Below are 57671 nucleotides of genomic sequence, written 5' to 3'. Positions count from 1 at the left end.
CTGACCTTGAAGCCCCATTCCTTGAACTTTTGTACGGAATCGAACTGCGTCGGCGCTGGGTCCGCTGTCGTATAGCCCCAGGCATAGGCGAAGAATTTCAGATTGCGGCTTGCGGTGACCGACGGGTCCTTCTGGCGCAGCGATCCGGCCGCCGTGTTGCGCGGATTGACATAATCCTGGCCTCCGACCGCCGCTGAACGCTGCTTCAAAGCCTCGAATTCGGCATAGGTCATGTAGACCTCGCCGCGGATCTCGATGATTTCCGGCCAGCCCGAACCCTGCAACTTCTTCGGGATGTCGGCAATCGTCTTCAGATTGGCGGTGATGTCCTCGCCGACCGTGCCGTCGCCACGCGTCGCGCCCTGCACGAACACGCCGCTCTCGTAGCGCAACGAGGCCGACAGCCCGTCGATCTTCGGTTCGGCGGTGAAGGCGATGTCGAGGTCCTTGTCGCGGTCGAAGAAACGCCTTCCGCGCTCGATGAAATCGGCGACGTCCTGGTCGGTATAGGCCTTGGCGAGGCTCAGCATCGGCACCGCGTGCCGCACCTTGGTAAAGCCCTCCGCAGGCGGGGCGCCGACCCGCCGCGTCGGCGAATCCTCGCGCACGAGATCGGGGAAGCGCTCTTCGATGGCGAGGTTGCGCCGGCGCAGCGCATCATACTCGGCATCGGTGATCGTCGGCGCGTCCTCGGTGTGATAACGCCGGTCATGCTCGGCAATCTCCGCCGCCAGTTGCTTCAGCTCATCCGCGGCTTCGCCTTCGCTCAACGAATCGACGGGTTTTTCCGACATGCATCAGTCCTTGGATTGTGGCGCGCCACTATAAATCAGGATTTGACGGCAGGGAGTGGGCTTGCGCAGAAATCATTGCTGAACAGCACGATGCAGCCATCTGCTGACTCGGATTGGAACCGAAGAGGCCCAACTTTCTAAGCGGCGGCCGTGTTCTCGCGCAGCAACCGCTCCGCTGCCGCGCGCGCTTCGTCGGTGATGGTGGCGCCGGCCAGCATGCGCGCGATTTCTTCCTGGCGCGCTGCGCGGTCCATTTCGGCAATGCCGGTGGCAACGCGGTCCTTGCCGCCGGATTTGGAGATCAGGAAATGCGTGGCGGCGCGTGCCGCAACCTGCGGCGCATGCGTGACGGAAAGCACCTGTACCCGCTTTGACAACCGCGCCAGCCGCTGGCCGATGGCGTCGGCCACCGCGCCGCCGACGCCGGAGTCGATCTCGTCGAACACGAGCGTCGGCGCCGAGCCGCGATCGGCCAGTGCCACCTTCAGCGCCAAAAGGAAGCGCGAGAGCTCGCCGCCGGAAGCGACCTTCATCATCGGTCCCGGCCGGGTGCCCGGATTGGTGCGCACCCAGAATTCGACCTGGTCGATGCCTTCTTCCATGCGGCTTTCGGCATCGCTTCCCATCTCGACGATGAACTCGGCCCGTTCGAGCTTGAGCGCCGGCAGTTCCGCCATCACAGCCTTGGTCAGGCCCGCCGCCGCCGCATGGCGCAGCGACGACAGCTGCGCCGCGGAAATATCGTAGGCCTCGCGCGCCGCGGCGGCCTGCTTGGCCAGCGCGTGCAGCCGCTCCTCGCCGGCATCGAGGTCGGCAAGATCGGCCACCATCGTGTCGCGCAGCTGCGCCAGATCGTCGACCGCGACACTGTGCTTGCGCGAGGCGGCGCGCAGCGCAAACAGACGCTCTTCCGCCTTCTCCAGACGCTGCGGATCATATTCGGTGGCGCGAAGCGCCGCTTCCACCCCGGACTGCGCGGCGTCGAGCGAGATCATCGCTTCGTCGAGCGATTTCACTACGTCGTCGAGCAGGCCGGGGGCCTCGCTGGACTTGCGCTGCAGCCGCCGCAACAGGCTGGCGAGTTGCGGCAAGGGCGAGGACGGCCCCGACAGCACATCCTGCGCATCATGGATTTCGGCGGCGATCTTTTCGACGCGCATCATCGTCGCGCGCAACTCCGCAAGCTCCGTTTCCTCGCCCGGCTGCGGGTCGAGTCTTGCGAGCTCGGCCACGGAAGCGCGCAGATAATCGGCTTCGCGCGCCGCCGCCTCGACCTTGGCGCGATGCCGGGAAAGCTCCTGCTCGCAGTTTCGCCAGTACCGCCAGGCTTCGCCCGTGCCACGCACGACGCCCAGATGGCCGCCGAAACTGTCCAGCAATTCGCGATGCGCGCCGGGATCGACCAGTGCCCGCTCGTCATGCTGGCCATGGATCTCGACCAGCGCGCGGCCGACATCGCGCATCAGGGTGACGCTGGAGGGCTGGTCGTTGACGAAGACGCGGGTGCGGCCATCGGCGGTCTGTACGCGGCGCAGAATGATGTCGCCATCATCCTCAATGTCGTTTCCGGCGAGCAACGCGCGTGCCGGATGGTTGCGCGGCACGTCGAACACGGCAATGACCTGGCCTTGCGCGGCGCCATGGCGGACGAGCGAGGCATCGCCCCGCGCCCCAAGAGCCAGCGACAACGCATCGAGCAGGATGGATTTGCCGGCGCCGGTTTCGCCGGTCAGTACCGAAAGCCCAGGCAGGAAGTCGATGTCCAGCTTCTCGATCAGGACGATATCGCGGATCGACAGTCTGGATAGCATCGCAAGCTTCAGGCGCCGGTGATCAGCTTCCCGGCCTTGGAAATCCACGATCCGGCATTTTCGCGGGGTTCAAGCCCGTTGCTCTGCAGGAGCTTGTAGGAATCCTTGTACCACGGGCTGTCCGGATAATTGTGACCAAGCACCGCCGCGGCCGTCTGCGCTTCCGAGGTCAGGCCCATCGCATAGTAGGACTCGGTCAGGCGCGCGAGCGCCTCCTCGACATGGCGGGTGTTGGAATAGTTCTCGACCACGGTGCGGAAACGCTTCACGGCGGCGATGTATTCGCGGCGCTCCAGATAGTAGCGGCCGACCTGCATCTCCTTGCCGGCGAGTTGGTCGCTGGCGAAGCGGATCTTGTCCTTGGCGTCGCCGACATATTCGGAGTTCGGCCAGCGCGTCACCAGATCCTGCATGCTCTGGATGGTCTGGCGCGCTTCCTTCTGGTCCTGGGTGACGTCCTTGATCTGCCGATAGTAGGAGAGGCCGATGATGTACTGCGCGTAAGCCGCGTCGTCTGTCGAGGGATAGAGGGTCAGGTAGCGCTTGGCCGAACCGATCGCCTCGTCGTAATTGCCGGCGCGATAATCGGCGAAAGCGCCCATCACCATCGATTTGCGTGCGAATTCCGAATAGGGATGCTGGCGGTCGACCGCGTCGAACTTCTTGCTCGCCTCATCGAGGCGGCCGGCATTCATGTTGGCCAGGCCCTGGTTGTAGAGAACGTCGGCCGGCTCGGTCTGGTCGACATAGGTCGCCAGGTTGACATCCTTCTCGGAGGACATGCAGGCCGACAGCACGAGCGCGGGAGCAACCACCGACAGCGCCAGCAAAACACCCCGACGCGGCGCTACCGATTGACCAACTCGCGAAAAAAACATGTTTGGATTCCGCCCCTTCGGCGTCGTTTCGGTCCGGGCCGAAGCCATAAACCATTATCCCCTTGCCCGGCAACGCTATGTCCGGCCAATCGCACATTTTTGTGGCAGGCCGACGCGATGATCAAAGCCGCGCGTTTTGGCGGCCCGGTGATGCAGCCATGCAACACAAGCCTGACCACAAAGCCAGAAAACGGTTAAGAATCAGATCACCCAAGGTGCGTAGACCGGCCGGCTGACAGCGATCATCTCGGCGACGCGGCCGCGCTCTCGGCGCCTCGTCTCGACAATCTCGAAGGCCGTGTGGTCGGAAAGCAGCCGGCGCAACGCAGACGCGTTCATCCGGTGGCCGCCGCGATAGGAACGGAAACAGCCGATGAAGCGCGCGCCGGCCAGCGCCAGATCGCCCATCGCATCGAGCGTCTTGTGACGGGCGAATTCGTTGGGATAGCGCAGCCCGCCGACATTGATGACGCGGTTGTCGTCGCCGATGACAAGCGAGTTTTCGAGCGACGAGCCGAGCGCGTAGCCGGCGGCCCAAAGCCTCTCGACGTCCTTCATGAAGCCGAATGTGCGAGCGCGCGCGATGTCGCGGCGGAAGATGTCGGGATTGATGTCGGAGGCGAATTGCTGGCGGCCGATCGCCGGGCTCTCGAAATCGATCTCGACCTCGAACCGCGTGCCGTCATAGGGGCGGAACTCCGCCCAGGACGCGCCGGCTTCCACGCGCACCGGCTTGACGACACGGATGTAGCGACGCCTCACCGCCAGCGTCTCGATGCCGGCCTGGTCGATGGCCTCGACGAAGGCCATGGCGCTGCCGTCGAGAATGGGGACTTCCGAACCGTCGATCTCGATGATCAAATTGTCTATGCCGAGACCGAACACCGTGGCCATCAGATGCTCGACGGTGCCGATATGATCGCCGGCCGGATCGCCAAGCATGGTGCAGAGATCGGTGGCGCCGACTTCCGCGACCAGGGCGCGGAGCTCCCGGGCTTCGCCGCCATTCGAAAGATGAAAGACGATGCCCGTATCGGCATCGGCCGGCAGGAAGCGAACGGTCACGGTTTTGCCGCTATGGACGCCGATCCCAGCCAGCGTCACGCGCGATTTCACTGTCGTCTGATAGTCGTGCAAGAGTAACCCCATACGCCCTGAATGCCTGCGTCCGCTCCATCGGCCTTGGGTATCTTGCAGTCAGACTGATGGTCTGACGCTCGCGCAAAGGCGGCAAAATAAGCAAGAGCACGCGGCTCTGTATAATCGGCAGGCAGGGCTACTCCCCGAATCCCGGCAAACCGACTTTAGGCCGTGGCGAAGATAGTGGCCCGCCCTGGAGACTCCAAATCACGGTTTCTTACCCCGTGTAACCACGGAAACGCATCAGAAACAGCTCGTAAAGCCTTGTTTTAAATGTCTTTTGCAAAAGCAACAGGCAGACGGTTTCTCGTCTGCCTGTTAACAACTGTTATATACCGTTAACGATTGGCGGTCCGCCGTATCGATCAGTTGGCCTGACGGCGCAGGAAGGCCGGGATTTCCAGCTGGTCGTCTTCCTGGACCGTGCGGGCCTGCGGCGTCAGCCGGCCCTGGTCGTCGAGCTGGCCGCGGCGCGGCGCATAGAGCGCAGGATCCTGGCTGGCGAGACGGCGCATCTCGGGCGCGGCCTGACGCAGCTTCGGCTCGCGCGGCTGCGCCGGCTGGAGCCGGGCCGGCTCTTCCTCGCGGCGGGTAAGGCCGTTGGTCAGCCGCTTGATCAGCCCCATCGGACCGCTGTTCTCATGGTCCGCCGGCCGGCTCTTGGCTTCGACTTCGGCCCTTACCACCGGCGGAAAGTCTTCCACGCGCGGCATACGCTGCGGCGCCGCGGCCACCGGCTGCGGCATCTCGCGCTGCGGCGCGGGCTGCTGCATGACCTGCTGCGGCACCACCGGCTGCGGCTGCGGCTGCGCAGGCGGGGCTTGGAAGATCTTGCTCTGCGGCCGGAAGTCGTCCATCGGCACGGCGCGCGGCTGCGCCATGGCGGCGGCATTTGCCTCGGCAAGCTGGATCGCCTCCGCGACCGGATCGGCCGCGCGCGGCTCATAGGCCTGCGGCTGAACCGGAGCGGGGCGGATTTCTGCCACCGGAGCCGCCGCCGGGCGGGCGGCCGGCTTCTGCGGCGCGCGAATCGAGATCGGCGCAGCCGCTATTTCGGCCGCCGACTTGTCGATGCCGGTGGCGACGACCGACACGCGGATCACGCCTTCCAGCTCTTCGTCGAAGGTGGCGCCCAGGATGATGTTGGCGTCCTGGTCGACTTCCTCGCGGATGCGGGTCGCGGCCTCGTCCACCTCGAACAGGGTGAGATCGCGGCCGCCGGTGATCGAGATCAGCAGGCCCTTGGCGCCCTTCATCGAGGTCTCGTCGAGCAGCGGGTTGGCGATGGCGGCTTCAGCGGCGGCCATCGCGCGGCCCTCGCCCGAAGCTTCGCCCGTGCCCATCATCGCCTTGCCCATCTCGCGCATCACCGAGCGGACGTCGGCGAAGTCGAGATTGATCAGGCCTTCCTTGACCATCAGGTCGGTGATGCAGGCGACGCCCGAGTAGAGCACCTGGTCGGCCATTGCGAAGGCATCGGCGAAGGTGGTCTTGTCATTGGCCAGCCGGAACAGGTTCTGGTTGGGGATGACGATCAGCGTATCGACGCATTTCTGCAGTTCCTCGATGCCCATGTCGGCCGTCTTCATGCGGCGCTGGCCCTCGAAATGGAACGGCTTGGTGACGACGCCGACGGTGAGGATGCCCTTCTCGCGCGCCGCGCGGGCAACGACCGGAGCGGCGCCCGTGCCGGTGCCGCCGCCCATGCCGGCGGTGACGAAGCACATATGGGTGTTGGAGAGATGATCGATGATCTCGTCGATGCACTCTTCCGCCGCCGCGCGGCCGACTTCCGGCTGCGAGCCGGCGCCGAGGCCTTCGGTGACATGCGCGCCGAGTTGGATCAGCCGCTCGGCCTTGGACATCGTCAGCGCCTGCGCGTCGGTGTTGGCCACCACGAACTCGACGCCGCGCAGGCCGGCTGTGATCATGTTGTTCACGGCATTGCCGCCGCCGCCGCCGACACCGAACACGGTGATGCGTGGCTTGAGCTCGGTGATGTCCGGCTTCTGCAGATTGATGGTCATTGTCTCCGTCCTTTGCCTTTCCCGCCGCCTCGCCGCTGCGGCCGCCTATGGGGCTGTCCCCGTCAAATTAAAAACTGTCTCTCAACCACTGACTCATGCGATGCAGTTTTCCGCCCGTTCCGGTCATCCTGAAACCGGAAAGTCCTTTCGCCGAATGGCTCTCGAAGCTCGCCATCTGCGGATAGATCATCAGTCCGACCGGGGTCGAGAACGCCGGTCCCTTTGCCGCCTCAGGCAGCCCTGCGACGCCCAGCGGCCGGCCGATGCGCACATTGCGCCCGAGAATGCGGCGCGCCGCTTCCGGCAGGCCGGCGAGCTGGCTTGCGCCGCCGGTGAGCACCACCCGCTTGCCGACGGCATTGCCGTAGCCGGACTTGTTCAGCCGGTCGCGCAGAAGCTCCAGCGTCTCGTCGATGCGGGCGCGGATGATGCGCGTCATTACCGAGCGCGGGATCTGCAGCGGCACATCGCCTTCCTCGCCGATCGGCTGGATCGAGACGAGGTCGCGGTCGTCGGCGCTGCCGGGCAGCGCCGAGCCATGCATCACCTTCAGCCGTTCCGCGGCGTCGAGCGAGGTCGACAGGCCCTTGGCCATGTCGAGCGTCACATGGTTGCCGCCGATGGCGATCGCGTCGCCATGGACGAACTTGCCCTCCGAGAAGACCGAGATGGTCGTCGTGCCGCCGCCCATATCGATGCAGGCCGCGCCCATTTCGAGCTCGTCGTCGACCAGCGAGGCAAGCCCGCTGGCATAGGGCGTCGCCACCATGCGCTCGACAGACAGATGCGAGCGATTGATGCAAAGCTCCAGATTTCGCATCGGCGCCGCGTCGCCCGTCAGCACATGCATGTCGACGCCAAGCGCATCGCCTATCATGCCGCGCGGGTCGCGCATGCCGCGCTCGCCGTCGAGCGAGAAACCGACGGGCAGCGAATGGATCACCTCGCGCTCCGCCCTGAGCGCCTGCTTGGCGCCGGCGGCGAGCACGCGCTTGATGTCGACTTCCTCGACCTGATGGCCGCCGAGATTGATCGTCGCCGAGAAGGCTTCGCTCTTCAGCCGGCCGGCCGTCATGTTGACGATGAGGGAATCGACGGTGAGCCCGGCCATGCGCTCGGCCGCATCGACGGCAAGCCGGATGGCATGCTCGGCGCGATCGAGATCGACCACCACGCCGGACTTCACGCCTTGCGATTTCTGGTGGCCGATGCCGATCACCTGGATGCGATGCGAACGTCCGCGCAGCAGCTTGCCGTCCTCGTTCGGCTTCAGCTTCGCCACGACGCAGCAAACCTTGCTGGAGCCGACATCGAGCACAGTGAGCGTGCCCGACCGGCGCGAAGAAGCGTCGCTGCCGCCGCCAAGCCAGCTCATATCTTTCTCTCCACCTTGCGCTTGGCCAGGGACTTCGGCTTGTCGCTGAGCGCTGCTTCGCGCTGTGTCGCCGCTTCCGGCGACAGCTCCACGACCAGCCGGTCGGAAAGCCGCATGTCGACGGCGGCGATGTCGCGGGTCAGCAATCCGTTGTCATGGTCGATCTTGACGAGCTCGGCGATCGCCTGGTCCTCGCCGTCTTCCGGCAGCTTGATCGTGATGCCGTTCTCAAGCCTCAGGTCCCAGCGCCGTTCGCCGACCCGAATGTAGCCTTTGACCCGCGCCGCAAGCTCGGGATAGCGCTCGATCTTGGCGAGGAAGGCCGGCGCCATGGCCGGCGCGCCGGTGCCGATGATCAGCGGCAGCAGCGCCTGCTTGCCGCCCGAGAACGGCGCGATCATCTCGCCCGATCGCTCGATGACCGAGACCGAGGTGCCCTGCTGCCAAAGCGCGAAGGGTTGGCGCTCCTCTATGCGCACTTCCAGCGTATGCGGGTAGATCTTGCGCACAGCGGCTCCCTCGACCCACGGCAGCGTCGCGATGCGCGCGCGCGCGGCCTCGGCGTCGAAGCCGATCAGCGAGGTCCAGCCGTCGAGGCCGAGCCGGTCGAGCACATCGATCTCGGAGGTCTGGCGGTTGCCGACCACCTTGATTTGGTCGACGGCAAAGCCGGTGCGCGCCGTCACACCCTGCACGATGCTGTCGGCGTAGCCGCCGAGATAGGCGCCGTAGGCGCTGCTGGACGCGATCAGCGCAGCGGAAAGGATCGCCGCCGAAAAGCGCGGCGCCTCATACTCTCCGCTGCACAAACGCGCCAGCACGCGCATCGGCCGGCGAAGCTGACGCGGCAGCACGAAACGGTCGAATGACAGCGACATACCGAACAGCGCGAGACCAGCCGCGCCGACGCCATTACCCTGCCCCAACCTCAACGCAGACACGAAGCGTCCTCCACCATCCAACTCAACAAATCGCCGAACGAATGTCCCGCTTGCGCGGCGATTTCAGGCACCAGAGACGTCGGCGTCATGCCCGGCTGAGTGTTGACCTCGAGCCAGACAATCTCGCCGTTTTCGGAGTGGCGATCGTCGTAACGGAAGTCCGATCGGGAGACGCCCCGGCAACCAATGGCAAGATGAGCCTTGAGGGCCAGTGTCTGTATTTTTTGGTAAATATTCGGTGAAATTTTAGCAGGGATTTCGTGTTTTGATCCGCCGGGAACGTATTTTGAATCGTAATCGTAGAAGGAATGCCCGGTCGGGATGATCTCGCAGACGCCGAGCGCCACATCGCCCATCACCGCGCAGGTCAATTCGCGGCCATGAATGTAGCGCTCGACCATGACGATCTCGCCATATTGCCATTCCGTGGAGCCGATCACCTGCGGCGGATGCGACTGCCCCTCATGCACGATGACCACGCCGAAGCTCGACCCCTCATTGACCGGCTTGACCACATAAGGCGGCTTCATCGGATGCTTGTTCTGGACGGCGAAGCGGTTGACCACCTTCGACTCCGCGACCGGAATGCCGGACGCCTTGGCGATTTTCTTGGCCTGCTCCTTGTTCATGGCCAAGGCCGAAGCGAGCACACCCGAATGGGTGTAGGGAATTGCGAGATATTCGAGAATTCCCTGGATGGTGCCGTCCTCGCCGAACGGACCGTGCAGCGCGTTAAAAGCGACATCAGGCTTGAGCTCGGCAAGCACAGACCCGACATCGCGCGAAACATCGACCCGGGTGACCTGATAGCCTTCATTCTCGAGCGCATCCGCACACGCCTTCCCCGAGGACAGAGACACGGGCCGCTCCGAGGAGAATCCACCCAGGAGGACAGCCACATGCTTCTTCTTCATCCCGTCATCCCCTCTCACGCCGGGCCTGCAACCGATATTCCCGCACCGCATTTCCAAACATTGAGTCCGAGCGCTCCGGCAGGTTGCCCCCCCAGACGGAAAACGCGGCTTAACGCGTCGAACGACTCAAATCAGGAAACGCTTTAGGGCAGAGAATCAGAGAGTTGATTCGCTGGCAAGTACCTATGATTCCGAGAGATTCACTTTCCGCGAAAACAGCCGCAAAAAGTGAATTGTGAGTCTTTGAGGCAACGGTTCTACGGCTGTTTCAGATCACTGGAAGTTCAAGCATCACATGAACTTAAGCCTAAGCTAAAGAAGCTGCCCGAGAAACTCCTGCACCGCATGGCCGGGCCTGAAATTGCCGAGGCGCTTGATCTCCCAGTGCAGCCGGATGCCCGAATTCTCGAGCACCCGCGCCCGCACCGTCTCGCCCAGATATTCGAGGTCGTAGCCGGTGGCCGTGCCGGTGTTGATCATGAAGTTGCAATGCATCGGCGACATCTGCGCGCCGCCGATCATCAGCCCGCGGCAGCCGGCCTTGTCGATCTCCTTCCACGCCGAGGTGCCTTCCGGATTCTGGAAGGTCGAGCCGCCGGTCTTCTCCCTGATCGGCTGCACCGTCTCGCGATGGTTCTGCACGGCATCCATTGCCGCCTTGATCGCCGCCTTGTCTTCCGCAAACCCTTCGAAAATGGCCGAGGTGAAGATCAGTCCTGCAGGCGCGGACGAATGGCGATAGGCATAGCCCATATCGGCATTGCTCAGCGTATGGAGATTGCCCCTGCGGTCCAGGGCCCTCACCTCGACGACCCGCTCACGCGTCTCGACGCCGTTGGCGCCGGCATTCATCCTGAGCGCGCCGCCGACAGCGCCAGGAATGCCGTGATAGAAATGGAAGCCGCCAATGCCGGCTTCATACGCCACCGCCGCGAGGCGCTTGTCCGGCGTCGCCGCGCCGGCTTTGATCGTGATCGGCCCGGTGGTCTCGGCCTCGCCGAAACCCTTGGCCGAGAGCCTGACGACAAAACCCGGAATGCCGCCGTCGCGCACCAGAAGGTTCGAGCCGACGCCGACCACCACGACCGGTATCTCTTCCGGCACCGCGCGCAGGAAGGCCGCGAGGTCCTCCTCGTCGGCCGGCTGGAACAGCGCCTCGGCGAGGCCGCCGGCCCGGAACCAGGTGATCTTGTCCATCTCGGCGTTCGGCGTGATACGGCCGCGCAGGCCGGCAAGCTTGTCGCCGAGTTTATCGATCAGGTCCTGGCCGCGCATCATGAGGGCGTCCCACCAAGTTCCTTGGGCAGCGCATAGGCCCATTGCGTGATGTTGCCGGCGCCGAGGAAGACGACGAAATCGCCGGGCTTGGCAAGCTCGCGAATGGCGGGCGCGATTGCTGCCTGACCATCGATATAGCGTGCGTCGCGGTGGCCGCCGGAGCGGATGCGCGACACCAACGCGTCGGAAGTCACGCCTTCGATGGGTTCCTCGCCGGCCGCGTAGACCGGCGCCACCATGACCGTGTCGGCGTCGTTGAAGCAGACCGAGAATTCCTCGAAGAGATCGTGAAGCCGGGTGAAGCGATGCGGCTGCGCGATGGCGATGACACGCCCCTTGGTCGCGCTGCGCGCGGCCTTCAGCACCGCCGCGATCTCGACCGGGTGGTGGCCGTAATCGTCGAACACCTCGACACCGTTCCACGAGCCCGTACGGGTGAAGCGCCGCTTGACGCCCGCGAAGGACGAAAGGCCCTTCTTGATCGCCTCGGCCGAGAGGCCAAGCTCATGCGCCACCGCGATCGCCGCCGTCGCGTTGGAGACGTTGTGCCGGCCGGGCATCGGCAGGCGCAGGTCATTTATCGACGTCGTGCCCCGCCCCTTGCGATCGCGGATGACGATATCGAATTCGGAAATCGCGCCTTGCATGCGATGATTGGTGAAGCGCACGTCGGCCTGCGCGTTCTCGCCATAGGTGATGACGCGCCGATCCTCGATGCGGCCGACCAGCGCCTGCACTTCCGGATGGTCGGTGCACATCACGCCGAAACCGTAGAACGGCACGTTCTCGACGAACTGGCGGAACGCCTCGCGCACCTTGTCGAAGCTCCCATAGTGGTCGAGATGCTCGGGATCGATGTTGGTGACGACGGCGATGTCGGCCGGCAGTTTCAGGAAGGTGCCGTCGCTCTCGTCGGCTTCGACCACCATCCACTCGCCGTCGCCCATGCGGGCATTGGTGCCGTAGGCGTTGATGATGCCGCCATTGATGACGGTCGGGTCGAGCCCGCCGGCCTCGAGCAGCGTCGCCACCATCGAGGTGGTCGTCGTCTTGCCATGCGTGCCGCCGATGGCGACCGCCTGGCGGAAACGCATCAGTTCGGCCAGCATCTCGGCCCGGCGCACGATCGGCAAAAGCTTCTCGCGCGCGGCCTTGAGCTCCGGGTTGGACTTCTTGATCGCGGTCGAAACAACCACGACTTCGGCATCGCCGACATTCTCGGCCTTGTGGCCGACGAAGCATTCGATGCCCTTGTCGCGCAACCGCTGCACATTGGCGCCGTCGGCCTGGTCGGACCCTTGCACCTTGTAGCCCAGATTGTGCAGCACCTCGGCGATGCCGCTCATGCCGATGCCGCCGATGCCGATGAAATGCACAAGGCCGATCGTCTGCGGCATCTTCATGGGCGCGTCCTCCTGTAGTCCGAAACCGTTTTGCCGGACGCAATAGCCTCTGTCAGATCGGCGAGCAACCGCGCCGCGTTCGGTTTCCCGGCCGAGCGGGCGGCGGCGGCCATGGTCGCCAGCCGGTTCGGGTCCTTGACCAGCCCGCCGACCAGCTCGGCGATGCGCGCCGCCGACAGCGTCGACTGCGGATGGAGCTCGGCTCCCCCGGCGGCGGCAAGGGCTGCCGCATTCGCCGACTGATCGTGGTCGAGCGCGTGCGGATAAGGCACCAGCAGTGCCGGCCGGCCGATGACGGCGATTTCCGAAACCGTCGAGGCGCCGGAACGCGACATCACCAGATGCGCCGCCCCGATGCGCGCCGCCATGTCAGTAAAGAAGGGCGAAACCTGGGCGTCGACGCCGAGATCGGCATAGGCCGCCTTCACCCGCGCCACATCCTCGGCGCGCGCCTGCTGGGTGATGACCAGCCGCTTGCGCAGGTCTTGCGGCAGCAGCGCGATCGCCGCCGGCACGGCATCGGAAAAGAACTGCGCGCCCTGACTGCCGCCGAACACCAGGAAGCGGAACGGCTCGCCCTCGTTCGAAACCACGTAAGGCGTTTTCGCCGCATCGAGGACCTGCGGCCTGACCGGATTGCCGGTGGTCACCGTCTTTGCGCCGTCAGCGCTTGCGCCTTCCGGCAGGAAACCGCCGGCAATCGCATCCACGCGGCCGGCAAGCGCCTTGTTGGCGCGGCCCATGACGGCGTTCTGCTCATGGATCAGCGTCGGCACTTTTCGCCTTGTCGCGGCATAGAGCGGCGGCAGCGTCGGATAGCCGCCGAAGCCGACGACAGCCTCCGGCTTGATCCTGGCGATTACACCGCCGGCCTCCCGCACGCCCTGCCAGATCTTCCAGAAGGCCGAGAGCATGGCGACTGGGTTCTTCGAACCCAGCGTTGCCGAGGGGATGGTGTGAATGTCGGCTGCCGGGAAATGGCGGGAATAGCGCTCGGCGCGATTGTCGGTGGCAAGATGCACCTTCCAGCCGCGCTCGATCAGCTCATGCGCCAGCGCCTCGGCCGGAAACAGATGTCCGCCCGTTCCGCCGGCCGCAAGCAGGATGACACCCTTCGCCATCCTGCCTCATTCCGCCGGCATTGCGCGCTGCGAAAGGACGAAGCCCATCTGCTTGCGCTTTTCCGGACGCTTGCGCGTCAAGGCGAGCACCATGCCCATCGAGACGGCGATGGCGATCTGCGAGGAGCCGCCATAGGAGATGAAGGGCAGCGTCATGCCCTTGGCCGGCATCAGCTGCAGGTTCACGCACATGTTGATGGCCGATTGCAGGCCGAAGACGGTGACGAGGCCGCCCACCGCATAGCGGGTGAAATCGTCCTGTTCCTTGAGCGCGATGCTCAGGCCGCGCAGCACGATGAAGGCGAAGATCGACATGATGAAGAAGCACATTATGAGGCCGAACTCCTCGCCGGCGACCGAGAAGACGAAGTCGGCGTGGCTATCGGGGATGACCCGCTTCACCGTGCCCTCGCCCGGGCCGACGCCGAACCAGCCGCCATTGATCAGCGCCTCGCGGCCCATATCGACCTGGAAGGTGTCGCCTTCGCCGGTCATGAACTTGTCGATGCGCGCGGCGACGTGCGGAAATACCGTATAGGCCGCGAACACGCCGCCGACCCCGGCAGCCCCCAGCGCGACGATCCAGAACCAGGGCAGGCCGGCCATGAAGAACATCACGCCCCAGGTGCCCAGCACCAGCATGGTCTGGCCGAGATCGGGCTGAGCCACCAGAAGCGAGATGACCAGCGCCAGCAAAAGCATGGCGAACAGATTGCCGGGAATGTCGGGCTGGCGCCTGTGCTCCGCAAACAGCCAGGCGCAGATGACGACGAAGGCCGGTTTCAGGAACTCGGACGGCTGGATGGAAAGGCCTGCAAGCGACACCCAGCGCCGTGCTCCCTTCACCTCGACGCCGATGTAGAGCACCGCCACCATCAGCACCAGCATGATGCAGATCATCACCAGCGACATGCGCCTTATCTGCCGCGCCTCCAGGAAAGAGACTGCCAGCATCACGATAAGCGCCGGGATGGTGAAGATGATCTGGCGTGTGGCGAAGTGGAAGCTGTCGAGGCCGATGCGCTCGGCCACCGCCGGGCTTGCGGCGAAGGACAGCACGATGCCCAGTCCCATCAGCGACAGGAATGCCGCCAGGAACCAGCGATCGATCGTCCACCACCAGGTGGCGACAGGACTTTTGTCGAGACGGCTTTGCATCAACGTGGCCCTCCGATGGATTTCACCCCATCAATAGCAGTCGCAGCTTGCCTGAAGGCTTCGCCGCGAACTTCGAAATTCTTGAACTGGTCGAAACTGGCGCAAGCCGGCGAAAGCAGCACCACGGCCTCGCCGCCGGTGTCCTTTGCCGCGTCGTTGGCGGCATGCTCGACCGCCGCCGCCAGCGTTCCGGATATTTCGTAGGGTACTGCCTCGCCGAGCGTCGCCGAGAAGGCTGGCGCCGCCTCGCCGATCAGATAGGCCTTGGCGATGCGCGGGAAGAAGCCGCGCAGCGGCTCGATGCCGCCTTCCTTGGGCAGGCCGCCGGCGATCCAGTAGACGCGGTTGAAACTCGACAGCGCGGGTGCGGCCGCATCGGCATTGGTCGCCTTGGAATCGTTGACGAACAGCACATGGTCCTTGCGGCCGACCTGCTCCATGCGATGCGCCAGCCCCGGGAAGCTCTCGAGGCCGGCCTGGATCTCGCCGAGATCGAGGCCGATCCTCAGGCACGCGGCGACGGCGGCCAGCGCGTTCTGCGCGTTGTGCTGGCCGCGCAGCGACCCGATGCCTTCGAGGAAGGCGACGCGGCTGTAGCGGCCGTGCACGGCTTCCATCAGATTGGTACCGTCGGCGAAATAGCCGTCCGTCAAAGGCAGGCGCTTGGAAATGCGGATGACCTGCCGGCCGGCGCGCTCCAGTCGGTCGGCGATCTGGGCGCACCAGGAATCGTCGACGCCGACGATCGCGGTGTCGCTGCCGGCGACCAGCCTCTCCTTGATCGAGGCATAATGCGCCATCGTGCCGTGCCGGTCGAGATGGTCTGGCGTAAGGTTGAGCAGGATGCCGGCGGTCGGATTGATGGAGGGCGCGAGATCGATCTGGTAGGACGAGCACTCGACCACATAGTGCCGCGTCGGCTCGGGCGGATCGAGCGTCATGACGGCACGACCGATATTGCCGCCCATCTGCGTGTCGCGGCCCGCCGACTTCAGGATATGCGCCGTCAGCGCCGTCGTCGTCGACTTGCCGTTGGTTCCGGTAATCGCGATGAAGGGTGCTGCCGGCGCGTGGCTGTTGCGTTCGCGGCAGAACAGCTCGATATCGCCGATCACCTCGACGCCGGCGCCGCGCGCCAGCTCCACCGTCCAATGCGGCTTCGGATGCGTCAGCGGCACCCCCGGCGACAGCACGAAGGCGGCGAAATGCGGCCAGTCGGCCGCGCGCAGATCTCCGGTCGTAATCCCCGCGGCCGCTGCCTTGGCGACGCTGTCCGGATTGTCGTCCCAGGCCAGCACCTCGGCGCCGCCTGCGATCAGCGCATGCGCGGTGGCGATCCCCGAGCCGCCAAGCCCGAAGAGCGAAATGCGTTTGCCTGAAAAGGAAGCAGCGGGGATCAAGCAGCGAGTCCTATCTGAGCTTGAGGGTGGACAGGCCGACCAGCGCCAGGATGACGGCAATGATCCAGAAGCGTATCACCACCTGGCTTTCGGTCCAGCCGAGCTTTTCAAAATGGTGATGGATCGGCGCCATCAGGAAGACCCGCTTGCCGGTCATCTTGAAATAGCCGACCTGGATGATGACCGACAGGATCTCGACCACGAACAGGCCGCCGACGATCACCAGCACGATCTCGTGCTTGGTAGCGACCGCGATGGTGCCGATCAGCCCGCCCATCGCCAGCGAGCCGGTGTCGCCCATGAAGATCGCGGCCGGCGGCGCGTTGAACCAAAGGAAGCCGAGGCCCGCGCCAATCACCGCGCCGAGCACGACGGCGAGCTCACCGGTGCCGGGAACGAAATGGATCTGCAGATATTCGGCGAACACCGCGTTGCCCGAAAGATAGGCGATGACGCCGAAGGACGCCGCCGCGATCATGATCGGCACGATCGCCAAGCCGTCGAGGCCGTCGGTCAGGTTCACCGCATTGCCGGCGCCAACGATGACGAAGCAGGAGAACGGCACGAAGAACCAGCCGAGGTTGATCAGGAATTCCTTGGCGAAGGGAAAGGTCAGCGACGACGAGAACGGCGCCTGGCCGTTATGCATGATCACCCAGGCCGCGATGGCGGCGATGACGAACTCGATCGCCAGGCGGGCCTTGCCGGAGAAGCCCAGATGCGACTGCTTGGTGACCTTGAGATAGTCGTCGTAGAAGCCGATCGAGCCGAAGCCGACGGTGACCAGCAACACGACCCAGACATAGATGCTGGACAGGTTTGCCCATAAGAGCGACGAACCGATGATGCCGGACAGGATCATCAGCCCGCCCATGGTCGGCGTTCCGGCCTTCTTGAAATGCGTCTGCGGGCCGTCGGCGCGGATCGGCTGGCCCTTGCCTTGCCGCAGGCGCAGCGAATTGATGATCGTCGGCCCAAAGATGAAGACGATCAGCGCAGACGTGATCAGCGCGCCACCTGTACGAAAAGTGATGTAGCGGAAGACGTTGAAGAACGAGATCTTGTCCGCGAAATCGACGAGCAGTGTGAACATGGTCCTTCCGTCCCCCGGAGCCCGACCTAGGCCGGCTTAATGTTTGTGGCTTCCGCCGGAAATTTGCCGAGCAATGCCTCGACCAGCTTTGAAAACCCGATGCCCTTCGACGACTTGACCATCACCACGTCGCCGGGCCTGAGCGCGGCGATCACGATCGGCTTCAGTTCTTCCGCTCCCGATCGATACTCGGTTGCAATGTCTGACGGCAGGGCCTCGGCCAGCGCCTGCATTTCCGGCCCGCCGAGAAAGACGTTGCGCGTGCCCGTGCCGACGATCAGCTTGGCAAGCGCTGCGTGGAGATCTGCCGAATGGCTGCCGAGCTCCAGCATGTCGCCGAGCACGGCGATGCGCCGGCCCTCGCCCGCGACCGGCGTGGCGTTGAGCAGCGCCATTGCCGCCGCCATCGACGCCGGATTGGCGTTGTAGCTCTCGTCGATCAGCGTGATCGGCCCGTTGGGATGATGCAGGATATGGCGCCGGCCCCGCCCGCGCTCGGCCGAAAGATCTGCCAGTGCCGCCGCGACCTTGTCGAGGTCGGCGCCGACCAGCTGCGCGGCGCCCAGCACCGCCAGCACGTTCTGCACGATATGGCGGCCGGGCGCCCCTACACGGGCGCTCAGATCCCTCTTGCCGATCTTGACGGCGATGTCGGAATGGTCGGCATGAAGCTCGCAGCCGACAAGGCGGAACGCCGAGCGGACATTTTCGCCGAAGCCGAAGACATGCTCGACACCCGCCTCTTTCGCCATTTTGCCGAGCAGCTTCCAGCGTGGATCGTCGCGGTTGAGCAGCGCGGCGCCACCCGGCTCGATTCCCTCGAAAATCTCGGCCTTAGCCATGGCGATCTCGTCGAGATTCTTGAAGAAGCCGAGATGAGCGGCGGCGATTATGGTCACGATGGCGACATGCGGCCTGACCATCTTGACCAGCGGCCGGATCTCGCCCGGATGGTTCATGCCGATCTCGAAGACAGCATAGTCGCAGTCCTGCGGCATGCGCGCCAGCGTCAGCGGCACGCCCCAATGGTTGTTGAACGACTGCGCCGAAGCGTGCACCTTGCCGACCGCCGACAGCACATGGCGCAGCGCTTCCTTGGTGGTCGTCTTGCCGGCCGATCCCGTGACCGCGATGGTCCTGGCCTTCGAGCGGACGCGGGCCGCGACGCCGAGCTTCTCAAGCGCTGCAAGCACGTCCTGCACGACGATCATCGGCGCCGTCAGCCGGCCGAGCGACGGCAGCTTGCCCTCGGCGACGACCAGCACCGCCGCTCCGGCTTTGACCGCCGCTGTCGCGAAATCATGGCCGTCCATCGCTTCGCCCTTGATGGCGAAGAAGGCGTTTCCCGGCTCCAGGCTGCGGCTGTCGATCGAAATGCCGGTGATGCCCTCCGGCAGCAAGCCGATCGGCCTGCCGCCCATGGCTTCGACGAGCGCTTCCGACGTCCACAGCAGGTTCATGCGGCACGCTCCTTGAGCGCCTCACGCACTTCCTCATGGTCGGAGAAGTGAAAGGTTTCGGTGCCGACGGTCTGGCCTTCCTCATGTCCCTTGCCGGCGACGATGAGCGTGTCGCCGGCGCGAAGCATCGCCACCGCCTCGCGGATCGCCTTGCGGCGGTCGCCGATCTCGATGGCGCCGGGCGCGGCAGCAAGGATCGCGGCGCGGATGGTCTCGGGCACTTCGGTGCGCGGGTTGTCGTCGGTGACGATGACGACATCGGCGAGCCGGGTCGCGATCTCGCCCATGATCGGCCTTTTTCCCCGGTCGCGGTCGCCGCCGCAGCCGAACACCACGACGACGCGCCCCGTGGTGAAAGGCCGGACCGAGGTCAGCACATTCTCCAGCGCATCGGGCTTGTGGGCGTAGTCGACATAAACGGGAGCGCCGGCCGCGGTGGCACCGACGAGGTCGAGCCGGCCCGGCGCACCCTTCAATTTCTCCAATGCCGCCAAGGCCTTGCCCGCGGGTGTTCCAGTCGCGATAGCAAGCCCGGCCGAGACCAGCGCGTTGGCGATCTGGAAATCGCCGGCCAAAGGCAGGTCGACCTCGTGCAGCACGCCGTCGGCCACGATTTCGGCGCGCTGGCGATGCCGCTCATGCTCGACCCGCTTCAGCGTCAGGAAATCGCCATGGCGGCCGACGGTCAGCACTTCCAGCCCCGCCGCTTTCGCGGCTTCGATGGTCGGCTCCGACCACGGATCGTCGGCAAAGACGATGGCGGGCGCGCCCTTCGGCAGCAGCGTGTCGAACAGGCGCAGCTTGGCGCGGTGATAATCCTCGACCGTGGGATGGTAGTCCATATGGTCGCGGCCGAGATTGGTGAAAGCGCCGGCCGCGAGCTTCACGCCGTCGAGGCGGCGCTGGTCGAGACCGTGGCTTGAGGCTTCCATCGAGGCGTGGGTGACGCCCGCATCCGCCAGTTCCTTGAGCAATCGGTGAAGCGCCACCGGGTCGGGCGTCGTCAGCGAGCCATATTCGTTGCGGCCGGGCGCTACGACGCCGGTCGTGCCGATCGAGGCGGCGGCAAAACCCGCCTGCTCCCAGATCTGGCGGGTGAAGGCGGCGACGGATGTCTTGCCGGCGGTGCCGGTGACGGCGACCATGGTCTGCGGCTGGCGTCCGAAGAAGCGCGCCGCGCTGAGCGCCAGCGCCAGGCGCGGATCATCGACGGCAAGGACCGGGATCGACAGGCTGGAGACGCTCGCGCCCTTGCCGGTGACGATCGCCGCGGCGCCGCAGGCCGCGGCGTCGGCCGCATAGGCCGAGCCGTCGGCCTTACTGCCGGCAAGCGCGAAGAAGACGACGCCGGACTTGACCGCGCGGGAATCGGAGGAAAGTCCGGTCACCTCCAGATCGGGGAAAGCTGTTCCCTCGACAGGCAGGATACCGGCTAGATCTTTTAGATGCATTGAGTCCCGTTCACCGCAACAAAATAGCGCGCAGTTGCCGGCGCGCCCCAAGAATCACTGATAGGAAACCAGCGTTGCACCATTTTCATGGCTGAAATCTGGCTTCACGCCAAGCATGGCCGCAGAACGCCTGATGATATTGCCAGCCATAACTCCCGCATTGTTGGCGGCGACGTCGGTCATCCCGGGCTTTTCCGGATGAGGAGCGTCGGCGATCGTGAACACCAGAAATTGCGGATCGTCCATCGGGAAGGCGGCGACGAAGGTGTTGAAGTTCAACTCCTTGGAGTAGCGGCCGTTGATGACCTTCTCGGCCGTTCCTGTCTTTCCACCGACCCGGTAGCCGGGGGCCCTGGCGTTTCTGGCCGAGCCCTTCTCGGCGTTGAGCGTATAGAGGTAGCGCATGCCTTCGACCGTCTTGTCGCTGACCACTCTCTTGGCCACCGCCATGGCCTCCTCCTCGCTGCGGACCAGGAATGTCGGCTCGATCAGATAGCCCTGCATCAGCGCCGCGCAGCCGACGGCGGCCTGCAGAGGCGTCGTCGACACGCCGTGGCCGAAGGCGATGGTGAACGAGTTGACCTGTTTCCAGACCTTGGGTTCGGTCGGGCGGGCGACTTCCGGCAGTTCGGTCTGCATCCGGTCCAGAATCCCAAGGCGGTGCAGGAATTCGCGATGCCCCTCGATGCCGACCAGCTCGGCCTCCCTGGCCGACCCGATGTTGGACGAAAAGAGAAACACTTCCGGCAGCGACAGCACGCGGTTCTTGCCGTGGAAATCGTGGATGGCCTGATGGCCGACCCGGATCGGATGCGACGCGTCGAAGCGGCTGTTCATTGTGGCCTTGCCGGAATCCAGCGCCATGGCCGAGGTGAAGCTCTTGAAGGTCGAGCCCATCTCGTAGAGCCCGGCCGACATGCGGTTCAGCCGGTCTTTCTCTTGGGCGTTGTAAGGATTGTTCGGGTCGAAATCCGGCACGGAGGCCATGGCGATCACTTCGCCGGTCTTAATGTTCAGCACGACGGCGCCGGCGCCGATAGCGCGATAGCGCTCCAGGCCGGCGGCGATCTCGTCGCGCACCACATGCTGGACGCGCAAATCGATCGAAAGCTTGACCGGCTTGAGATCCTTGGCCACGGCGAGCCCCGACGCCTGCAGGTCGCTCAGCCCCTGCTCGTCGATATACTTCTCCATGCCGGAGATGCCCTGGTTGTCGATGTTGGTGAGGCCGACGATATAGGACGAGGTCTCGCCGCTCGGATAGAAGCGGCGCTTTTCGGTGCGGAAGCCGAGGCCGGGAACGCCCAGCGCCAGGATGTCGGCCTGCTGCTTCGGCGTCAGCTGGCGCTGCAACCAGACGAAGCCGGCGCCGCTCTTGAGCTTGCGATAGGTCTGCTCGTAGTCGATCTCCGGCAGCACGGTCGACAATCTCTCGATCGCTTCGTCGGCGTCTACAATGCGGCGCGGCTCGGCAAACAGCGACGCCGTCTTGATGTCGGTCGCCAGCACCTCGCCATTGCGGTCGACGATATCCGGACGCGATGCAGTGACGCGGTTCTCCGGGCCGCCCGAAAGATCGGGATTCTGCAACCCGAGATAGACGAGCCGGCCGGCAATGGTTGAATAGATGGTGAAGAACACCGCCATGGTCATGACGATGCGCGTCTTGGCCTTGCCGCCAGTCGCCTTGCGGGCGGCGTCGACGACGATCGAGCCGTCCTCAGCCTGCTTCTTCCGGCGCGTCAGCAGGCCGCCGATCCTTGGAAGGCCGATCATTGAACGGTGCTCCCGGTGACCACCGGATCCTTGCCGTCCGAGGGCTCCTTGCCCGAATTGTCGGCCATGCCGCCAAGCTGCTGCGAGGAGAGGTCTTCGATGGTCACGGGTTTCACGGGAATGTCGTCGAGCCCGCCGATCTGGTGCGCGTTGACCGGTTCGAGCCCGAGCTGGCTCTTATAGACGTCGGCAAGCTTCTGCAGTCGCGACGGCTGAGTGAGCAGGCTCCAATCCGCCTTGAGGAGATCGATGGTCTCTTCCTCGTAGTGGATCTGCGCCTGGATCTTCTGCACCGCCGCCTGTTGCTCTTCGGCTTCGCGCTTCGTTTTGTAGGTCAGCGCCGCGGCCGAGACCATGACGGCGATCAGGACTATGTCGCTGGTACGAAACACGTGCTCACCTCTCCCCCGGCCGCTCGACGGCGGGAAGCTTTGGAAGGCCGAAAATCGAAAAATCGCCGGCGCGCGCCGGCGCCTCGGTGCGGATAGCGGCGCGCAGCCTGGCCGAGCGCGCCCGCGGGTTGGCGTCTAGCTCGGCCTCTCCCGGCGTCACGCCGCCGCCGGCTTTGCGGAAGGTGGCAATGCGCACGGGCGCGTCAGGCATGTGCCGCGAGCCGCTGGCCGCCTCGGAGCGGTCGGCGATGAAGCGCTTGACGATGCGGTCTTCCAGCGAATGGAACGTCACCACGGCTAGCCGTCCGCCGGGTTTCAGCGCCCGCTCGGCAGCCAGCAGCGCCCTTGCGAGCTCGCCAAGCTCGTCATTGACGAATATGCGCAGCGCCTGGAAGACACGCGTGGCCGGATGGATCTTGTCCTTCGGCCCGCGTCCGATATGGGTTTCGATGGCGTCGGCGAGATCGAGCGTGCGTTCGAAGGGCTTCTTCTCGCGACGGCTCTCGATCATGCGCGCGATGCGGCCGGCATGGCGCTCCTCGCCGAGAAAGCCGAAGATGCGGGCAAGGTCGCCCCCCTTGAAGGTGTTGACGACGTCGGCGGCAGAGAGACCCGCCTGCGCCATGCGCATGTCGAGTGGCCCGTCGGCGCGAAAGGAAAAGCCCCGCTCCGCCTGGTCGAGTTGCATCGAGGAAACGCCGATATCGAGCACCACGCCGTCGGCGCCCTCGACATGCTCGTCCAGCGTTGAGAACGGTGCCTGGACAAGCCTCAGCCTGCCGCCGGACTGTCGTTCGAGCGCCCTGCCCGCCGCGATCGCGTCCGGGTCGCGGTCGATGGCGACGACGGAGGCGCCGCGATCGAGGATGGCGCTGGTGTAGCCGCCGGCGCCGAATGTCCCGTCGACGATCGTCTCGCCGGCCTTCGGCGCAAGCGCGTCGAGCACCTCGGCAAGGAGGACCGGAATGTGACGGGCCGGTCCGCCAACGGCGTGAGGGTCATCGCCGTGGCCAGCCATCATTCCGATCGCTCCCCGGGCTTCGTCCCCTGCCGAAGCTGCAAAAGCCTGGCCCGCGCCTGCGCCCCATAGGCGGCAAGCCGTCCGGGCTCCCAGACTTGAAAGAAATTGCCGCGGCCGACAAAGGCCACCTCGTTCGAGATGCCCGTATGCTCGCGGATGAAATCGGTCATGGTGATGCGGCCGTCCTGGTCGAGCTTCAGAAATGTCCCGTCGCCATGGCAAAAGAACGACATGTCGTTCGCCGTCTGCAGAAAGGGATCCTCCAGCGCGATCCGCTGCTCGTAACGGTCGAGCAGGTCGAGCCCGCCGACATCCATGGCCGGCAGATCCAGGCAGCGTAGCGCGTAGAGTTCCGAATAGCCGCGTTTTTGCACCACGGCGCGAAAATGCGCCGGAACGGACACCCGCCCCTTCGCATCGATCTTGCTCACCGTGTTTGACAGAAACCGGTCCAATAAACGCTACAGCCGCTGTTGCCGCTGCACCCCTCATGTTGTTCTCCGCGCCCCTGCCGCATTTGCGGCAAATCGCTTCATTCACCGGGGCGAAAACCGACAAACGCGCAGCCGCCGCGGCTGCCCGATTGGCGTACGCTTCACCCTGACGCGGAACGAAAGCTTGATCTGAATGGGATATCATGGGGCACTATGGGCGTCAACGGGAACAGGCATCACAAACAAACGCGCCACAACCAGAAAGCGCAGGCTGAAGACACGTCCCGTCTTTATCGTCCATTAAGCCTAACGAAGCGTTTAGAGCCCTCTGGCCTAAAAAGACCCAGCTTGCCGCGCACAGCCGGCGCGCATAGCGTCGGTTGAAGTTTTCTGCCCAAGGGATCGAGCCGATGTCCGACACTGCGAAGTCACGCGCCGCGACACTTGCCCATTTGCGCAGCGCCGATTTCGCCAAGGGTGATCCCATTCCCTTGCCGCTGACCATGGCCTCGATCTTCCACGCACCGGGCGACGCGACGGGTTTCGATCAATATGGCCGCTTCAGCAACCCGACCTGGCATGCGGTCGAGCATGCGCTCGGCCACCTGGAAGAGGCGCAATGCATTATTTTTCCGTCGGGAATGGCCGCGATTTCCGCGGCTTTGTTCGCGCTCGTCAAATCGGGCGACCGCATCCTCTTGCCGTCGGACGGCTATCACACGACACGGGCCTTGGCTGAGCGTTTTCTGAAACCGCTCGGCGTCGCTTATGACGTGAGGCCGACGGAAAGCATGCTCGATGGCGGCTTCGCCGGCTACCGGGCGGTTTTCGTTGAAAGTCCGTCGAACCCGCGACTGGACATTTGCGACATCGCCGCCGTCGCCAGGGCAGTCCATGCCCAAGGCGGAACCCTGATCGTCGACAACACGACGATGACGCCCTTCGGCCAGCGCCCGCTCGATCTTGGCGCCGACATCGTGGTCTCGGCCGACACCAAGGCGATCAATGGCCATTCGGACGTTCTCTTTGGCCATGTCGCCAGCCGCGATCCCGACATTGTCGCCAGGGTGAAGGATTGGCGCGAGACGGCCGGCGGCATTCCCGGTCCGTTCGAAGCATGGCTGGTGCATCGCGGCCTCGAAACGCTGGAAGTGCGCTTCGATCGCATGTGTTCGTCGGCTGAAACCATCGCGCGGCGGCTGAAGGGTCATCGCGCCGTCAGCGGCCTGCGCTTTCCCGGGCTCGAGGGCGATGCCTCGCACAATCTGGCGCGCGCTCAGATGGAGCGCTTCGGCTTCCTGATTTCGTTCGAGCTGGCTTCCGAAGAACAGGCAGAGGCGTTCATCGACGGTTGCGCGCTGATCGAATCGGCAACCTCCTTCGGCGGCGTGCACACATCGGCCGAGCGGCGTTCGAAACGCGGCGACGCCGTTCCGCCGGGCTTCGTTCGTCTCGCGATCGGTTGCGAACCTGTCGAGGAACTCTGGAAGGCAATCGAGGCGTCGCTGGACAAGCTCGGCGCCTAGTCCCGCTATATCAGGTCGTCAGCCTCGATTTTGCGTCGGCCATGCAGGACGCGAAGGATTTCGATCGCGTCGTTGCCAATCCGATAAAACGTAAGATACTCCCCGACAACGAGGTGGCGGATGCCCGGCAAGATATCATCGCGCGGCGCGCCTGATTGGGGATGAAGGGTCAGCAAATCCCATCGCCTCTGAAGAGCTTCCACAAAACGGACTGCGGCGTTTGGGTTGCGGGCAGCGATGTAGTCGCCGATAGTTTCGAGGTCCACCAATGCCTGTGGAAGCAGGCAGTACTTCACTCGTCAGCGCCTTTGGCTTCCGCCATCTTCGCATATTTGGCGCGCAATCGCTCCATTAAGGGGGGGCCGTCCAGCGCAGGCCCGCTGTCGATGCCTTCCTGCACCAGTTCCCGCAATTCCTCGACGGTATAGCCGAGCAGGTCGCGCCGCTCCTTCCATTGCCTGAGTGCATCGCGGATGACTTCACTGGCCGAGGCGTATTCGCCAGCAGCGACGACATTGTCGACCGCAGCCGCCAGTTCCGGCGAAAGCGTGATACTGCGTTTGTCGACCTGGCCCATGATACACTCCTGCTCTTCCCCAAGGTACGATTTAATCGCACCAGCTTCAAGGATACGTTCGACCAGGCCGCGGAGGCTGTCTTGCAGAATGCTTGAATCGGAAGATACGCCTGTCGGCGTAACCTCCTGATCCCGTTCGGCTATCGCTACGAGAAAAATGCCAGCTGGCCTGTAAGCCGGGTTCTGTATGGCCCTCGCCTCGCGGCGAGAACGTGGCGGCCATTCATCTTGGGCGCATGTTGCCATGCGCCTCACGCAACCTACCCGGACGGTGGGCCGGAAACAGCCCTCGAAGGTTTCCCTTCGCACCGCCCCTATTCGGTTTTGCTCCCGGTGGGGTTTGCCCTGCCGCTTCTGTTGCCAGTCGCGCGGTGGGCTCTTACCCCACCCTTTCACCCTTGCCGTGGCCAAAGCCGCGGCGGTTTGCTTTCTGTGGCACTTTCCCTGGGGTCGCCCCCGCCGGCCGTTAGCCGGCACCGTGTCTCCATGGAGCCCGGACTTTCCTCACCCGCAACCTTTCGGCACGCGCGGGCGCGGCCGCCCGGCCAGCTGACAAGGGCGTATAAAGGGATTCCCGCCTGAAAACGCAAACGAAAAAGCTGTTGCCGTCGCTCAAATGCGCAGCGGTTTGGGACAACGACGCGCTTGAAACAGACACGCGTCGCCCAAATCCACTTCGGCGGACGAGCTTAGGCCGGCGAACCCAGCGCTGCCATCTGCACCTTCACCTTGCTGCAATAGGCGGCCGAAATCGGATTCATCCGCGTCGCTCCGTGGCCGGCATTGTATTTCAGAATCGTGCCGCAGGTGGTGCCACCGCCAAGACCCTGCGCCATGGCGAGGTACTTCATGCCGTATTTGATATTGGTGTCGGGATCGAACAGCCCCTTGGCCGAACCGGTGTAACCCATCATGCGCGCCGTGGCCGGCTTGATCTGCATCAGGCCGATCTCGCCGGCGCTGCCGACCAGATTCGGCCGGTAGTTGCTTTCGATCTTGATGACGGCGCTGGCCAGGGACACCGGCACGCCGTAGCTCGCGGCATAGCGGGCAATGATCGACGAATACTGGCCGCCGCTGGGCGCGGCAGGTGTCGCCAGAGCGATCTTGCCCGCGGGGATCGAGGCTGTCGTGGTGAGATCGATCGTCTTTCTGCCGCGCTTGGCGCGCTTGGCCGTCGATTTCGCCGCCCTGGTCGTGGCGGCCTTCTGCAGCTTAGCCGGGGCTCTCTTGATCTTTGGCGCTTTGTTCGCCGGGGCAGCCTTGGTCGTCGGGGCGACGGCAAGGCCATTGTCTGCCCTAAGGCTTAAGGGGGCGCTGTTTGCCGGACTGAAGGCAAAGCTTATTACTCCGGCAGCAACGGCTGCCGCTACAACGGTCAATTTCTGCATGTAATCCTGTTCTGTTAGAACCGCGCGAAGAACTTCGCGCAGTTGTGTCAATTCAACATCGGAGCATCAGAGGGGCTAGACGTCCAACAACTTGCGGGAGAGGCATTTGGCGGCGGAATTGGCGGCAATGAAGGCGGCGCAATTCACTTTAAATAACAGGTTGTAATTTAATGACCTTATCGCGACTATTTGGCAGAGGCTGCCGTGACGGAAGTCAGGAGCCTCTGCAGCGTGCGGATCGTCGAATTGTCGGCCACGCCATCCACCAGCCGCCGCCGGAAATGCCGCTGGAACGCCGCCACCGCGATTTCCGTCTGCCGGTCGTAAATACCCGATATCTCAATACCATAGCCATAGAGCGCCAGCATCGACTGCAGCGCCTCGACGTCGGAGCCGGTGTCGCCGGACTTCAACGCGGCGCCCGGTTTTATCGGCGCCGCCGGTACGAGGTGACCGATACCGGCCGCGAACAGAACCTTCCACGGAAATTTTTCGCCCGGGTCGACCTTGCGGCCCGGCGCCACGTCGGAATGGGCAAGCACCCTTGTCGCTGGGATGGAATAACGGCCCACGATGCCCGCGCACAAACCGATCACGGCATCGATCTGCCGCCTCGGGAAGGCTTTGTAGCCGAGTGAATGCCCGGGATTGACGATCTCGATACCGACCGAGCAGGAATTGATGTCGGTGCGCCCGAGCCAGGAGCTCTTGCCGGCATGCCAGGCGCGATCGCTCTCGCGCACCATCTGGATGATGCGGCCATCCTCGTGGACAAGATAATGCGAGGACACTTCACTTGCTGGATCGCACAGCCACGCCTCGGCGCCGGCGCCGGTTGCCATGCCGGTATAGTGCAGCACGATCATGTCGGGCCGCAGCGTCTCGCGGCGCGGACCGAAATTCGGCGACACCCGGACCTCGGCACCTGGCTGGTCGGGCAGGAAACCGCTCATGCGTGCCTGAGGCCCCGCTCGATCATTTCATAAGCGGCATTGATCGCCGCGACCCTGGTCGTGGCGATCTTGATGAATTCCTGCGGCAAGCCGCGTGCGATCAACCTGTCGGGATGATTGTCCGAGATCAGCTTGCGGTAGCGCTTCCTGATTTCCTCGAACGGCTTGCCGCGCTCGATGCCCAGCACGACGTAAGGATCGGCGGCGCCGAGATTGACGTGCCTGGACAGGATCATCTCGTAATGCGCCTCATCGATCCGGAAGATCTCCGCGATCCGATGCAGGAACTGCCCTTCCCGCTCATGGATCAGGCCGTCAGCCTTGGCGATATGGAATAGGCCGTCGAGTATGTCTTCCAGCATCATGCAGTTGGCATGGCCGGAACCGCAGAGTTGCGCCATGCGCCGCGCGTAGGTCTCGAACCCGGCGACGTCCTGCTTGGCGATGTCGTAAAGCCGCGCCACGTTGCGCGTCTCGCTCGGCGGCACCTCGAAGATGTCCTGGAAGGCGCGCACCTCGTCCTGGGTGACCATGCCGTCGGCCTTGGCCATCTTGGCCGAGAGCGCGATCATCGCCACCGAAAAGGCTACGCGCCGGCGCAAGTCCGGATCGCCGGAAAACACGGTGCGCACAGCTTCAACGACATCCGCGACGCCCGAGGACGCCGATGACGAAACACGAGCGATGAAGTCGCCAAGGCGGTCCCAAATCGACATGTCGGCTTCATAGAGCGAACCGGGCGGTTCTATCAAGCCGGGACGATGCCGCAGTCGACCGGCGATGCGTGGGATCGACGGCGCAAAAAAGAAGGCCGGCAGTGCCGGCCTTCTTTGATTGTGGGACGGCCCTTACTGCGCAGGCGCGGTAGGAGCCGGCTTTGTTGCCGGAGCCGGTTCGGCAGGCTTCGAAGCGTCGGGCGTTGCCGGTTTCATCGGCTGTTCGTTGGCCGGCGGATTGGTGCTCTGGGTGGTGGTATTGTCAGTGCCGGTGCCACTGTCGCTACAAGCCGCGACTCCCAGCAAGGCGAGCGCCGAGACCGACGCCAGAATGAGCTTCTTCATGCTATCTCTCCTTCGACAGACGCTCACATTTCGGTGAGCGGTCGCAGGGGAAATGCATCAGCCATCTGCCGGTTTCGTAACGTTGCATTTCCACGTGTAACATCAACTTGCGATTGCTGGCGCCGAAATCCCGAACTAACACAACATACGCCCAAAGAGATTATGGATAAGCAGAATGCCGGCAGCCGCAGGAACTGGGAAATGGGACTTCTGGATCGACCGCGGCGGCACCTTTACCGACGTCATCGGCCGTGATCCGCGGGGCCGGCTGCACCCCCGAAAACTCCTGTCCGAAAATCCCGAGGCGTATGCGGACGCCGCCATCCAGGGCATCCGCGACCTGTTGGGCCTGAAAGCCGGCGCCGCCATTTCCGCCGACGCGATCGGCGACGTCAAAATGGGCACGACCGTTGCCACCAATGCGCTGCTCGAGCGCAAGGGCGACCGTGTGCTGCTGCTCATCACCAAGGGGGTCCGCGACGCTTTGCGCATCGCCTATCAGGCAAGGCCGGATATCTTTGCCAAGGAGATCATCCTGCCGGAGCAGCTCTACGAGCGGGTGATCGAGATCAATGAACGCGTGCGCGCCGACGGCTGCGTCGAGCGCCTGCTCGACATCGCGGCCTGCCGCCCAGCGATCGAGCAGGCGAAGGCCGACGGCATCGACGCGGTCGCCATCGTCTTCATGCACGCCTGGAAATACCCGGACCACGAAAAGGCCGTGGCGAAAGTCTGCCGCAAGATCGGCTTCAGCCAGATCTCGGTCTCTCACGAGGTCTCTCCGCTCATCAAGCTGGTCGGCCGCGGCGACACCACCGTGGTCGACGCCTATCTGTCGCCGATCCTGTCGCGCTATGTGCAGCGGGTGGCCGGCGAACTGGGCGCCGGACCGCGCCTGATGTTCATGATGTCGTCGGGCGGCCTCACCGCCGCCGACATGTTCCAGGGCAAGGACGCGCTGCTTTCGGGACCGGCGGGTGGCGTCGTCGGCATGGTCGAGACGGCGAAGCTCGCCGGCTTCGAAAAGGTCATCGGCTTCGATATGGGCGGTACGTCGACCGACGTCGCCCACTATGACGGCGAATATGAGCGCGCCTTCGACACCGAGGTCGCCGGCGTTCGCATCCGCGCGCCGATGATGCGCATCCACACCGTCGCCGCCGGCGGAGGCTCGATCCTGCACTATGAGGCGGGCCGCTTCCGCGTCGGCCCGGATTCTGCCGGCGCCAATCCCGGGCCTGCCGCCTACCGGCGCGGCGGCCCGCTCGCCGTCACCGATGCCAATGTCATGCTCGGCAAATTGCAGCCCGATTTCTTTCCGGCGATTTTCGGCGCGGGCCAAGACCAAGCGCTCGACATCGGCACGGTTGGCGAAAAATTCGCGGCGCTTGCCGCCGAAATCGGCGACGGCCGGACGCCCGAGGCGGTCGCCGAAGGCTTTGTCACCATCGCCGTCGAGAACATGGCCAACGCCATCAAGAAGATCTCGGTGCAGCGCGGCTATGACGTCACCGAATATCTCTTGAACTGTTTTGGCGGCGCCGGCGGCCAGCACGCCTGCCTGGTCGCCGATGCGCTCGGCATGGAGGCGGTGCTCATCCATCCCTTCTCCGGCCTTCTCTCGGCTTACGGCATCGGCCTCTCGTCGGTCTTCGCCTCGCGCCAACAGGGTCTGCTGCAGCCGCTTGCCGAAGAATCCCGCGCGGCGATCGAGGCGCTCATCGCGGCGCTGCGCGGCGACGTCATTGCCGAGCTCGGCGAGCAAGGCATTGCTGGGGACGCGGTTTCAACGAGGCCTGTCCTGCATATCCGCTATGACGGCACCGATACGGCGCTGCCGGTGAATTTCGAGCATGGCTCGATCTTCCGCGCCAGAAGCGATTTCGAGGCCGCGCACAAGGCGCAGTTCGGTTTCGTCTATGACGATAAGCCGATCGTCGTCGAGACCGTCGCCGTCGAAGGCATGGAAGTCGCCCGACAGGACAAGGCTGAAGCCCCGGCGCTCGCCGGACCGGCAGGAATTGACGCCAAACCCTTGGAAAGCCGGCGCATCTACACCGAAGGCCGCTGGCACGAGGCCGGCGTCTATCGCCGCGAAGGCCTGCGGCCGTCCCACACGGTCGCCGGGCCCGCGCTTATCATCGAGCCGAACCAGACCATCGTCGTCGAGCCGGGCTGGCGCGCCGAAATCACCGGTCTCAACCACGTCGTGATACGCCGGACAGAAAGAAAGGCGCGAGCCGCGGCACTCGGCACCGAGGCCGATCCGGTGATGCTGGAAGTCTTCAACAATCTCTTCATGTCGATCGCCGAACAGATGGGCGTGACGCTGCAGAACACCGCCTATTCGGTCAACATCAAGGAACGGCTCGACTTCTCCTGCGCCGTATTCGACCGTCATGGCGCGCTGGTCGCCAACGCGCCGCATATGCCGGTGCATCTGGGTTCAATGGACCGTTCGGTGGAGACAATCATCCGCCTGAACTCCGGCGATATCCATCCCGGCGACGTCTTCGCGCTCAACGCGCCCTATAATGGCGGCACGCATTTGCCCGACATCACCGTGGTGACCCCGGTGTTTGACAACGCCCGCAAGGAAATCCTGTTCTGGGCGGCCTCGCGCGGCCATCACGCCGATGTCGGCGGCACCGCGCCGGGCTCGATGACGCCGCTTGCGACAACGGTCGATGAGGAAGGCGTGCTGTTCGACAATTTCCGCATCGTCGATCGCGGCCGCTTCCGCGAGAAGGAGCTGGAGACGCTGCTGACCGACCATGCTTATCCGGCGCGCAATCCCGTCCAGAACATCGCCGACTTGAAGGCGCAGATCGCCGCCAACGAAAAGGGCGTGGCGGAGCTGCGCAAGATGGTCGCGCATTTCGGGCTCGATGTGGTCGAGGCCTATATGGGCCACGTACAGGACAATGCCGCCGAGAGCGTGCGCCGCGTGATCGAGCGGCTTCCCGACAGCGCGGCGTACGAATATCCCACCGACACCGGCCAGGTGATCAAGGTGAAGATTACCGTCGACCGGCAAAGGCGCGAGGCGACCGTCGATTTCACCGGCACGTCGCCTGTCATGAAGAACAACTTCAATGCGCCGGAGCCCGTCGCCCGCGCCGCGGTGCTCTATGCCTTCCGCGTCATGGTCGAGGACATGATCCCGATGAATGCCGGCTGCCTCAGGCCGATCAACATCGTTATTCCGGACGGTTGCATGCTCAAGCCGTCCTATCCCGCGGCCGTCGTCGCCGGCAATGTCGAGACCTCGCAGCATGTCACCAACGCGCTGTTCGGCGCGATGGGCGCGATGGCCAACGCCCAAGGCACGATGAACAACCTCACCTTCGGCAACAAGAAATACCAGTATTACGAGACGATCTGCTCCGGCTCGCCGGCCGGCCGGATGAATTCGGGCCGGGGCTTTGCCGGCACGTCCGGCGTCCATACCCATATGACCAATTCGCGCCTCACAGATCCGGAGGTGCTGGAACTGCGCTTCCCCGTTGTGCTGGAAGACTTCCATATCCGCAAGGATTCCGGCGGCAAGGGCAAGTGGAATGCCGGCGACGGCACCAGGCGTACCATCCGCTTCCTCGAAAGGATGGAATGCGCGATCCTGTCCTCGCACCGCAACCGGCCGCCCCAGGGCCTCGACGGCGGCGGTGACGGCGAGGCGGGCTCGACCAAGATCAGGCGCAATGATGGCTCGGTCGACGTTCTGAAGGCCTGCGATCAGACCACGCTCGATGCCGGCGAGGCCGTCATCGTCACCACGCCGACACCCGGAGCGTTCGGAAAAGCGTAAGAACAGCGTCAACAGGCTGTCACCTGCCTGTCATGCCGCTGCGCTACCCGCTTGCGCCAACGCAAACGGGGAATCACCTTTCCATGTCGGACGTATCCGGAGAACTCGTTTATCGTCGAGGCAAGGAGGTCGGAAAGGCCGTCTACCAGAACCGGGCATTGTCGAAGGACGGCATTTCCGAGCGGCTCTTCGCCTTCCTGTTCTCCGGCCTCGTCTATCCGCAGATCTGGGAAGATCCCGATGTCGACATGGAGGCCATGCAACTTGGCGCCGGGCACCGAGTCGTCACGATCGCCTCGGGCGGCTGCAACATCCTGGCTTACCTGACCCGCACGCCGGCCCGGATCGACGCCGTCGATCTCAATGCCGCGCATGTCGCGCTGAACCGCATGAAGCTGGAAGCGGTGCGCCACCTGCCGTCGCAGGGCGACCTGTTCCGTTTCTTCGGCGCCGCCGGCACCAGCCACAATTCCGATGCCTATGATCGCTTCATCGCACCGCATCTCGATCCGGTCAGCCGCCATTACTGGGAACGCCGCAACTGGCGCGGCCGGCGCCGCATCTCGGTTTTCGATCGTAACTTCTACCAAACCGGCCTGCTCGGCCTCTTCATCGCCATGGGCCATCGCGTCGCAAAACTGTTCGGCGTCGATCCCGCCGGCATCATGAAGGCCGGAAACATCGGCGAGCAGCGCCGCTTCTTCAATGAGGAACTGGCACCCGTCTTCGACAAGAAGCTGCTGCGCTGGGCGACTTCGCGCAAAGCTTCGCTGTTCGGCCTCGGCATCCCGCCGGCACAGTATGACTCGCTCATCACATCCGGCGACGGCTCGATGGCGAGCGTGCTCAAGGCGCGCCTTGAAAAGCTCGCCTGCGATTTCCCGCTCAAGAACAACTATTTCGCCTGGCAGGCCTTTGCCCGCCGCTATCCGCAGCCCGGCGAGGCCGCGCTGCCTGCTTATCTGCAGGAGCGCAATTATAAGACGATCCGCGACAACATCGATCGCGTCGCCATCCACCACGCCAATCTGATCAAGTTCCTGGCCGCCAAGGATGCCGGCACCGTCGACCGTTTCGTCCTGCTCGACGCCCAGGATTGGATGACCGACGACCTGCTCAACGCGCTGTGGACCGAGATCACCCGCACAGCCTCGGCCGGCGCGCGCGTCATCTTCCGCACCGCGGCCGAACCTAGCCTCCTGCCCGGCCGTGTCTCCAGTTCCCTGCTCGACCAGTGGACCTACGAGGCCGACGCCTCGCGCGAATTTTCGGCAAAAGACCGCTCGGCCATTTATGGCGGCTTCCATCTCTATGTGAAGCGGCCGGCATGAGCACGACGGAGCTGCCGGCCAGCCATGCCGAACTGATGGACGGCGTCTACCGCTGGCAGCGCCATATCTATGATCTGACCCGCAAATACTACCTGCTCGGCCGCGACCGGCTGATCGACGGGCTGGACGTGCCGCAAGGCGGCACCGTGCTGGAGCTTGGCTGCGGCACCGGCCGCAACATTGCGCTTGCCGCCCGCCGCTATCCGGATGCGCGCTTCTTCGGTTTGGACATCTCGGCCGAGATGCTGGAGACGGCTAGCGCGGCCATTGCTCGCGAAGGCCTGTCCGACAAAGTCAGGCTGTCGCGTGGCGACGCAACCGACTTCGATGCCATGGCGCTCTTCGGCATCGCGCAGTTCGACCGCGTCTTCGTGTCCTACTCGCTGTCGATGATCCCCGGCTGGGAAAAGACGGTTTCGGCCGCACTCGCCGCGCTTGCGCCCGGCGGCTCATTGCATGTCGTCGACTTTGGCCAGCAGGAAGGCCTGCCACGCTGGTTCCGCGCCCTGCTGCGCGGCTGGCTGCGGAAATTCCATGTCGCGCCGCGCGCCTCGCTGCGCGACGTGCTTGAATCGGAATCGCAGCGCACTGGCGCAACCTTCCGTTTCAGAACGCTTTATCGCGGGTACGCCTGGCTCGGCGTCATCGGATCCCGCAAATAAAAAACGCGATCAGTGCAGCGCCTTCACCAGCGCCCCAACCATCCTCTGTGGTCGATAGCCGAACTTGCCCGGCGTCAATCCAAGCCGCACCACCACCAACTGCTCCGACGGAATGATCGCCGCCGTCTGGCCGTCATGGCCCTCCATCCAATAAGTGTCCTTGGGTAGGCCTGCGGCGACGCCCGCGCCGGGATTTTCCTCATCGCCCGGCCCCTCGATCCAGACCTGGCCTTTGCCATACACCTTTGAGGCCGGTGCGGCCTCGCGCATCCAGTCGACGAAACCGGCGGGCAGGATCTGGTTTCCGTTCCAGGCGCCGCCCTGCAGCAGGAACTGGCCGAAGCGCGCCCAATCATGGGCCGTGGCATAGAGATACGACGAGCCGACGAAGGTGCCTTGCTCGTCAGTCTCGAGCACCGCGCTATGCATGCCGAGCGGCTCGAACAGCGCCGTGCGCGGCCATGCCAGCGCCTTCGCCTTGTCGCCGATCGCGTCCTGCCACAGCCGCGACAGCATCACCGCTGTGCCGCTCGAATAGGAAAACACTTTTCCCACCTCGCCGGCCAGCGGTTGTGCCTCGGCGAAGCGAGCCATGTCCGGTTCGAGATAAAGCATGCGGGTCACGTCGGCGACGTCGCCGTAATCCTCGTTGAACGCCAGCCCGCTCGACATCGCCATCATGTCGGCAAGGCTGATGGCGGCGCGGCCGTCGGCCTTCCACGGTGCGAAGAGCCCCTTGTTATCGAGCGCCAGCTTGCCGTCCTTGACCAGCGTGCCGACGATCGCGGCATTCACCGTCTTGGTCATCGACCAGCCAAGCAGCGGCGTCTTGGCCGAAAAGCCCTTGCCATAGCGCTCCGCGACGATACGGCCGTTCTTCACCACTACGATGGCGCGCATGCCGGTGCCGGCCATCGCGGCATCATCGACGATCTTCGCGACCTCGGGGTGCTGGGAAGCATCGACCCGCTCGCCATCGGGCCAGAGCGCGTCGGGCTGCGCCGCCGCCGGCGGCGCGGCACGCAGCGATGTCTGCCTTGCCTTACCGGTGTCGCCGTCCGGAACCGACGCGCAGCCGACGCCATCGCGCTCGACAGCAACACTCTTGCCGAGAACCCAAAGCAAGCCCGCCGAAACCAGTCCCCTTTCCTTGTCGACGGAGACCTTCATCAGCTTGAGCAACGGGTGGCCGGGCGCCTGCACGTCGACGGCAAGGACCTCTTTGGCGTCGCGGCCGGCGATGAAGACATTCGAGCAGACGATTTTGGCCGAGTAGCCGGAGCCAACGCGGATCAGCTCCGGTGGCGCGAAATAGAGCCAGGCGAAGAGTGCCGCCACCGCCAGGATCACAAGCCCAAGCAGCCATTTGATGAACTTCACGACAGCCCGCATCTTTCCCCGCCTTTTGGATTCGCCGGCGCGATTTATGTCATCGATTTGCCGCCATTGCTTCCGCAAAATCGCCGGCATCGTCGAGCGCCGTCAATGGATTATCAACCATGTTCGGCGATCAAATGAGCGACTGTGACGGTCCTGTGGGGAGATCGTCCGGAGGGGGCCCGCGTAAGCGACCGCCATCAATGAAGGACCCATCAGCGGCCGGCTGATCCCGGCTCGGGGGATATCATGCGCCGTCTTGCGGCCATCCTGATGCTTACGTTGCTGGGCGCCTGCTCGACCGTGGAGGACCTCTCACCATTGTCGCCGTCGTCGCAGACGGTTGCTGTGCGCGCGCCCAAATTCGAGGACTCCAAGCCGCATGAGTGGGACAGCGGCGCACCGTGGACCTACGCCATCCACGGCACGGATGTCTCCAAATACCAGACCTCGGTCGACTGGCCGACCGCCAGGGCCAGCGGCATCTCCTTCGCCTTCATCAAAGCCACGGAGGGCGGCGATCGTTTCGACGACTATTTCAACGAGCACTGGGCGCGTACAAGGGCCGCCGGCGTCCCGCGCGCGGCCTATCATTTCTTCTATTTCTGCACGCCGGCCGAAACCCAGGCGCGCTGGTTCATCGCCAATGTCCCGAGAGACCCGTCGGCAATGCCGCCGGTGCTCGACATGGAATGGAACCCGAAATCGCCGACCTGCAGACTGCGCCCCGACCCGGCCACGGTGCGCAGCGAGATGACCGTCTTCCTGCAAATGGTCGAGCGCTATTACGGCAAGAAGCCGATCATCTACACCTCGGTCGACTTCTTCGACGACAACCAACTGGCGACCTTCCGCGGCTATCCCTATTGGCTGCGCTCGGTCGCCGGCCATCCGCGCGAGAAATACGGCAGCCACCCCTTCACCTTCTGGCAGTACACCGGCACCGGCATCGTGCCCGGCATGACCGGCAAGTCCGACATCAACGTCTTCAACGGCTCGGAAGCTGCCTGGAAGAAGTGGCTGCGGCAGAACACCCGTTGACATCGGCCGCCGCGCCTGCTTTTCGACACGGCGGGCGGCGAAACATGCAACCGCTGGTAATCTGGAGCGGCGTACTCGTGCGAGTGCCTGGCGAGGCTCCGGAGCTTTGAAATCCTCGCATGCGCCCGTCCGATCCCATCCGGGGTCGCGATCGGGTCATGCGCCGGTCTCGAAAGGAAAGCGATGCGATTGCGCGTTGAAATCCTGGCGGCGCTCTTCCTCGGCGCGCTTGCGCTGCCGTCAGCGGCGCAGGAATGCGGCGGCGATTTCGAGGCTTGGAAACAGGGCGTCGCGGCAGAAGCCAAGGCAGCCGGCGTCGGCGCCGTCGGGCTCGACGCGCTGGAGGACGCCACCATCGACCAGCGGGCGCTGGCGCGCGACCGCGCCCAGGGTGTCTTCACCCAGACTTTCACCGAATTCGCCAACCGCATGATTTCGGCCTACCGCCTGAAGCAGGGTGCGGCCAATCTGAAGAAATATGCCGAAATCTTCGACCGCGCCGACAAGGAGTTCGGCGTCCAGCCGGCCATCATCGCTGCTTTCTGGGGGCTGGAGACCGACTTCGGCGCCGTCCAGGGCGACTTCCATACGCTGAATGCGCTGGTGACGCTTTCGTATGATTGCCGCCGTCCCCAGCTGTTTCGGCAGCAATTGGTGCCGCTGCTTACCTTGATCGACCGCGGCGTGCTGCCCGCCGACGTCAAGGGCGCCTGGGCCGGCGAGATCGGCCAGACACAGATCCTGCCGACCGACTATCTGGCGCGCGGCGTCGACGGCGACGGCGACGGCAAGGTCGATCTGAGGAACAGCGTGCCGGACGTCATCATGACCACGGCCGACAAGATCATGTCGCGCGGCTGGAAGCGCGACCAGCCCTGGGTCCAGGAAGTGCGCGTCCCCGACGAGATGCCATGGGACCAGACCGGCCGCACCAACAAGCTGCCGCTGTCGCAATGGGCGCAATGGGGTGTCACCGAACCCAACGGCAACCCGCTCATCGACAATGGTCTCAAGGCTGGTCTGGCGCTGCCGATGGGCCGCAAGGGTCCCGCCTTCCTGACCTATGACAATTTCGACGTCTATCTGGAATGGAACCAGTCCTTCACCTACGCGCTGACGGCGGCAGTGCTTGCGAGCCGCCTTGCCGGCGCGCCGCAATTCGATCCGCGCACGCCCGAGCAAGGCCTGAGCGGTGACCAGATGAAGGCGCTGCAGACCAAGCTAGAGGCCAAGGGCTACGACGTCGGCACCGTCGACGGCATCCTGGGCACCAACACGCGCGAGGCGGTCCGCAAGGAGCAGATGCGGCTTGGCCTGCCGGTGGATGGTTGGCCGACGCCGGAGCTTTTGGCGAAATTGTGAGAGCGAATAGCGAATAGAGAGTAGCGAATAGGGTTGGCCGGCGCTTCTTTCGCTTACACACTATTCGCTATTCGCTATTCGCTACTCCCTACTCCTAATCCGCCATCGTCTCCAAACTCGCGAACCCCTGCGGCGCATCGCCCTCGTCGAACGGCGTCGTCACCTCGACGAATGTATCGGGGAAGAAGCCGTTGAAGCGTGTCCTGAGCGACAGCGAGTAGGCGCCGATATGGCCGATCTCGATCCAGTCGCCGGTGTCGACCGTTTCCGGCAGCCAGAATGGCCTGGACAGGATATCGACGGAATCGCAGGTCGCGCCGCAGACCTTGAACGGCACGATGGTGTTTTCGTTGCCGTTGCGCGTGCGGATCGCGGGATCGGGGATAAAGCGGGCCGGCAGCGTAATCTTGCCGGTCCATGAATCCGACAACGACGCCCAGATACCGTCATTGATGTAGAGCCGCTTGCCCTTGCGCAACAGCACACGCACGATCAGCGAGAGACATCGCGCCACGATCACGCGTCCGGGCTCGGCCACCAAGGGCATCTGGTCGAACTGATATTCTTTCAGGTCGCCGGCCAGCCGCGACATAAGCTGGCCGAGCGAAGGCATCTCGACCTGCCTGCGGTTGGGATCGTGGCCGTATTCGGCGGGAAAGCCGCCGCCGACATCCAGGCCGGCAATGTCGAAGGTCAGACGGTTGCGCACCCAGTCCGCCGAGGCGAGCGCACGTTCATAGGTATCGGGATCCTCGATCTGGCTGCCGACATGGAAGCAGAGGCCGACCTTATAGCCGGTGCGGTTCAGCCGCTCGGCAAGCTCGACCGCATTGGCCGGCCCGGCGCCGAACTTCTTCGACAGCTCGTAAGCCGCGTGGCCCTTGGTCTGGATGCGCACGAAGATGGTGAGAGCGCCAGGATCGATATCGAGCGCACGCACGACGCGCGTCAGCTTGGTGATCTCGTCCTCATGGTCGAGCGAGATCACCCGGATGCCGTATTTTTCAAGCGCCAGCTTGATGTCCGACTGCGCTTTGACCGGGTGCATGTAGAGCATCTCGGCGTCGGGCGAGACGGCGCGCACGGCGGCGAACTCGCCGGGCGAGGCGACGTCGAAGGCGCTGACGCCGGCTTCCACCAGCGTCTTGAGAACGATCTGCTCGCCATTGGTCTTGACCGCGTAAGCGGTCTTGCCGGGAAACATGCCCATGAACTGCAGGGCATCCTCCTTCAGCACCTGCGGGCGGAAACAGTAGACCGGATCGTCGGGACGAAGCGCCAGTGCCGCCTCACGGGCATTTTCGAATCGCTGCATGGACGAATCCTCGGGTCTGGAGCGCGCACAATTAATCCTAGCTAGCCGCCAAAGAAAACAGTTCTGTGTCTTGGCTACCCGGAGCGGTCTGCTGCACATTTTGGCGACGCTAAACCACCGGTCAGGTTTCGGGTGGCCCTTGCCGCCGAACCCGATATCGGTTCTTGAGATGCTTTACGGGTCGAGGTTGCGATCGGCCCCCGGGGAGGAACAGGACATGTCGATTACGGCCGGCGCCGCGCCGACGCGCGGAGCGATGACGCTCAAGGATTGGGCGCAGCTTCTCCTGCTCGGCGCGATCTGGGGCGGTTCGTTCTTCTTTGCCCGCATCGCCGTTTCCGAGATCCATCCGCTGGCGCTGGTGCTGTTTCGCGTCGCCATCGCCGCGGCGGCACTTCACCTCTATCTGGCAGCCCGCGGCCCTTCGTTCCGGCTCGCCTTCCCGCATGCCGGCCTGTTCTTCCTGCTGGCGCTCACCAACAACGTCGTGCCCTTCTCGCTGATCTTCGCCGGCCAGACGCAGCTCGGCGCCGGCGTCGCTTCGGTGCTCAACGCCACGACGCCGTTCTGGACGCTGATCCTGGCCAATGCGCTCACCACCGACGAGAAGCTGTCCTGGAACAAGTTCGCCGGCATCGCGCTCGGTGTCGCCGGCACCGCGGTGATGATCGGACCCGGCCTGCTTGCCGGGCTTGGCGGACCGGTGTGGGCCAAGTTCGCACTGATCGGCGCTTCGATCTCCTACGCCGTCGCCCTGATGATCGCGCGCCGCTTCAAGGGCGTGCCGTCACCCGTCGTCGCCACCGGACAGCTGACCGCATCGACCATCATCATGATCCCGCTCGTGCTGATTGGGTATGGCCCCGCGGGGCTTTTCTCGGTCTCGCCGCCCGTCTGGGCCGCGGTTCTGGGCCTCGCGCTGCTTTCAACCGCCTTTGCTTACATCCTCTATTTCAATCTCGTCGCCTCGGCCGGCGCCACCAATGCCTCGCTGGTCACCCTGGTCGTGCCAGTCAGCGCGGTGCTGCTCGGCTTCCTGTTCCTCGGCGAGCGCCTGGCGCTGTTCGAAATCGGCGGCATGGCGCTGATCGGACTCGGCCTGGTCACCATAGACGGTCGCCTGTTTGGCCGATGGTAGCGGTGTCATGCCACGGCTCCGCCACAATTTATTCACAACGCTTGAGGCGGCTTTTGCCGAAGAGTTTCAACGGCTAACGATAAATCGGAAGTCGCAAATCCCACAATCATGTCGCATTGCAGCACGTTTTCCGCTTGCCTGTAACCCAAATGACTCTAGATTCCGGCCATAGCTCTGAAGAGGAGGCTATGGCATGGGACTGACGAGGCCGATCAACGCGTTGATGATTTGTGCCGCATTCGCATTCATCGGTGCCCTTATCATAGGTGTTCTTCCCTGACCCGCCAAAACCGGGAAGACCAGTACCGAGATATAGTCCAAACAGTTCGAAAAGGCCGGGTTCTACCCGGCCTTTTCCGTTGCAGCCTGCCCTATGCGGCGGCCGAACCCGCCGCCTCCGTCTCATGCGAGCGGATGCCGATCATGTGGCAGACGGCAAAGACGAGATCGGCGCGGTTCATCGTGTAGAAATGGAAGTCGCCGACGCCGCGCTCGACAAGGTCGAGCACCTGTTCGGCGGCCACGGCGGAGGCCACGAGGGCATGCGTCTGCGGGTCGTTCTCCAGGCCCTCGAAGCGCTCGGCCAGCCAGGCCGGCACCAGCGCCCCGCAGCGCGACGAGAAATTGGCGACCTGGGTGAAATTATGCACCGGGAGGATGCCCGGCACGATCGGGATGTAGATGCCGGCGCGGCGCGCCCGCTCGACATAGCGCTCGTAAAGGTCGTTGTCGAAGAAGAACTGGGTGATCGCCCGCGTCGCGCCATTGTCGGCCTTGCGCTTCAGCATATCGATGTCGGTGGCAAAATCCGGGCTTTCCGGATGCTTTTCCGGATAGGCCGAGACCGAGATGTCGAAATCGCCGGCGTTCTTCAGCGCCCCGACCAGTTCGGCGCCATTGGCATAGCCGTCGGGATGCGGGTGGTAACTTGCGCCGACACCGGCCGCCGGATCGCCGCGCAACGCGACGAAACGTTTGACGCCCATATCCGCGAATTCGCGAATGACCGTGTCGACCTGATCGCGCGCGGCATCGACGCAAGTCATGTGCGCCGCCGGCGTCAGCGTCGTCTCGTTCAAGATGCGCTTGACCGTGCGCGCCGTGCGCTCGCGGGTCGAACCGCCAGCGCCGTAGGTCACCGAGACGAATTTCGGTTTGAGCGGCTCCAGCTTTGTAACCGTGTCCCACAGCCTTGCTTCCATCTCGTCGGTCTTCGGCGGGAAGAATTCGAACGAGACCCGGACCTTGTCACCGATGTCGGGGCGGCGGGAAAAGCGGAACTGGTTCATCAGGCTGTTTCCCCCATTGGATATGCCTTGGCGGGTAGCGAGTCATTGGATGGATCGGCGATCAGCAGTCGCCGATCGCGGCCGAGCCAGAGCTTCACCGTAAGCCTTGCCTCGTTACCGCCACGCGGCTCGAATTCCTGGCTGTCCTCGAGATCGAGGCCGGCCTCGGCGAACCAGTCGGACATCTGCCGGTCGGAAAAGCCCAGCCGCATATGGGCGTGCTGGTCGCGTAGGAATTCGAGCGCGTGGGGCGCGAAGTCGACGACGATCAGCCGGCCTGATGGCCTGAGCAGCCTCGCCGCCTCGGCGATGGCGCGCGCGGGATCGTCGAGATAGTGCAGCACCTGGTGGATTGTGACGAGATCGAAGGCGTTGCGCTCGACCGGCGGCGAAAAGATGTCGCCCTGGCGTACCTGCGCATTGGCGATGCCGGCCTTGTCGAGATTGGCGCGCGCCACGCTCAGCATCTCGCGCGACATGTCGATGCCGACGCCGCGCCGGTAGAGCGGCGCGAAGATTTCGAGCAGCCTGCCCGTGCCGGTGCCGAGGTCGAGCATCGACTGGAACGGCCGCTTGCCGACGAGCTTGATGAGTGCCGCTTCCACCGCGCGGTCCGGCACATGCAGCGAGCGGATATGATCCCAACTCGCGGCATTCTCGGAGAAATACTCGGCAGCCCGGTCCTGCCGCTTGCGCTTGACCGCCGCCAGCCGCTCGAGATCTCGCACCACCTGCGGATCGGCCTCGCTTATGGCCGAGACCAGACGCTGGACGAAATCGCGCGAATTATCGATGTCGGTCAGCCTGAAAAAAGCCCAGGACCCTTCCTGATAGCGGCCGATCAGCCCGGCATCGAGCAGCAGCTTGAGGTGCCGCGAGACGCGCGGCTGCGACTGGCCGAGGATCTCGGTGAGGTCGGAGACGGTGAGATCCCCGCGTGAAAGCAGCACCAGGATGCGCAGCCGGCTGGATTCGGCCGCCGCCTTCAATGTATCTACCATTGTGTCGAGCGAGACATGCATGAGCGGGCTCTCGTTGAAAGATATAAAGATATGTTTATGTCGATTTTGATACCCTGGCAAGCGCTATGTCGCTTCCGGACAAGAAAATGGCGCAGCCGCGATCCGCGCCGGCAGGCGGTTTCTGGGCGGGATGAACAGGATGTTTGAGACACGCCAAGGTGAAATGCTTCTTGCTGCCGACCCGGCGCAGTTGCCGCCGGACGGCCAAGTGGGCTTCATCGGCCGCATCGTCTCACCATGGACCAGTCGCGAGGATTGCCCCAAGAACATGCGCGCCGCCCGGCAAACCGGGCGAACCGCGACAATCCTGATCGACCAGCCCTATCGCCTGGGGTTGCAAAACCTGGAACGCGCCAGCCACGTCGTCATCCTGTCCTGGCTCCATCACGCGCCGCGGAATCTGATTGTGCAGAAACCGCGCCACGCGGCTGAAGCGAAAGGCGTTTTCTCGCTGCGCTCCCCTGCCCGGCCCAACCCTGTCGGCCTGCATGTAGCGAAGCTCGCCGCGCTCGACATCGAGGCCGGTCGGATCGAGATCGACGCCATCGATGTGCTCGACGGCACACCGGTCATCGACATCAAGCCTTATTACGCTTCCACGGATGCCTTCCCGGAAGCGACGATTGCCGGGCGAGACGAGAAATGAGCGCCCCCACCGGCCGCCGCCGTGCCATCGCCAAGGCGCTGACCGCGCTTTTGCCGCTTGCGCCCTATGCCGACATGGAAAAGATCCGCGCCGACGCCGGTTCCGTGCATATGAAGACCCTGCCCCCGACGATCGCGGTATGGCTGGCCACCATCGCCCATGTCCGCCATGTCCACACAGATTATGAGAAGTTGCTCGCCGAGGGCTATGACCGGGATTCGGCGCGCTTCTTCGTCATCGGGCGGACCAATGAGGTGCTCACCCGTTGGCGCGCTACACGCCTGCTTCAGGAAGACGACGAGGACGAATAGGCGTCTGCGCCCTCTACGCCGCATCCCGCCAATTAATTCGGGTGCCGCCTCTGGAAAAACGGCGGCGGCGCCGTACATGGGGATAAACGGAGATTCCTCCGTTTACCCCCCGAATTCATCGCCCTCTGGGCAAGGATAGCAGATCATGACTGATAAAGTTTGGTTCATCACCGGATCGTCGAAGGGCTTTGGCCGCGTTTGGGCCGAGGCCGCGCTCGCCCGCGGCGATCGCGTCGCCGCCACTGCCCGCGATGCCGGCACGCTCGCCGATCTCGTCGAGAAATATGGCGACAAGGTTGCTGCCATGCAGCTCGATGTCACGGACAAGCAAGCCGTCGACGCCGCTGTTGCCGAGACGCACAGGCGTTTCGGCCGGCTCGACGTGGTCGTCAACAACGCCGGCTACGGCCATTTCGGCGCCGTCGAGGAGGTCACCGAGCAGGAGGCGCGCGACCAGATCGAGACCAACGTCTTCGGCGCGCTTTGGGTGACCCAGGCCGTGCTTCCCGTCATGCGGGCGCAACGCTCAGGCCACATCATCCAGATCTCCTCGATCGGCGGCGTCAACGCCTTTGCCTCGCTCGGCCTTTATCACGCCTCAAAATGGGCGCTGGAAGCCTTCAGCCAGTCGCTCAGCCTCGAGGTCGCCGGCTTCGGCATCCACGTCACCCTTGTCGAGCCGGGCGGCTTCTCCACGGACTGGGCCGGGCCGTCGGCCAGGGTCTCCAAGCCGTTGGACGCCTATAAGCCGGTCCGCGCAGCGATGGCCGAGCGCCGCAGCCGTTCCGTCGCTGGCGATCCGCAAGCGACCGGCCCGGCGATGCTGGCGATCGTCGATGCCGCCGAGCCGCCGCTCAGGGTGTTCTTCGGCGACGGCGGACTGCCGATGATCCGGCAGGAATATGCCAACCGCATTGCCACTTGGGAGAAATGGGATCACGTCTCGGTAATGGCGCAGGGCGCCAACAAGAACCGCAAGGCGGCCTAACCGCGAACGCCGCGCCGCGAAAGCGGCGCGGCCTCTTTGTTCAGGCCCGATAGATCCACTGCTCGGGCACCCGGATGGAAATCTCTTCGCCAGCTCTTATGACGCCCGGCTTCTCGACCCAGGCGACAAGGCCGCGCAGCCGTTTCGCCTCCTTTGGGAAGAGCAGCGCGGTGGCCTCCTGATCCGCTGCGCCGACATGCTCGGCGATCGACTGCCCGGCGAACCGGCACGGCTTGTTCTGGCCGTCGACCTTGAGCGTCACGCCGCCCTTGAAGAACATCAGCGAGCCGGCTGGCAGCATCGAAAGATGCGGCACGCCCTCGACCACAAGATTGGCGCCGATCCACTCCGGCTTGATCTCCTCGAGCCCCATGCGTTGCGCGATGATGGCGAGCTCGTCCGCGGCCACAAGCGACAATTGCCGCTCGTTGCGCATCTCGGTGCCGCGCGGATACCAAGGCTCGCGCCCGCCCGACCGCCGCGTTGCGCCGGCATGGAAATCGCCCTCGATGCCGTCGAAGCCGAGCCGCAGTTCTTCGACCGCCCTCGTCTCGAAATGGTCGTGCGGAGCGGCATAGAGCGCCGCCGCCTTTGCCGTCAGCTTGCGGCCGGGCATGATGTCGATTGTCGGTTCGGCCGCTGGAAAAAGCTCTAGGTTCGTTTCCTGCATGCCGCTGGTCTAAAGGCCGCTGAGAAGGCGGTCCAGTCGAAAGCGCTGATGATCCGATCACATCGTTTGATGGCGATCACGACGTTATTACCAGAAAACGCCGCCCCGCTGCACACGCGTCGCATTGCCGCCGTGCGGCCGTCATAAACGATGCGCGCTATATCGGGAGGGAGGAGGCTCGATCATGCAGGTCGGACACGCTGTAGCGGCGCTTTGGCTGTTCTGGGTGGTATCCTGGCTCCTTGCCGCTGCCTGGGCAGACCCAGCGCAAAAGCGCGCCGATCTCAAGTCGGAGGCGCGTTATCGGGTCCTTTGGCTCGCCGGCACCATCCTGCTGTTCGTGCCGGCGCACGGCTATGCAGGCAGGCTGCGGCTGTGGACGCCGACGCTTGCCGAGGCCTGGATATGCGTCGCCTTGATCGCCATCGGCATCGCTTTCGCCTGGTGGGCGCGCCTGCATCTCGGCCGGCTGTGGTCGGCAAACGTCACCGCCAAGGCTGATCATCGCGTCATCGATACCGGCCCCTATGGCCTGGTCCGCCACCCGATCTACACCGGACTGCTGCTGTCCGTCCTCGCCACCATGGCCGTCAAGGGCACGGTTTGGGGCATCGCCGGCGCCGCGCTGTTGCTCGTCGGCGTCGTCGTCAAGGCGCGGCTGGAAGAGAGCTTCCTGCGCGGCGAGCTCGGCCCGGCCTATGACGATTACGCCAGGCGCGTGCCGATGCTGGTGCCCTTCGCGCCGGCTTAAAGCATCCTGAGCAGCGCGCCGCCGATCGAATAGCCGGCGCCGAAGGCGCAGATCAGGCCGAAATCGCCGGCCTTCATGTCGGCATGGTTCTCCGAGAGCGCCACGATCGCGCCGGCCCCGGCGGTGTTGCCGAGCCGCTCCAGCACCATCGGCGCGCGGTCATGGTCGACGTCGTGGCCAAAGGACAGTTTCAGGATCATCGCATTCATGCGCGCATTGGCCTGATGCAGCCAGAAGCGGCGGATGCCTGCCGGCGTCAGCCCGTGCTCGGCCAGGAACTCGACGATGAATTTCTGGCCGGCGACGGTGACTTCCTTGAACACCTTGTTGCCGACCTGCTTGATGAGATTGCCTTCCAGGTTGATCATGTAGGGATCGTCCTGGGCGGTGCGCGTATGGTAGCCGAGATTGGTGCGGATGTTGTTCGACATCTGCGTCCAGGTGCGCGTGTCGAGCACCTCGAAGCGCCCCGGCCGCTTCTCGCCTTGCGCCAGCCCCTCGACGACCATGGCGACCGAGGCGTCGCCGAAGATGAAATGCGTCTGCCGGTCGCGGAAGTTGAGATGCCCGGTGATGATCTCCGGCGTCGACACCAGGATGCGCTTGTGCGCCCCTGCCCTCACCAGGTTGACCGCGACATGCAGCGCCGCCGCGGCGGAAGAGCAGCCAAGCCCCATGTCGAAGCCGGCGCCCTTGGTTCCCAGCGCCTCCTGCATCTCGATGGCGATGGCCGGATAGGGCCGCTGATGGTGCGAGGCCGAGCAGATCACCAGGTCGATATCCGACCCGTCGACCCCGGCATGGGCAAGCGCCTTCCTGGCCGAGGCGATGCCGAACTCCGCCTCCAATGACAACGCGTCGTCCGGGCGCGCCGGAATGCGCGGCGACATGCGGGTCGGGTCAAGGATGCCCTCGCGCTCGATCACATGGCGGCTTCTCACGCCGGAGGCATGCACGATGAAGTCGCTGTCCGATTTCTGCAAGAGCGGCTCGCCGGTGTCGGCGCGGCGCGCATTCTCGGTATCGACCCAGTTGTTGAAGCTTGCGACCAGCTCTTCATTGGTGATGACGGGTTCAGGGATTTCGGCACCGATGCCGCTGATGATGACGCGATGCATGTCCAATCCGTCCGAGGGGGCGCCAAGTTGTGCCGAGGCGAGGCGCTACACTTGTCGCATTTGCCCGGTTTATTCCAGCTTAATTCGACAACCACCGCTGGCATTCAGGTGGTGGATGCTCAAGCGCGCTTGGCCACGATGAAGATGCGCGGGAAGCGCAGCAGCACCTTGCCGGTAGCCGTTTTCGGATAGGCTTTGGCGATCTTGGCGGTGTAGCTGTCGAGGAACAGCTTCTTCTCATCCGCATCGAGCGGATCGAGGAAGGGCTTCAGCCCCGTCGCCTCGACCCATTCGACGATCGCCTCGGCATCGGCCAGCGGATGGTTGTAGATGGTGTGCCAGATGTCGAGCCGGTCGGCGAGCGGCGACAGAAGATCGTAGTAGAAGGAAACCGGCGGCAGCGGCCCGCGCGCCGCGCCCTCGAGCTTCGCCGAGAACGGCATCTCGGCCGCGGTCTCGCGCATCAGCTGGTGCGAAGGCTCGCCGAGATTGTCGGGCATCTGGATGGCGAGGGCGCCGCCGGGCGCCAGCAATCCCATCAGCCGCTGGAACACCGCCGGATGCTCCGGCAGCCATTGGAAGACGGCGTTGGCGAAGATGACGTCGACGGGATGCTCGGGCCGCCATCCGGCGGCATCCGCCAGCTCGAAATTGACATTCGGCAGCCGCGCCCGCGCCTTCTCGATCATGTCGGGCGAAGTATCGAAACCAAGCACCTCGGCGTCCGGCCAGCGCTCGACCAGAAGCTCGGTGGAATTGCCCGGACCGCAGCCGATATCGACGACGCGGCGCGGAAAATCGACCGGCACCTGCGCCACCAGATCCCTCGCCGGCCGCGTGCGCTCGTCCTCGAATTTCAGATATTGGGCGGCGGACCAGTCAGCCATGTGAGAACCCTGCTTTGTTCGCCGCCCTTGGGGACTGATCCTACCGCGTCAGCCGCTTGTGGGTCATGCGGTGCGGGGTCGCCGCTTCGGCGCCCAGGCGGCGCAGCTTGTCCTTCTCATATTCCTCGAAATTGCCCTCGAACCATTCGACATGCGCGTCGCCTTCGAAGGCGAGCATGTGGGTGGCCATGCGGTCGAGGAACATGCGGTCGTGGCTGATGATGACGGCGCAGCCGGCATAGGCTTCGAGCGCGTCTTCCAGCGCGCCCAGCGTCTCGGTGTCGAGGTCGTTGGTCGGTTCGTCGAGCAGAAGAACATTGCCGCCGCCTTTCAGCATCTTGGCCAGGTGGACGCGGTTGCGCTGGCCGCCGGACAGGTTGCCGACCTTCTGCTGCTGGTCGCCGCCGCGGAAGTTGAACGACGAGCAATAGGCGCGGCTGTTGACCTCGTGCTTGCCGAGCTTGATGACTTCGGCGCCGCCGGAGATCTCTTCCCATACCGTCTTGTTCGGGTCGAGCGCGTCGCGGCTCTGGTCGACATAGCCGAGCCGCACCGTCTCGCCCTTGCGGATCGAGCCGGCATCCGGCGTTTCCTGGCCGGTGATCATCTTGAACAGCGTCGTCTTGCCGGCGCCGTTCGGGCCGATGACGCCGACGATGCCGCCCGGCGGCAGCTTGAACGACAGGTTCTCGATCAGGAGCTCGTCGCCGAACCCCTTGTTGAGGCCTTCGACCTCGATGACGAGATTGCCGAGGCGCTCGCTCGACGGGATGACGATTTGCGTGTCGGTCGGCTTGCGGTTCTGCGACTGCTCGACAAGTTCCTCATAGGCCTTGATACGCGCCTTGGACTTGGTCTGGCGTGCCTTGGGCGAGGACTGGATCCACTCGCGCTCGCGCCAGATCGACTTCTGGCGGGCGTCGTCCTCGCGGCCTTCCTGGATCAGGCGCTTGGCCTTGGCGTCGAGATATTTGGTGTAATTGCCCTCGTAAGGGATGCCGCGGCCGCGATCGAGCTCGAGGATCCAGCCGGTCACGTTGTCCAGGAAGTAGCGGTCGTGGGTGATGATCAGCACCGAGCCCGGATAGTCGCGCAGGTGCTTTTCCAGCCATTGCGTGGTCTCGGCGTCGAGATGGTTGGTCGGCTCGTCGAGCAGCAAGAGGTCGGGCTGTTCGAGCAGCAGCCGGCACAGCGCCACGCGGCGGCGCTCGCCGCCCGACAGGTTGGTCACTTCGGAGTCAGGCGGTGGACACTGCAGCGCGTCCATCGCCATTTCGACCTGCTGCTCCAGGTCCCAAAGATTGAGCCGGTCCATCTCGTCCTGGAGCTTGGCCGACTCGTCCGCCGTCTCGTCGGAATAGTTCATCATCAGCTCGTTGTAGCGCTCGATAATGGCGGTCTTCCTGGCGACGCCGTCCATGACGTTCTCGCGCACGGTCTTGGTGTTGTCGAGCTGCGGCTCCTGCGCCAGGTAGCCGACGGTTGCGCCCTCGGCCAGCCATGCCTCGCCCTGGAACTCCTTGTCGAGCCCGGCCATGATGCGCAGGATCGTCGACTTGCCCGAGCCGTTGGGGCCGAGAATGCCGATCTTGGCATCCGGATAGAAGGACAGGTGAACGTTATCGAGCACCTTCTTGGTGCCATAGGCCTTCGACAGGCCGGACATGTGATAGATGAACTGGCGAGCCACGCGCGCTTTCCCTGGAAACTGAAGTGTCAAGGTGGATGGGGGTTGGGCGCTATGTAGGCGATGAAGCGTCGAACGGCAATCGCTTTCGGCGCGAAACGCGCCAATCCGCGCCGATTCGCCCGTTTGCGGCGCCCCAAATTCACTCAGGGCTTTTTTCGGCGCTCTCGCGATCGTGCGAAATCAGAGCTTAACCATTCGCCTTCAAAACGATGTTAGGTTGGGAAATCGCGGCCATGCTGCGGTTTCGGGGAAGGATCGGATCGACGACGTGCTGAACGGTGCCCTGCTCCTTGCCGAAGCGGTTCTCTATTTCGGCGCCATGGTCACGCTTTTCCGTTTCCGGCGCCGCATCGGGCTTGGCGTGTTCATCTGCGCGCTCGGCGTCATGCATTTCCTCGAAACCTACCTTGCCAGCGTCTTCTATGTCGCGCTGCCGTTCGGGCTGGTGTCGCCGGGCTCCGCCGTGCTCTTCTCCGGCAAGCTCGTCATGCTGCTTCTGCTCTACATGAAGGAGGATGCGGCGACGGTTCGCCAGCCGATCTACGGCCTGCTGCTTGGCAACGCCGTGATGATCGGGCTGGTGCTGGTCCTGCGCCTGCACGCGATCGCTCCACTTCCAAGCGGCAAGCTTCCCGATATCGCCTTCATCGACGAGATGGGTTGGTTGATGGTCTGGGGCACCTCGCTGCTCTTCGTCGACTCCATCCTGATCATCCTGCTCTACGAGAAACTCGGCAGCTATCTGCGCGCCAGGCCATTCATGCGCATCCTCGCATCGGTCGCCTGCGTGCTCACCTTCGATCAGGCCGGCTTCTTCACCGCGCTGCATTTCGTCGCCGGCGCGCCGCTCGAGGTCTTCTTCGGCGGCTGGTTCGCCAAGATGGGCGCCGCGCTTGCCTATAGCGGCATGCTCGTCGCCTATCTGAAATGGGTCGAAGACCACGATGTCGCCGTGCCGCGCGGCCTCTCCGACATTTTCGACGCCCTCACCTATCGCGAACGCTACGAAGCGCTGATCAAATATGTCGGCCGCGACGGCCTCACCGGCCTGCTGCATCGCGGCAGTTTCGATGCCGACGGCGAGTCCGCGGTGTCGTCCGCCATCAGGATGGGCAAGCCGCTCAGCCTGCTCATTGTCGACGTCGACCATTTCAAGTCGATCAACGACAGCTTCGGTCATGCCGAGGGCGACAAGGTGCTGAAATCGATGGCTGCCCTGCTGGCCGAGACCGTCGGCGGCAACGATCAGGTGTTCCGCATCGGCGGCGAGGAATTCGCCGTGCTGACGCAACAGTCGCACGCGCCGGCCAGGCTGCTCGGCGAGACTATCAGGAACGCCACGAAGACCTCGGCGCATACCGGCCGCTACAACATCACCGTGAGTGCCGGCGTCTCCACCGTCAGCGAGACGACGCGCTGTCTTGCCGACATTTTCGCGCTGGCCGACCAGCGCCTCTACAAGGCGAAGTTGAGCGGCCGCGACCGCGTGGTCGGCGAACCTGGCAGCGAGGCTGTCATCCTGCAGGCGGCCTCCCGATCAGCCTGACAAAGAACGGGCTGACCAAAATTCTCGCCTATTGAAAACCGATCGCGTCGACCGTGCCCTTCGGGCAGCCGGCTTTGGCTGTCGGCGCAGACGCCATCAGGAGATCGGCCAGCTTGCTGTCCGGGCCGATCGGACCGGACAGGCCGAGCGTGATCTCGCCGATCATACGCCTGCCGCTCGACGGGTCGACCAGACAGGACACGCGTACGCGATCCCCGGCGCCGGGACCGAAAGCCTGGTTGAAGGCGCCGCGGATCGCATCCGACGTCAGCTGCTTACCGATGTTCTTGTTGAACAGATCGCGCACCGCCGAGGCGTTCACCGCCCGCATCAGGTTCAGCGCGTCGGAGAAATAGTCCTGCTGGTTCTTGCCGTAGCAGGTGCCGTGCTTGATCCATTCGTGGCGCTCGAGCCTGGACGCCGTGCCCGGCATCACCTGGTCGAGCTCGGCACGCGTCTTTGCGTCGAGCTCGACCGGCGGCAGGTCTCCCCAATGCGCCGGATTGTCATTGGCCTTGTCGTTCGCCGAGACCTGGCAATAGAAATTGCCGTTCGGCTGCGGCCACAGCCCATGCAGCGTGAAGTGCGAGGCATCGAACTCGCTCGGGCTCTGTGCCTTGCATTCGGGCTTGCTCGCCTTGGTCTCGCAGAAAGCCGGCTGCCAGCTCAGCGCAAAGACATATTCGGGTTTTCCGGAGGCTGACGGCGACGGTTTGGCCTGGCCGGAAGGCGCCGGCATGGTCGCAGCGCTGCCGCCGCTGACATGACCGCAGCTGATCTTCACCCAGCGCCGCTCTGGGTCGGCGCCCGGCACCTGGATAAGGTAGTGCGTGGGCTCGTCCTTGTTGCCGGCAAGAAGGTCGTAGCTTTTGCCGGCTTCGGTCGAGATGTTGCCGGGGTTCTTGCCGCTTTTGATGGCCTGCGTCGCCGGGCAGGCGCTATCGGCAACGAACGTGCCGCTCATCTTCACGTCGGCATGCGCCACCCCGGCACCGGCCAGCGCCAGCACCATCGAACCCCATAATGCCCAAACCCGCATCCCGCTCTCCTGGCGATCATTGAACCGTATTGGATACGTCACACTAGAACAGTCGACGTGTCAGAATTGCGATCTTTTTCGCCGCTCGAAAAAACAATCCCCAGCTGAGCGCTTCCCATTGGCATGTTCGCAAGCGCGCTCATCCTCTTGACGCCGGCAAACGCCGCGCCCAACAGTCGCCGAGGGAGCGACACATGCCGTTTGACAGAAAGACCAGCCTGGCCTCACCGACCGGGGCCGACCTCAACCTCTATGTGAAACACGCGGAGGCGAAGCCACGCGCCGTGGTCCAGATCAACCATGGACTGGCCGAGCACGCGGCGCGTTATGCCCGCTTTGCCGATTATCTCGCGCCGCGCGGATTCCATGTCTATGCCCATGACCATCGTGGCCATGGCGCGACGAAGGCGCCCGACGCGCCGCTCGGCAAATTCGCCGATAGCGACGGCATCGCCAAGGTGATCGCCGATGTCGAGGCCGTGCACGACCTGATCGCGGCCGAGCATCCCGGCTTGCCGGTGATCGCCTTTGGACATTCGCTGGGCGCCTCGGTGGCGCTGAACTTTGTCCTGCGCCATTCCGGGCGTGTCCATGCCGCCGCGATCTGGAACGGCAATTTCTCGCAAGGCCGGCTCGGGCAACTGGCGCTTGGCATTCTAGGCTGGGAGCGGATGCGGCTCGGCTCCGACGTGCCGTCGCGGCTTCTGCCCAAGCTCACCTTCCAGGCTTGGGGCAAGGCGGTGCCAAATCACCGGACCCCGTTCGACTGGCTGTCGCGCGACCCGGTCGAGGTCGACAAATATATCGCCGACCCGCTCTGCGGCTGGGATGCGTCGGTCTCGATGTGGCGCGACGTAGTCGACATGGCGCTTTACGCCGGCAAGGATTCCAGCTTCACCGGCGTCCGCCGCGATCTCTTCATCAACCTTGTCGGTGGCGAGAAGGACCCTGCGTCGGACTACGGCAAGGCGGTCCATCACCTGGCAACGCGCATGCAGGCCATGGGCTTTTCGAATCTGGTTTCAAAGGTTTACCCGGAAACCCGCCATGAAAGCCTGAACGATATCAATCGCGATGCCGTCATGAATGATTTCGTCGCTTGGGCGGACAGCGTGCTCAAATCCTGATCCGGCTTGGCCCACTGCAAGGGCCGTGACAGGTGCGGCTGCTGTTGATAGAGCCTGCGTTTCCGACCCCATTACGGTGATCCATGGCCGACCCTCCGCTGAAAGGCATCCGCGTTATCGAGCTCGCCCGCATCCTGGCCGGTCCCTGGGCCGGACAGTTGCTCGCCGATCTCGGCGCCGATGTCATCAAGGTCGAGAGCCCCGATGGCGGCGACGATACCCGCAAATGGGGTCCGCCCTTCGTCATGAGCCATGACGGCGAGAACCTGTCGGCCGCCTATTACCACTCCTGCAATCGCGGCAAGCGTTCCATCGCCGTCGATTTCTCCAAGCCCGACGGTGCCGAGACGTTGCGCAAGCTGGTCGCCACCGCCGACGTGCTGATCGAGAACTTCAAGCTCGGCGGCCTGAAGAAATACGGCCTCGACTACGAGAGCCTGAAGGCGATCAATCCGCGCCTCGTCTATTGCTCGATCACCGGCTTTGGCCAGGACGGTCCCTACGCGCCGCGCGCCGGCTACGATTTCATCATCCAGGCCATGGCCGGCATGATGTCGATCACCGGCGAGCCCGGCCGCGAGCCGCAGAAGGCCGGCGTCGCCATCTCGGATCTCTTCACCGGCCTCTATTCGGTGATCGCCATCCAGGCGGCACTGCGCCACGCCGAAAAGACCGGTGAGGGCCAGCATATCGACATGGCGCTCTTCGACAGCCAGATCTCGGCGCTCGGCAACCAGAACCTCAACTATCTGATTTCCGGCAAGTCGCCGGTGCAGATGGGCAATGCGCATATGAACATCGCCCCTTACGAGGTGCTGCCGGTCAGGGACGGCCACATCATCCTGGCAGTCGGCAATGACGGCCAGTTCGGCAAGCTCTGCGCGGCGGTCGGGCTGACCGATCTGCCCGCCAATCCGGATTTCGCCACCAACCCCGCCCGCGTCGCCAACCGGGTGAAGCTGCGCGAGCTGATCATCGCGACGCTGAGCACCTGGGACCGCGATCCGCTGTTGGCGAAGCTCGAGGCTGCCGGTGTGCCGGCAAGCCCGATCAACACCATTGGCCAGATGTTCGACGACCCACAGACCATCGCGCGCGGCATGCGGCTCGATCTCGACGACGGCCACGGCAATCGCCTGCCTTCGGTGCGCGCGCCGATGGTGATGTCGGGCACGCCGCTCGTCTATGAACGACCCTCGCCGCGCCTTGGCGAACACACGCAAGAAATCCTTGCCGAACTGGAGAGAGCAGCAAAATGAAAACCGGCGGACAACTGATCGTCGAGGCGCTCGAAGCGAACGGCACCGACCGCATCTTCTGCGTCCCGGGCGAATCCTATCTCGCGGTGCTCGACGCGCTGCATGACTCTTCGATCCGCACCATCGTCTGCCGCCAGGAAGGGGGTGCTGCGATGATGGCCGACTGCCAGGGAAGGCTGACCGGCAAGCCCGGCATCTGCTTCGTCACCCGCGGCCCCGGCGCCACCAACGCTTCGGCCGGCGTCCACATCGCCATGCAGGATTCTGTGCCGATGATCCTGTTCATCGGCCAGGTCGCCAGCCACGCCAAGGAGCGCGAGGCCTTCCAGGAGGTCGATTACAAGCGCTTCTTCGGCGACATCGCCAAATGGGTGGTCGAGATCGACGACGCCGCGCGCATTCCAGAATTCGTCACCCGTGCCTTCGCCGTCGCAACCTCCGGCCGTCCCGGCCCGGTGGTCATCTCGTTGCCGGAGGACATGCTGACCAGCGCGGTCGAGGCTCCGGAAGCGCTGCCGCACACGCCGGTCGAGACGCGCCCGGGCGAAGCCGAGCTCGACGCGCTGGAGATGTTGCTGAGCAATGCCAAGCGGCCCTTCGTTATTCTCGGCGGCACGCGCTGGAACGAGGAAGCGGTGGCGCATATGCGCCAGATCGCCGAGGCCTGGTCGCTGCCGGTCGGCTGCTCCTTCCGGCGCCAGATGCTGTTCGACCATCTGCATCCGAACTACGCCGGTGATGTCGGCATCGGCATCAATCCGAAGTTGGCGGCACGGATCAAGCAAGCCGATGTCGTGCTCCTGCTTGGCGGCCGCCTGGGCGAGATGCCGTCCTCGGACTACACGCTGCTGAAGAGCCCCTACCCCGACCAGGCGCTGGTGCATGTCCATGCAGATGCCGGCGAGCTCGGCCGCGTCTACCGGCCGACGATAGCGATTAACGCGTCGCCCGCCGCTTTTGTCGAGGCTTTTGCCAAGCGCAAACCAACGGCCAAGCCCGCCTGGGCGGCTGAGATGGAAAAGGCGCACGCCGCCTATCTCGAATGGTCGACGCCGCCCCAGACCGGCCCGGGCGCGGTCCAGATGGGCCCGATCATGGACTATCTCGGAAAGGTCCTGCCGGAGGATGCCATCCTCACCAACGGCGCCGGCAACTATGCCACCTGGGTGCATCGCTTCTACCGCTCGCGCCGCTTCGGCACGCAGGCGGCGCCCACTTCCGGCTCGATGGGCTACGGCACGCCGGCCGCGGTCGCCGCCAAGTCGCTGTTCCCGGATCGCACCGTGGTCGCCTTCGCCGGCGACGGCTGCTTCCTGATGAACGGCCAGGAGTTCGCGACGGCTGTCCAGTATGACCTGCCGATCGTCGTGATCGTCGTCAACAACGGCATTTACGGCACAATCCGCATGCATCAGGAGCGGGAATATCCGAGCCGCGTCGTCGCCACCGACCTTAAAAACCCGGACTTCGCGGCGCTGGCCCGCGCCTATGGCGGCCATGGCGAGACGGTGGAAAAAACCGCCGACTTCGCGCCGGCCTTCGAACGCGCGCGCGCCAGCGGCAAGCCGGCAATCGTCGAGATCAAACTCGATCCCGAAGCGATCACGCCGACCCGCACGCTGACGCAGATCCGCGACAAGGCATAATTGCCGACAGAGTTCAGGCCGAGTTCCTTCGCGCCCCCCTCTGTCCTGCCGGCCATCTCCCCCACGAGGGGGGGAGATTACCAGTTCCATCGCCTCGCCATTCCTGCAACGCTGGTGATTGGCGAAAGCCGGCGTGACATCTGATCTCCCCCCTCGTGGGGGAGATGTCCGGCAGGACAGAGGGGGGCGCTGTCCCGCCGGCTTCCAAAGTGACCGCAATCCTTCCGAACCCTACATCGCCTTCTCGATCTGGCCGCGGATCTCGCCGTCCTT

General features: G+C 64.3%; 50 protein-coding genes and 1 other RNA gene (1 of these 51 running past the window's edge). 15 read left to right on the top strand and 36 right to left on the bottom strand.

The window, feature by feature from the left end:
* From ligA to mraZ, 20 genes are all read right to left on the bottom strand, one after another.
* Positions 1-794: the 5' portion of an NAD-dependent DNA ligase LigA gene (gene ligA, locus LB520_RS00255; protein ID WP_224635996.1), read on the bottom strand. 1414 nt of this gene lie to the left of the window's left edge; 794 of the gene's 2208 nt are visible here — the first part of the coding sequence; the start codon lies at positions 792-794; the stop codon falls past the left edge of the window.
* A gap of 137 nt (positions 795-931) precedes the next feature.
* Positions 932-2605: a DNA repair protein RecN gene (gene recN, locus LB520_RS00250; protein ID WP_224635995.1), complete on the bottom strand. Its 1674-nt coding sequence runs from the start codon at positions 2603-2605 to the stop codon at positions 932-934.
* 8 nt (positions 2606-2613) lie between these two features.
* Positions 2614-3483, bottom strand: coding sequence for an outer membrane protein assembly factor BamD (locus LB520_RS00245; protein WP_224635994.1), 870 nt, complete (start codon positions 3481-3483; stop codon positions 2614-2616).
* Between the two features lie 201 nt (positions 3484-3684).
* Entirely contained in the window at positions 3685-4632 is a 948-nt protein-coding gene (gene lpxC / locus LB520_RS00240; protein WP_224635993.1) for a UDP-3-O-acyl-N-acetylglucosamine deacetylase, read from the bottom strand.
* 356 nt (positions 4633-4988) lie between these two features.
* Positions 4989-6650: a cell division protein FtsZ gene (ftsZ, locus tag LB520_RS00235; RefSeq protein WP_095769000.1), complete on the bottom strand. Its 1662-nt coding sequence runs from the start codon at positions 6648-6650 to the stop codon at positions 4989-4991.
* A gap of 67 nt (positions 6651-6717) precedes the next feature.
* Complete coding sequence (gene ftsA, locus LB520_RS00230; protein WP_224635992.1) at positions 6718-8025, bottom strand: cell division protein FtsA; 1308 nt, start codon at positions 8023-8025, stop codon at positions 6718-6720.
* Positions 8022-8966, bottom strand: coding sequence for a cell division protein FtsQ/DivIB (locus LB520_RS00225; protein ID WP_224635991.1), 945 nt, complete (start codon positions 8964-8966; stop codon positions 8022-8024). The genes ftsA and LB520_RS00225 overlap by 4 nt, the downstream gene beginning before the upstream one ends.
* Positions 8954-9880 carry a D-alanine--D-alanine ligase gene (locus LB520_RS00220; protein WP_224635990.1) on the bottom strand — a complete coding sequence of 309 codons (927 nt, stop codon included), beginning with the start codon at positions 9878-9880 and terminating at the stop codon, positions 8954-8956. Before LB520_RS00220 ends, LB520_RS00225 begins: the two co-directional genes overlap by 13 nt.
* A 312-nt stretch (positions 9881-10192) precedes the next feature.
* Entirely contained in the window at positions 10193-11158 is a 966-nt protein-coding gene (murB, locus tag LB520_RS00215; RefSeq protein WP_224632939.1) for a UDP-N-acetylmuramate dehydrogenase, read from the bottom strand.
* Positions 11155-12561 (bottom strand): UDP-N-acetylmuramate--L-alanine ligase, encoded by a 1407-nt coding sequence (gene murC, locus LB520_RS00210; protein ID WP_140839709.1) that lies wholly within the window; start codon positions 12559-12561, stop codon positions 11155-11157. Before murC ends, murB begins: the two co-directional genes overlap by 4 nt.
* Positions 12558-13682, bottom strand: coding sequence for an undecaprenyldiphospho-muramoylpentapeptide beta-N-acetylglucosaminyltransferase (gene murG, locus LB520_RS00205; protein WP_224635989.1), 1125 nt, complete (start codon positions 13680-13682; stop codon positions 12558-12560). The genes murC and murG overlap by 4 nt, the downstream gene beginning before the upstream one ends.
* A 6-nt stretch (positions 13683-13688) precedes the next feature.
* A complete protein-coding gene (gene ftsW / locus LB520_RS00200; protein WP_095768993.1) occupies positions 13689-14840 on the bottom strand; it encodes a putative lipid II flippase FtsW in 1152 nt (383 codons plus the stop codon).
* Positions 14840-16240: a UDP-N-acetylmuramoyl-L-alanine--D-glutamate ligase gene (gene murD, locus LB520_RS00195; RefSeq protein WP_224544827.1), complete on the bottom strand. Its 1401-nt coding sequence runs from the start codon at positions 16238-16240 to the stop codon at positions 14840-14842. Before murD ends, ftsW begins: the two co-directional genes overlap by 1 nt.
* Positions 16241-16250: 10 nt before the next feature.
* On the bottom strand, positions 16251-17333 hold the full coding sequence (mraY, locus tag LB520_RS00190; RefSeq protein ID WP_095768991.1) for a phospho-N-acetylmuramoyl-pentapeptide-transferase: 1083 nt from the start codon (positions 17331-17333) through the stop codon (positions 16251-16253).
* Positions 17334-17359: 26 nt separating this feature from the next.
* Entirely contained in the window at positions 17360-18793 is a 1434-nt protein-coding gene (locus LB520_RS00185; RefSeq protein WP_224632941.1) for a UDP-N-acetylmuramoylalanyl-D-glutamyl-2,6-diaminopimelate--D-alanyl-D-alanine ligase, read from the bottom strand.
* Positions 18790-20244: a UDP-N-acetylmuramoyl-L-alanyl-D-glutamate--2,6-diaminopimelate ligase gene (locus LB520_RS00180; protein ID WP_224632942.1), complete on the bottom strand. Its 1455-nt coding sequence runs from the start codon at positions 20242-20244 to the stop codon at positions 18790-18792. Before LB520_RS00180 ends, LB520_RS00185 begins: the two co-directional genes overlap by 4 nt.
* 54 nt (positions 20245-20298) lie before the next feature.
* Positions 20299-22020, bottom strand: coding sequence for a peptidoglycan D,D-transpeptidase FtsI family protein (locus tag LB520_RS00175; protein ID WP_224544831.1), 1722 nt, complete (start codon positions 22018-22020; stop codon positions 20299-20301).
* On the bottom strand, positions 22017-22412 hold the full coding sequence (locus LB520_RS00170) for a hypothetical protein (protein WP_095768987.1): 396 nt from the start codon (positions 22410-22412) through the stop codon (positions 22017-22019). The genes LB520_RS00175 and LB520_RS00170 overlap by 4 nt, the downstream gene beginning before the upstream one ends.
* 4 nt (positions 22413-22416) lie before the next feature.
* Complete coding sequence (rsmH, locus tag LB520_RS00165) at positions 22417-23433, bottom strand: 16S rRNA (cytosine(1402)-N(4))-methyltransferase RsmH (protein WP_224635988.1); 1017 nt, start codon at positions 23431-23433, stop codon at positions 22417-22419.
* A complete protein-coding gene (gene mraZ, locus LB520_RS00160; RefSeq protein ID WP_224635987.1) occupies positions 23430-23888 on the bottom strand; it encodes a division/cell wall cluster transcriptional repressor MraZ in 459 nt (152 codons plus the stop codon). Before mraZ ends, rsmH begins: the two co-directional genes overlap by 4 nt.
* Positions 23889-24277: 389 nt before the next feature.
* Between mraZ and LB520_RS00155 the strand changes: the two genes are divergently transcribed.
* A complete protein-coding gene (locus LB520_RS00155; protein WP_224635986.1) occupies positions 24278-25393 on the top strand; it encodes a cystathionine gamma-lyase in 1116 nt (371 codons plus the stop codon).
* 5 nt (positions 25394-25398) lie between these two features.
* On the opposite strand, the gene LB520_RS00150 is transcribed toward LB520_RS00155, so the two are convergent.
* From LB520_RS00150 to LB520_RS00120, 7 genes are all read right to left on the bottom strand, one after another.
* A complete protein-coding gene (locus LB520_RS00150; protein WP_140839689.1) occupies positions 25399-25689 on the bottom strand; it encodes a type II toxin-antitoxin system RelE/ParE family toxin in 291 nt (96 codons plus the stop codon).
* On the bottom strand, positions 25686-25970 hold the full coding sequence (locus LB520_RS00145) for a type II toxin-antitoxin system ParD family antitoxin (protein ID WP_140839687.1): 285 nt from the start codon (positions 25968-25970) through the stop codon (positions 25686-25688). The genes LB520_RS00150 and LB520_RS00145 overlap by 4 nt, the downstream gene beginning before the upstream one ends.
* Before the next feature lie 156 nt (positions 25971-26126).
* Positions 26127-26523: RNase P RNA component class A (gene rnpB, locus LB520_RS00140), an RNA gene on the bottom strand.
* 136 nt (positions 26524-26659) lie between these two features.
* Complete coding sequence (locus LB520_RS00135; RefSeq protein WP_224635985.1) at positions 26660-27361, bottom strand: lytic transglycosylase domain-containing protein; 702 nt, start codon at positions 27359-27361, stop codon at positions 26660-26662.
* 185 nt (positions 27362-27546) lie between these two features.
* Positions 27547-28314 carry an N-acetylmuramoyl-L-alanine amidase gene (locus LB520_RS00130; RefSeq protein ID WP_224635984.1) on the bottom strand — a complete coding sequence of 256 codons (768 nt, stop codon included), beginning with the start codon at positions 28312-28314 and terminating at the stop codon, positions 27547-27549.
* Positions 28311-29030 (bottom strand): J domain-containing protein, encoded by a 720-nt coding sequence (locus LB520_RS00125; protein ID WP_224635983.1) that lies wholly within the window; start codon positions 29028-29030, stop codon positions 28311-28313. Before LB520_RS00125 ends, LB520_RS00130 begins: the two co-directional genes overlap by 4 nt.
* Positions 29031-29162: 132 nt before the next feature.
* Positions 29163-29375 carry a hypothetical protein gene (locus LB520_RS00120; protein ID WP_224635982.1) on the bottom strand — a complete coding sequence of 71 codons (213 nt, stop codon included), beginning with the start codon at positions 29373-29375 and terminating at the stop codon, positions 29163-29165.
* A 175-nt stretch (positions 29376-29550) separates the two neighbouring features.
* Here LB520_RS00120 and LB520_RS00115 point away from each other — a divergent pair, with 175 nt between their 5' ends.
* The 3 genes from LB520_RS00115 to LB520_RS00105 are packed head-to-tail and all read left to right on the top strand — an operon-like array spanning position 29551 to position 35176.
* A complete protein-coding gene (locus tag LB520_RS00115) occupies positions 29551-33183 on the top strand; it encodes a hydantoinase B/oxoprolinase family protein (protein WP_224635981.1) in 3633 nt (1210 codons plus the stop codon).
* Between the two features lie 32 nt (positions 33184-33215).
* Complete coding sequence (locus LB520_RS00110; RefSeq protein WP_224635980.1) at positions 33216-34514, top strand: DUF3419 family protein; 1299 nt, start codon at positions 33216-33218, stop codon at positions 34512-34514.
* Positions 34511-35176: a class I SAM-dependent methyltransferase gene (locus LB520_RS00105; protein ID WP_224635978.1), complete on the top strand. Its 666-nt coding sequence runs from the start codon at positions 34511-34513 to the stop codon at positions 35174-35176. The genes LB520_RS00110 and LB520_RS00105 overlap by 4 nt, the downstream gene beginning before the upstream one ends.
* A 9-nt stretch (positions 35177-35185) precedes the next feature.
* On the opposite strand, the gene LB520_RS00100 is transcribed toward LB520_RS00105, so the two are convergent.
* Positions 35186-36568, bottom strand: coding sequence for a serine hydrolase domain-containing protein (locus tag LB520_RS00100; protein WP_224635977.1), 1383 nt, complete (start codon positions 36566-36568; stop codon positions 35186-35188).
* A gap of 234 nt (positions 36569-36802) precedes the next feature.
* On the opposite strand from LB520_RS00100, the gene LB520_RS00095 reads away from it, so the two are divergent.
* Entirely contained in the window at positions 36803-37594 is a 792-nt protein-coding gene (locus LB520_RS00095) for a GH25 family lysozyme (protein ID WP_224635976.1), read from the top strand.
* A 183-nt stretch (positions 37595-37777) separates the two neighbouring features.
* A complete protein-coding gene (locus LB520_RS00090; RefSeq protein ID WP_224635975.1) occupies positions 37778-38956 on the top strand; it encodes a lytic murein transglycosylase in 1179 nt (392 codons plus the stop codon).
* 94 nt (positions 38957-39050) lie between these two features.
* Here the strand turns inward: LB520_RS00090 and LB520_RS00085 are convergent, their stop codons facing one another.
* On the bottom strand, positions 39051-40271 hold the full coding sequence (locus tag LB520_RS00085; protein WP_224635974.1) for an alanine racemase: 1221 nt from the start codon (positions 40269-40271) through the stop codon (positions 39051-39053).
* A gap of 217 nt (positions 40272-40488) precedes the next feature.
* Between LB520_RS00085 and LB520_RS00080 the strand changes: the two genes are divergently transcribed.
* Complete coding sequence (locus tag LB520_RS00080) at positions 40489-41409, top strand: DMT family transporter (protein ID WP_224635973.1); 921 nt, start codon at positions 40489-40491, stop codon at positions 41407-41409.
* 371 nt (positions 41410-41780) lie between these two features.
* Here the strand turns inward: LB520_RS00080 and metF are convergent, their stop codons facing one another.
* The gene (metF, locus tag LB520_RS00075; RefSeq protein WP_224522885.1) at positions 41781-42698 is read right to left on the bottom strand and encodes a methylenetetrahydrofolate reductase [NAD(P)H]; all 918 of its coding nucleotides are present in this window, start codon (positions 42696-42698) and stop codon (positions 41781-41783) included.
* Positions 42698-43720, bottom strand: a complete 1023-nt coding sequence (locus LB520_RS00070; protein WP_095768972.1) for an ArsR/SmtB family transcription factor — start codon at positions 43718-43720, stop codon at positions 42698-42700. Before LB520_RS00070 ends, metF begins: the two co-directional genes overlap by 1 nt.
* A 139-nt stretch (positions 43721-43859) precedes the next feature.
* On the opposite strand from LB520_RS00070, the gene tsaA reads away from it, so the two are divergent.
* The 3 genes from tsaA (at position 43860) to LB520_RS00055 (ending at position 45665) form a co-directional block, all read left to right on the top strand.
* Positions 43860-44366: a tRNA (N6-threonylcarbamoyladenosine(37)-N6)-methyltransferase TrmO gene (gene tsaA, locus LB520_RS00065; protein WP_224635972.1), complete on the top strand. Its 507-nt coding sequence runs from the start codon at positions 43860-43862 to the stop codon at positions 44364-44366.
* Positions 44363-44677, top strand: coding sequence for a DUF2293 domain-containing protein (locus LB520_RS00060; protein ID WP_224544847.1), 315 nt, complete (start codon positions 44363-44365; stop codon positions 44675-44677). The genes tsaA and LB520_RS00060 overlap by 4 nt, the downstream gene beginning before the upstream one ends.
* A 145-nt stretch (positions 44678-44822) precedes the next feature.
* Positions 44823-45665, top strand: coding sequence for an SDR family oxidoreductase (locus LB520_RS00055; RefSeq protein ID WP_224635971.1), 843 nt, complete (start codon positions 44823-44825; stop codon positions 45663-45665).
* Between the two features lie 40 nt (positions 45666-45705).
* On the opposite strand, the gene LB520_RS00050 is transcribed toward LB520_RS00055, so the two are convergent.
* Entirely contained in the window at positions 45706-46335 is a 630-nt protein-coding gene (locus LB520_RS00050; protein ID WP_224635970.1) for an MOSC domain-containing protein, read from the bottom strand.
* A 184-nt stretch (positions 46336-46519) separates the two neighbouring features.
* Here LB520_RS00050 and LB520_RS00045 point away from each other — a divergent pair, with 184 nt between their 5' ends.
* Positions 46520-47086 carry a methyltransferase family protein gene (locus LB520_RS00045; protein WP_224635968.1) on the top strand — a complete coding sequence of 189 codons (567 nt, stop codon included), beginning with the start codon at positions 46520-46522 and terminating at the stop codon, positions 47084-47086.
* Here the strand turns inward: LB520_RS00045 and LB520_RS00040 are convergent.
* The 3 genes from LB520_RS00040 to ettA all read right to left on the bottom strand — a co-directional run bounded on the left by LB520_RS00040 (position 47083) and on the right by ettA (position 50781).
* The gene (locus LB520_RS00040; protein ID WP_224635967.1) at positions 47083-48204 is read right to left on the bottom strand and encodes a beta-ketoacyl-ACP synthase III; all 1122 of its coding nucleotides are present in this window, start codon (positions 48202-48204) and stop codon (positions 47083-47085) included. The genes LB520_RS00045 and LB520_RS00040 overlap by 4 nt on opposite strands.
* A gap of 119 nt (positions 48205-48323) precedes the next feature.
* Positions 48324-49091 carry a trans-aconitate 2-methyltransferase gene (tam, locus tag LB520_RS00035; protein WP_224635966.1) on the bottom strand — a complete coding sequence of 256 codons (768 nt, stop codon included), beginning with the start codon at positions 49089-49091 and terminating at the stop codon, positions 48324-48326.
* 40 nt (positions 49092-49131) lie between these two features.
* Complete coding sequence (ettA, locus tag LB520_RS00030) at positions 49132-50781, bottom strand: energy-dependent translational throttle protein EttA (RefSeq protein ID WP_140839641.1); 1650 nt, start codon at positions 50779-50781, stop codon at positions 49132-49134.
* A gap of 268 nt (positions 50782-51049) precedes the next feature.
* Here ettA and LB520_RS00025 point away from each other — a divergent pair, with 268 nt between their 5' ends.
* Positions 51050-52327, top strand: coding sequence for a sensor domain-containing diguanylate cyclase (locus LB520_RS00025; protein WP_095769028.1), 1278 nt, complete (start codon positions 51050-51052; stop codon positions 52325-52327).
* Positions 52328-52355: 28 nt separating this feature from the next.
* Here LB520_RS00025 and LB520_RS00020 read toward each other — a convergent pair whose 3' ends face one another.
* Complete coding sequence (locus tag LB520_RS00020; RefSeq protein ID WP_095768964.1) at positions 52356-53366, bottom strand: ribonuclease T2 family protein; 1011 nt, start codon at positions 53364-53366, stop codon at positions 52356-52358.
* A 194-nt stretch (positions 53367-53560) separates the two neighbouring features.
* Here LB520_RS00020 and LB520_RS00015 point away from each other — a divergent pair, with 194 nt between their 5' ends.
* The 3 genes from LB520_RS00015 to LB520_RS00005 all read left to right on the top strand — a co-directional run bounded on the left by LB520_RS00015 (position 53561) and on the right by LB520_RS00005 (position 57398).
* A complete protein-coding gene (locus LB520_RS00015; protein WP_224635965.1) occupies positions 53561-54493 on the top strand; it encodes an alpha/beta fold hydrolase in 933 nt (310 codons plus the stop codon).
* A gap of 83 nt (positions 54494-54576) precedes the next feature.
* A complete protein-coding gene (locus tag LB520_RS00010) occupies positions 54577-55752 on the top strand; it encodes a CaiB/BaiF CoA transferase family protein (RefSeq protein WP_224635964.1) in 1176 nt (391 codons plus the stop codon).
* Complete coding sequence (locus tag LB520_RS00005) at positions 55749-57398, top strand: thiamine pyrophosphate-binding protein (protein ID WP_224635963.1); 1650 nt, start codon at positions 55749-55751, stop codon at positions 57396-57398. Before LB520_RS00010 ends, LB520_RS00005 begins: the two co-directional genes overlap by 4 nt.
* Positions 57399-57671: the final 273 nt, after the last annotated feature.

Source organism: Mesorhizobium sp. CA12, from assembly GCF_020165255.1.
Lineage (GTDB): Bacteria > Pseudomonadota > Alphaproteobacteria > Rhizobiales > Rhizobiaceae > Mesorhizobium.
Note: the sequence above shows the minus strand (reverse complement) of the source record. Positions and strands in the feature narration are given on the sequence as shown.

Coding starts and splice junctions, on each gene's coding strand:
- recN (WP_224635995.1), bottom strand. CDS start 2,605: ATGCTATCCAGACTGTCGATCCGCGATATCGTCCTGATCGAGAAGCTG.
- LB520_RS00245 (WP_224635994.1), bottom strand. CDS start 3,483: ATGTTTTTTTCGCGAGTTGGTCAATCGGTAGCGCCGCGTCGGGGTGTT.
- lpxC (WP_224635993.1), bottom strand. CDS start 4,632: ATGGGGTTACTCTTGCACGACTATCAGACGACAGTGAAATCGCGCGTG.
- ftsZ (WP_095769000.1), bottom strand. CDS start 6,650: ATGACCATCAATCTGCAGAAGCCGGACATCACCGAGCTCAAGCCACGC.
- ftsA (WP_224635992.1), bottom strand. CDS start 8,025: ATGAGCTGGCTTGGCGGCGGCAGCGACGCTTCTTCGCGCCGGTCGGGC.
- LB520_RS00220 (WP_224635990.1), bottom strand. CDS start 9,880: ATGAAGAAGAAGCATGTGGCTGTCCTCCTGGGTGGATTCTCCTCGGAG.
- murB (WP_224632939.1), bottom strand. CDS start 11,158: ATGATGCGCGGCCAGGACCTGATCGATAAACTCGGCGACAAGCTTGCC.
- murC (WP_140839709.1), bottom strand. CDS start 12,561: ATGAAGATGCCGCAGACGATCGGCCTTGTGCATTTCATCGGCATCGGC.
- murG (WP_224635989.1), bottom strand. CDS start 13,682: ATGGCGAAGGGTGTCATCCTGCTTGCGGCCGGCGGAACGGGCGGACAT.
- ftsW (WP_095768993.1), bottom strand. CDS start 14,840: ATGCAAAGCCGTCTCGACAAAAGTCCTGTCGCCACCTGGTGGTGGACG.
- mraY (WP_095768991.1), bottom strand. CDS start 17,333: ATGTTCACACTGCTCGTCGATTTCGCGGACAAGATCTCGTTCTTCAAC.
- LB520_RS00185 (WP_224632941.1), bottom strand. CDS start 18,793: ATGAACCTGCTGTGGACGTCGGAAGCGCTCGTCGAAGCCATGGGCGGC.
- LB520_RS00180 (WP_224632942.1), bottom strand. CDS start 20,244: ATGCATCTAAAAGATCTAGCCGGTATCCTGCCTGTCGAGGGAACAGCT.
- LB520_RS00175 (WP_224544831.1), bottom strand. CDS start 22,020: ATGATCGGCCTTCCAAGGATCGGCGGCCTGCTGACGCGCCGGAAGAAG.
- rsmH (WP_224635988.1), bottom strand. CDS start 23,433: ATGATGGCTGGCCACGGCGATGACCCTCACGCCGTTGGCGGACCGGCC.
- LB520_RS00155 (WP_224635986.1), top strand. CDS start 24,278: ATGTCCGACACTGCGAAGTCACGCGCCGCGACACTTGCCCATTTGCGC.
- LB520_RS00145 (WP_140839687.1), bottom strand. CDS start 25,970: ATGGGCCAGGTCGACAAACGCAGTATCACGCTTTCGCCGGAACTGGCG.
- LB520_RS00135 (WP_224635985.1), bottom strand. CDS start 27,361: ATGCAGAAATTGACCGTTGTAGCGGCAGCCGTTGCTGCCGGAGTAATA.
- LB520_RS00130 (WP_224635984.1), bottom strand. CDS start 28,314: ATGAGCGGTTTCCTGCCCGACCAGCCAGGTGCCGAGGTCCGGGTGTCG.
- LB520_RS00125 (WP_224635983.1), bottom strand. CDS start 29,030: ATGTCGATTTGGGACCGCCTTGGCGACTTCATCGCTCGTGTTTCGTCA.
- LB520_RS00120 (WP_224635982.1), bottom strand. CDS start 29,375: ATGAAGAAGCTCATTCTGGCGTCGGTCTCGGCGCTCGCCTTGCTGGGA.
- LB520_RS00115 (WP_224635981.1), top strand. CDS start 29,551: ATGCCGGCAGCCGCAGGAACTGGGAAATGGGACTTCTGGATCGACCGC.
- LB520_RS00110 (WP_224635980.1), top strand. CDS start 33,216: ATGCCGCTGCGCTACCCGCTTGCGCCAACGCAAACGGGGAATCACCTT.
- LB520_RS00105 (WP_224635978.1), top strand. CDS start 34,511: ATGAGCACGACGGAGCTGCCGGCCAGCCATGCCGAACTGATGGACGGC.
- LB520_RS00100 (WP_224635977.1), bottom strand. CDS start 36,568: ATGCGGGCTGTCGTGAAGTTCATCAAATGGCTGCTTGGGCTTGTGATC.
- LB520_RS00095 (WP_224635976.1), top strand. CDS start 36,803: ATGCGCCGTCTTGCGGCCATCCTGATGCTTACGTTGCTGGGCGCCTGC.
- LB520_RS00090 (WP_224635975.1), top strand. CDS start 37,778: ATGCGATTGCGCGTTGAAATCCTGGCGGCGCTCTTCCTCGGCGCGCTT.
- LB520_RS00085 (WP_224635974.1), bottom strand. CDS start 40,271: ATGCAGCGATTCGAAAATGCCCGTGAGGCGGCACTGGCGCTTCGTCCC.
- LB520_RS00080 (WP_224635973.1), top strand. CDS start 40,489: ATGTCGATTACGGCCGGCGCCGCGCCGACGCGCGGAGCGATGACGCTC.
- metF (WP_224522885.1), bottom strand. CDS start 42,698: ATGAACCAGTTCCGCTTTTCCCGCCGCCCCGACATCGGTGACAAGGTC.
- LB520_RS00070 (WP_095768972.1), bottom strand. CDS start 43,720: ATGCATGTCTCGCTCGACACAATGGTAGATACATTGAAGGCGGCGGCC.
- tsaA (WP_224635972.1), top strand. CDS start 43,860: ATGTTTGAGACACGCCAAGGTGAAATGCTTCTTGCTGCCGACCCGGCG.
- LB520_RS00060 (WP_224544847.1), top strand. CDS start 44,363: ATGAGCGCCCCCACCGGCCGCCGCCGTGCCATCGCCAAGGCGCTGACC.
- LB520_RS00055 (WP_224635971.1), top strand. CDS start 44,823: ATGACTGATAAAGTTTGGTTCATCACCGGATCGTCGAAGGGCTTTGGC.
- LB520_RS00050 (WP_224635970.1), bottom strand. CDS start 46,335: ATGCAGGAAACGAACCTAGAGCTTTTTCCAGCGGCCGAACCGACAATC.
- LB520_RS00045 (WP_224635968.1), top strand. CDS start 46,520: ATGCAGGTCGGACACGCTGTAGCGGCGCTTTGGCTGTTCTGGGTGGTA.
- LB520_RS00040 (WP_224635967.1), bottom strand. CDS start 48,204: ATGCATCGCGTCATCATCAGCGGCATCGGTGCCGAAATCCCTGAACCC.
- tam (WP_224635966.1), bottom strand. CDS start 49,091: ATGGCTGACTGGTCCGCCGCCCAATATCTGAAATTCGAGGACGAGCGC.
- LB520_RS00020 (WP_095768964.1), bottom strand. CDS start 53,366: ATGCGGGTTTGGGCATTATGGGGTTCGATGGTGCTGGCGCTGGCCGGT.
- LB520_RS00015 (WP_224635965.1), top strand. CDS start 53,561: ATGCCGTTTGACAGAAAGACCAGCCTGGCCTCACCGACCGGGGCCGAC.
- LB520_RS00010 (WP_224635964.1), top strand. CDS start 54,577: ATGGCCGACCCTCCGCTGAAAGGCATCCGCGTTATCGAGCTCGCCCGC.
- LB520_RS00005 (WP_224635963.1), top strand. CDS start 55,749: ATGAAAACCGGCGGACAACTGATCGTCGAGGCGCTCGAAGCGAACGGC.